This window comes from Enterococcus devriesei (assembly GCF_001885905.1).
GTDB lineage: Bacteria > Bacillota > Bacilli > Lactobacillales > Enterococcaceae > Enterococcus_A > Enterococcus_A devriesei.
This window is the reverse complement of sequence record NZ_JXKM01000007.1, coordinates 57672-115342: the sequence shown is the minus strand read 5'-3', so window position 1 is coordinate 115342 and position 57671 is coordinate 57672. Positions and strand designations below refer to the sequence as shown.

56 protein-coding genes and 1 riboswitch are annotated in these 57671 nt (G+C 42.8%); of the genes, 16 read left to right on the top strand and 40 right to left on the bottom strand.

The genetic code is table 11. The annotated features are described in order from the left end of the window. Window positions 1–11 precede the first annotated feature (11 nt). Together RV00_RS11000 and RV00_RS10995 are read right to left on the bottom strand one after the other, a co-directional pair. The gene (locus tag RV00_RS11000) at window positions 12–1349 is read right to left on the bottom strand and encodes a PTS sugar transporter subunit IIC (protein WP_071862660.1); all 1338 of its coding nucleotides are present in this window, start codon (window positions 1347–1349) and stop codon (window positions 12–14) included. 13 nt (window positions 1350–1362) lie between these two features. After that, window positions 1363–2748 carry a glycoside hydrolase family 1 protein gene (locus tag RV00_RS10995; protein WP_071862659.1) on the bottom strand — a complete coding sequence of 462 codons (1386 nt, stop codon included), beginning with the start codon at window positions 2746–2748 and terminating at the stop codon, window positions 1363–1365. 136 nt (window positions 2749–2884) lie between these two features. Here RV00_RS10995 and RV00_RS10990 point away from each other — a divergent pair, with 136 nt between their 5' ends. The 6 genes from RV00_RS10990 to RV00_RS10965 all read left to right on the top strand — a co-directional run bounded on the left by RV00_RS10990 (window position 2885) and on the right by RV00_RS10965 (window position 8330). After that, window positions 2885–3637, top strand: a complete 753-nt coding sequence (locus tag RV00_RS10990; protein WP_071862658.1) for a MurR/RpiR family transcriptional regulator — start codon at window positions 2885–2887, stop codon at window positions 3635–3637. Between the two features lie 65 nt (window positions 3638–3702). Further along, complete coding sequence (locus RV00_RS10985; RefSeq protein WP_249024097.1) at window positions 3703–4359, top strand: YoaK family protein; 657 nt, start codon at window positions 3703–3705, stop codon at window positions 4357–4359. A 188-nt stretch (window positions 4360–4547) separates the two neighbouring features. Beyond that, window positions 4548–5117 (top strand): glycerol-3-phosphate responsive antiterminator, encoded by a 570-nt coding sequence (locus RV00_RS10980; RefSeq protein ID WP_071862657.1) that lies wholly within the window; start codon window positions 4548–4550, stop codon window positions 5115–5117. A 154-nt stretch (window positions 5118–5271) separates the two neighbouring features. Beyond that, window positions 5272–6720, top strand: a complete 1449-nt coding sequence (locus RV00_RS10975; RefSeq protein WP_071862656.1) for an NAD(P)/FAD-dependent oxidoreductase — start codon at window positions 5272–5274, stop codon at window positions 6718–6720. Window position 6721: 1 nt separating this feature from the next. Beyond that, window positions 6722–7978, top strand: coding sequence for an NAD(P)/FAD-dependent oxidoreductase (locus RV00_RS10970; RefSeq protein WP_071862655.1), 1257 nt, complete (start codon window positions 6722–6724; stop codon window positions 7976–7978). 1 nt (window position 7979) lies between these two features. Then, entirely contained in the window at window positions 7980–8330 is a 351-nt protein-coding gene (locus tag RV00_RS10965; RefSeq protein WP_071862654.1) for a DUF1667 domain-containing protein, read from the top strand. 285 nt (window positions 8331–8615) lie between these two features. On the opposite strand, the gene RV00_RS10960 is transcribed toward RV00_RS10965, so the two are convergent. From RV00_RS10960 to RV00_RS10945, 5 genes are all read right to left on the bottom strand, one after another. Then, window positions 8616–9377, bottom strand: a complete 762-nt coding sequence (locus tag RV00_RS10960) for a YibE/F family protein (protein ID WP_071862653.1) — start codon at window positions 9375–9377, stop codon at window positions 8616–8618. Then, a complete protein-coding gene (locus tag RV00_RS10955; protein ID WP_071862652.1) occupies window positions 9374–10411 on the bottom strand; it encodes a YibE/F family protein in 1038 nt (345 codons plus the stop codon). Before RV00_RS10955 ends, RV00_RS10960 begins: the two co-directional genes overlap by 4 nt. Before the next feature lie 173 nt (window positions 10412–10584). Continuing rightward, window positions 10585–10701 (bottom strand): putative metal homeostasis protein, encoded by a 117-nt coding sequence (locus RV00_RS16270; protein ID WP_137614031.1) that lies wholly within the window; start codon window positions 10699–10701, stop codon window positions 10585–10587. A 17-nt stretch (window positions 10702–10718) separates the two neighbouring features. Further along, the gene (locus RV00_RS10950; RefSeq protein ID WP_071862651.1) at window positions 10719–12239 is read right to left on the bottom strand and encodes a zinc ABC transporter substrate-binding protein AdcA; all 1521 of its coding nucleotides are present in this window, start codon (window positions 12237–12239) and stop codon (window positions 10719–10721) included. Window positions 12240–12618: 379 nt separating this feature from the next. After that, complete coding sequence (locus RV00_RS10945) at window positions 12619–13398, bottom strand: SDR family NAD(P)-dependent oxidoreductase (protein WP_071862650.1); 780 nt, start codon at window positions 13396–13398, stop codon at window positions 12619–12621. 103 nt (window positions 13399–13501) lie between these two features. On the opposite strand from RV00_RS10945, the gene RV00_RS10940 reads away from it, so the two are divergent. Then, a complete protein-coding gene (locus RV00_RS10940) occupies window positions 13502–14041 on the top strand; it encodes a TetR/AcrR family transcriptional regulator (protein WP_071862649.1) in 540 nt (179 codons plus the stop codon). A gap of 48 nt (window positions 14042–14089) precedes the next feature. Here RV00_RS10940 and RV00_RS10935 read toward each other — a convergent pair whose 3' ends face one another. The 5 genes from RV00_RS10935 to RV00_RS10915 all read right to left on the bottom strand — a co-directional run bounded on the left by RV00_RS10935 (window position 14090) and on the right by RV00_RS10915 (window position 18240). Next, window positions 14090–14677: a DUF6198 family protein gene (locus tag RV00_RS10935; RefSeq protein WP_249024096.1), complete on the bottom strand. Its 588-nt coding sequence runs from the start codon at window positions 14675–14677 to the stop codon at window positions 14090–14092. A gap of 5 nt (window positions 14678–14682) precedes the next feature. Beyond that, entirely contained in the window at window positions 14683–16113 is a 1431-nt protein-coding gene (locus tag RV00_RS10930; RefSeq protein WP_071862647.1) for a glycoside hydrolase family 1 protein, read from the bottom strand. 156 nt (window positions 16114–16269) lie between these two features. Continuing rightward, window positions 16270–16611, bottom strand: a complete 342-nt coding sequence (locus RV00_RS10925; RefSeq protein ID WP_084133294.1) for a PTS sugar transporter subunit IIA — start codon at window positions 16609–16611, stop codon at window positions 16270–16272. A 17-nt stretch (window positions 16612–16628) separates the two neighbouring features. Then, window positions 16629–17897, bottom strand: coding sequence for a PTS sugar transporter subunit IIC (locus RV00_RS10920; RefSeq protein WP_071862646.1), 1269 nt, complete (start codon window positions 17895–17897; stop codon window positions 16629–16631). A gap of 28 nt (window positions 17898–17925) precedes the next feature. Then, window positions 17926–18240, bottom strand: a complete 315-nt coding sequence (locus RV00_RS10915) for a PTS sugar transporter subunit IIB (RefSeq protein WP_071862645.1) — start codon at window positions 18238–18240, stop codon at window positions 17926–17928. A gap of 180 nt (window positions 18241–18420) precedes the next feature. Between RV00_RS10915 and RV00_RS10910 the strand changes: the two genes are divergently transcribed. After that, window positions 18421–20340, top strand: coding sequence for a BglG family transcription antiterminator (locus RV00_RS10910; protein ID WP_071862644.1), 1920 nt, complete (start codon window positions 18421–18423; stop codon window positions 20338–20340). A 234-nt stretch (window positions 20341–20574) separates the two neighbouring features. Here the strand turns inward: RV00_RS10910 and RV00_RS10905 are convergent, their stop codons facing one another. The 12 genes from RV00_RS10905 to RV00_RS10850 all read right to left on the bottom strand — a co-directional run bounded on the left by RV00_RS10905 (window position 20575) and on the right by RV00_RS10850 (window position 34226). Continuing rightward, entirely contained in the window at window positions 20575–21864 is a 1290-nt protein-coding gene (locus RV00_RS10905; protein ID WP_071862643.1) for an L-lactate MFS transporter, read from the bottom strand. A gap of 300 nt (window positions 21865–22164) precedes the next feature. Then, window positions 22165–22695: a helix-turn-helix domain-containing protein gene (locus RV00_RS10900; RefSeq protein WP_071862642.1), complete on the bottom strand. Its 531-nt coding sequence runs from the start codon at window positions 22693–22695 to the stop codon at window positions 22165–22167. 164 nt (window positions 22696–22859) lie between these two features. Continuing rightward, a complete protein-coding gene (locus tag RV00_RS10895) occupies window positions 22860–23180 on the bottom strand; it encodes a DsrE/DsrF/TusD sulfur relay family protein (protein WP_071862641.1) in 321 nt (106 codons plus the stop codon). A 243-nt stretch (window positions 23181–23423) separates the two neighbouring features. Beyond that, a complete protein-coding gene (locus tag RV00_RS10890; RefSeq protein ID WP_071862640.1) occupies window positions 23424–24506 on the bottom strand; it encodes a coiled-coil domain-containing protein in 1083 nt (360 codons plus the stop codon). Between the two features lie 18 nt (window positions 24507–24524). Continuing rightward, window positions 24525–25202: a hypothetical protein gene (locus RV00_RS10885; RefSeq protein ID WP_249024095.1), complete on the bottom strand. Its 678-nt coding sequence runs from the start codon at window positions 25200–25202 to the stop codon at window positions 24525–24527. Between the two features lie 84 nt (window positions 25203–25286). Then, window positions 25287–25856, bottom strand: a complete 570-nt coding sequence (lepB, locus tag RV00_RS10880; RefSeq protein WP_071862638.1) for a signal peptidase I — start codon at window positions 25854–25856, stop codon at window positions 25287–25289. A gap of 16 nt (window positions 25857–25872) precedes the next feature. After that, entirely contained in the window at window positions 25873–28140 is a 2268-nt protein-coding gene (locus RV00_RS10875) for a glucosaminidase domain-containing protein (RefSeq protein ID WP_071862637.1), read from the bottom strand. Window positions 28141–28898: 758 nt separating this feature from the next. Then, entirely contained in the window at window positions 28899–29720 is an 822-nt protein-coding gene (gene phnX, locus RV00_RS10870; RefSeq protein WP_071862636.1) for a phosphonoacetaldehyde hydrolase, read from the bottom strand. Then, complete coding sequence (phnW, locus tag RV00_RS10865; protein ID WP_071862635.1) at window positions 29710–30804, bottom strand: 2-aminoethylphosphonate--pyruvate transaminase; 1095 nt, start codon at window positions 30802–30804, stop codon at window positions 29710–29712. The genes phnX and phnW overlap by 11 nt, the downstream gene beginning before the upstream one ends. A gap of 14 nt (window positions 30805–30818) precedes the next feature. Beyond that, window positions 30819–31790 (bottom strand): extracellular solute-binding protein, encoded by a 972-nt coding sequence (locus RV00_RS10860; protein ID WP_071862634.1) that lies wholly within the window; start codon window positions 31788–31790, stop codon window positions 30819–30821. 19 nt (window positions 31791–31809) lie between these two features. Further along, the gene (locus RV00_RS10855) at window positions 31810–33465 is read right to left on the bottom strand and encodes an ABC transporter permease subunit (protein ID WP_071862633.1); all 1656 of its coding nucleotides are present in this window, start codon (window positions 33463–33465) and stop codon (window positions 31810–31812) included. Then, a complete protein-coding gene (locus RV00_RS10850) occupies window positions 33462–34226 on the bottom strand; it encodes an ABC transporter ATP-binding protein (RefSeq protein WP_071862632.1) in 765 nt (254 codons plus the stop codon). Before RV00_RS10850 ends, RV00_RS10855 begins: the two co-directional genes overlap by 4 nt. Before the next feature lie 293 nt (window positions 34227–34519). Between RV00_RS10850 and RV00_RS10845 the strand changes: the two genes are divergently transcribed. Genes RV00_RS10845 through RV00_RS10835 form a run of 3 tightly spaced genes read left to right on the top strand, consistent with a single transcriptional unit; the run spans window position 34520 to window position 38413 of the window. Beyond that, entirely contained in the window at window positions 34520–34957 is a 438-nt protein-coding gene (locus RV00_RS10845; RefSeq protein ID WP_071862631.1) for a MarR family winged helix-turn-helix transcriptional regulator, read from the top strand. Then, window positions 34954–36675, top strand: a complete 1722-nt coding sequence (locus tag RV00_RS10840; protein WP_071862630.1) for an ABC transporter ATP-binding protein — start codon at window positions 34954–34956, stop codon at window positions 36673–36675. Before RV00_RS10845 ends, RV00_RS10840 begins: the two co-directional genes overlap by 4 nt. Beyond that, window positions 36665–38413, top strand: coding sequence for an ABC transporter ATP-binding protein (locus RV00_RS10835; protein ID WP_071862629.1), 1749 nt, complete (start codon window positions 36665–36667; stop codon window positions 38411–38413). Before RV00_RS10840 ends, RV00_RS10835 begins: the two co-directional genes overlap by 11 nt. Before the next feature lie 123 nt (window positions 38414–38536). Here RV00_RS10835 and RV00_RS10830 read toward each other — a convergent pair whose 3' ends face one another. From RV00_RS10830 to RV00_RS10820, 3 genes are all read right to left on the bottom strand, one after another. After that, window positions 38537–39847 (bottom strand): TPM domain-containing protein, encoded by a 1311-nt coding sequence (locus tag RV00_RS10830; protein WP_071862628.1) that lies wholly within the window; start codon window positions 39845–39847, stop codon window positions 38537–38539. Window positions 39848–39862: 15 nt separating this feature from the next. Beyond that, window positions 39863–40432: a LemA family protein gene (locus tag RV00_RS10825; protein WP_071862627.1), complete on the bottom strand. Its 570-nt coding sequence runs from the start codon at window positions 40430–40432 to the stop codon at window positions 39863–39865. 205 nt (window positions 40433–40637) lie between these two features. Then, window positions 40638–41465 (bottom strand): LysR family transcriptional regulator, encoded by an 828-nt coding sequence (locus RV00_RS10820; RefSeq protein WP_071862626.1) that lies wholly within the window; start codon window positions 41463–41465, stop codon window positions 40638–40640. An 88-nt stretch (window positions 41466–41553) separates the two neighbouring features. Between RV00_RS10820 and RV00_RS10815 the strand changes: the two genes are divergently transcribed. After that, window positions 41554–42561 (top strand): YeiH family protein, encoded by a 1008-nt coding sequence (locus RV00_RS10815; protein WP_071862625.1) that lies wholly within the window; start codon window positions 41554–41556, stop codon window positions 42559–42561. A gap of 45 nt (window positions 42562–42606) precedes the next feature. Here the strand turns inward: RV00_RS10815 and RV00_RS10810 are convergent, their stop codons facing one another. Continuing rightward, window positions 42607–43029 carry a RidA family protein gene (locus RV00_RS10810; RefSeq protein WP_071862624.1) on the bottom strand — a complete coding sequence of 141 codons (423 nt, stop codon included), beginning with the start codon at window positions 43027–43029 and terminating at the stop codon, window positions 42607–42609. Between the two features lie 387 nt (window positions 43030–43416). On the opposite strand from RV00_RS10810, the gene RV00_RS10805 reads away from it, so the two are divergent. Next, complete coding sequence (locus RV00_RS10805; RefSeq protein ID WP_071862623.1) at window positions 43417–44208, top strand: TraX family protein; 792 nt, start codon at window positions 43417–43419, stop codon at window positions 44206–44208. Between the two features lie 285 nt (window positions 44209–44493). Next, on the top strand, window positions 44494–45864 hold the full coding sequence (locus RV00_RS10800) for an MFS transporter (protein WP_071862622.1): 1371 nt from the start codon (window positions 44494–44496) through the stop codon (window positions 45862–45864). Between the two features lie 15 nt (window positions 45865–45879). On the opposite strand, the gene RV00_RS10795 is transcribed toward RV00_RS10800, so the two are convergent. Next, window positions 45880–47088 (bottom strand): MFS transporter, encoded by a 1209-nt coding sequence (locus RV00_RS10795; RefSeq protein WP_071862621.1) that lies wholly within the window; start codon window positions 47086–47088, stop codon window positions 45880–45882. A 145-nt stretch (window positions 47089–47233) separates the two neighbouring features. Between RV00_RS10795 and RV00_RS10790 the strand changes: the two genes are divergently transcribed. After that, the gene (locus RV00_RS10790; protein WP_084133293.1) at window positions 47234–47590 is read left to right on the top strand and encodes a winged helix-turn-helix transcriptional regulator; all 357 of its coding nucleotides are present in this window, start codon (window positions 47234–47236) and stop codon (window positions 47588–47590) included. A gap of 259 nt (window positions 47591–47849) precedes the next feature. Here RV00_RS10790 and thiD read toward each other — a convergent pair whose 3' ends face one another. Genes thiD through thiW form a run of 4 tightly spaced genes read right to left on the bottom strand, consistent with a single transcriptional unit; the run spans window position 47850 to window position 50621 of the window. Next, complete coding sequence (gene thiD, locus RV00_RS10785; protein ID WP_071862620.1) at window positions 47850–48668, bottom strand: bifunctional hydroxymethylpyrimidine kinase/phosphomethylpyrimidine kinase; 819 nt, start codon at window positions 48666–48668, stop codon at window positions 47850–47852. Further along, window positions 48665–49294, bottom strand: a complete 630-nt coding sequence (gene thiE / locus RV00_RS10780) for a thiamine phosphate synthase (RefSeq protein ID WP_071862619.1) — start codon at window positions 49292–49294, stop codon at window positions 48665–48667. Before thiE ends, thiD begins: the two co-directional genes overlap by 4 nt. Next, window positions 49285–50103: a hydroxyethylthiazole kinase gene (thiM, locus tag RV00_RS10775; protein ID WP_071862618.1), complete on the bottom strand. Its 819-nt coding sequence runs from the start codon at window positions 50101–50103 to the stop codon at window positions 49285–49287. Before thiM ends, thiE begins: the two co-directional genes overlap by 10 nt. Further along, window positions 50100–50621: an energy coupling factor transporter S component ThiW gene (gene thiW / locus RV00_RS10770; protein ID WP_071862617.1), complete on the bottom strand. Its 522-nt coding sequence runs from the start codon at window positions 50619–50621 to the stop codon at window positions 50100–50102. The genes thiM and thiW overlap by 4 nt, the downstream gene beginning before the upstream one ends. 116 nt (window positions 50622–50737) lie before the next feature. Then, window positions 50738–50827, bottom strand: a riboswitch (TPP riboswitch). A 75-nt stretch (window positions 50828–50902) separates the two neighbouring features. Between thiW and gloA2 the strand changes: the two genes are divergently transcribed. Continuing rightward, window positions 50903–51292, top strand: coding sequence for an SMU1112c/YaeR family gloxylase I-like metalloprotein (gene gloA2 / locus RV00_RS10765; RefSeq protein WP_071862616.1), 390 nt, complete (start codon window positions 50903–50905; stop codon window positions 51290–51292). A 31-nt stretch (window positions 51293–51323) separates the two neighbouring features. Here gloA2 and RV00_RS10760 read toward each other — a convergent pair whose 3' ends face one another. The 7 genes from RV00_RS10760 to RV00_RS10730 all read right to left on the bottom strand — a co-directional run bounded on the left by RV00_RS10760 (window position 51324) and on the right by RV00_RS10730 (window position 57228). Then, window positions 51324–51617, bottom strand: a complete 294-nt coding sequence (locus RV00_RS10760) for a nucleotide pyrophosphohydrolase (protein ID WP_071862615.1) — start codon at window positions 51615–51617, stop codon at window positions 51324–51326. 19 nt (window positions 51618–51636) lie between these two features. Beyond that, window positions 51637–53160: an AcpB/EbpR/MafR family transcriptional regulator gene (locus RV00_RS10755; protein WP_071862709.1), complete on the bottom strand. Its 1524-nt coding sequence runs from the start codon at window positions 53158–53160 to the stop codon at window positions 51637–51639. Between the two features lie 547 nt (window positions 53161–53707). Then, window positions 53708–54094, bottom strand: a complete 387-nt coding sequence (locus RV00_RS10750) for an ASCH domain-containing protein (RefSeq protein WP_071862614.1) — start codon at window positions 54092–54094, stop codon at window positions 53708–53710. A 120-nt stretch (window positions 54095–54214) separates the two neighbouring features. Continuing rightward, entirely contained in the window at window positions 54215–54718 is a 504-nt protein-coding gene (locus tag RV00_RS10745) for a macro domain-containing protein (RefSeq protein ID WP_071862613.1), read from the bottom strand. Between the two features lie 101 nt (window positions 54719–54819). Continuing rightward, on the bottom strand, window positions 54820–55200 hold the full coding sequence (locus tag RV00_RS10740; protein ID WP_071862612.1) for an MmcQ/YjbR family DNA-binding protein: 381 nt from the start codon (window positions 55198–55200) through the stop codon (window positions 54820–54822). A gap of 141 nt (window positions 55201–55341) precedes the next feature. After that, window positions 55342–56109, bottom strand: a complete 768-nt coding sequence (locus RV00_RS10735) for an SDR family NAD(P)-dependent oxidoreductase (protein ID WP_071862611.1) — start codon at window positions 56107–56109, stop codon at window positions 55342–55344. Between the two features lie 165 nt (window positions 56110–56274). Further along, window positions 56275–57228, bottom strand: coding sequence for a tRNA dihydrouridine synthase (locus RV00_RS10730; RefSeq protein WP_071862610.1), 954 nt, complete (start codon window positions 57226–57228; stop codon window positions 56275–56277). Between the last annotated feature and the right edge of the window lie 443 nt (window positions 57229–57671).

The following is a 57671-nucleotide window of genomic DNA, read 5'->3' as shown; positions in this document are numbered from 1 at the left end:
TTATTTTTAAATTAGGCCGCAATATTCGCCTTTGCTTCTGCTTCGACTTCTTTTTTATCGGCTACTCTGAAGAATGGATACCATAAGAAGAAGTTTCCAACCATAACGGCGATCGCAATCACTAAGAATTTCCAGCCGCCTAAGAAGAAGGCATTAATCGGTGTCGGTAATGTCCACGGCATTTGAATCGCCGCATTATACGTACCGACTTTCAAGACGATCGCGACAAGCCAAGCGATCCCACCTTGAACAATCGGTCCAAAGATCATTGGTAAGAAAAACATCGGATTCAACATGATCGGCATCCCGAAGATGATTGGTTCATTGATATTGAATAAGGTCGGTGCCGCTGCAAGTTTAAACAGCTCTTTGTAGCGAGCCGATTTTGCTCGAATCATCGATAAGATCAATCCATACGTTCCCCCTTGTCCGCCAAAAGCGTTGGAAGTAAAGATATAGATGATCGCCATCATCAAGTAAGGGACTTTCCCGGTACTGATGTAGGCATTTGTATTCGCCGTAAAATTCGCCATAAGCATTGGCGTCACGATACCGTAAACGACACTTGGGTGGATTCCAAAGAACCAAAACAGATTCGCCAACGTATAAATGATAATGATGCTGATTGGTGAAGAAGTCAATGCTTCTAATGGCGCTTGCAAGATACCGTAAATTAAATTAAAGACATTACCAAAAGCAGTATAAGACAAGCCTACGCGAATAATAAAGAAGACTGAGAAAATCAAACCTGCTATAAAGGTTGGATTCAACGATTCACTGACACTTGGTGGAACGGTACTAGGCAATTTGACCACCAAATTTTTCTTTTTGAAAAACAAGAACATCACACCGGTCAAGAAGCCGACGATAATCGCCACGATCAGCCCCGGTCCACCGGTTTGCGCTGTTTGGAAGGCCTCCACGGATTGAATCCCAGTGACTGTTGCTTTCGCCGGGAATTTAGCGACCGCGCTTTGCAATGTTGGGACTGTCATGATTTGTGGTGCCAATAATAAAAATGAAGCCATTGAAAGCAATCCTGCCGTCAACCCGTTCTCGCCGCTCTTACGAACATAAACATAGGCGAAGTTAAAGGCCACATACAATGCTAAGGCATTAAACGTCGCTCCCACAACGGCGGTAAAATGCACGTCCATTCCGATACTTTTCAGCCAATTGATCCACGCTGGAATCGGAAAATTTCCGATCAGCATCAAGAAGGCCGCACCTAACGTGATTGGCGTCGTCCGCATAAATGCTTCAGATAATGCTGAGAAAAATTTACTTTGTCCCATCTTGTTGGCTACAGGTCCTAATAATTTATCTAAAAATATTTCAAGCCCCTTCATGTTCCTCTTCCTTTCATTTTAAACCCTTTATTTTTTCAGCTTGCGAACCATTTTGCTGAATTATTTTTTTATACCAATAAAAGCTGTCCTTTTTGATTCGTTTCAGATCCTTCAAGTCAAAATCACTGCGATTCACATAAACGAAGCCATACCGTTTTCGGAAGCCTTCGTGGGTACTGATCAAATCGATCGCACTCCAAGGGCAGTAGCCAAACACATCGGCCCCCTCTTCAATCGCTTCTTCCATTTGTTGGACGTGTTTTGCTAAATAATCAATGCGATACGTGTCGTGGACTTGTCCATCCTCCACTATATCACGACCGCCTAAGCCATTTTCGGTTACGATCAACGGCAAATGATAGCGGCTGTATAATTCATGGATCGTCGTTTTAAATCCGATCGGATCAATTTCCCAACCAAATTCCGTTTCTTCCAAATAAGGATTAGATTGACTTTCAAAAAAGTTTGGCAATGAAAATCCGGCTTGCTGATCCCCATCAGTCCCTTGCGCCTCATGAAAAGCACTAACTGTATTGGTACTATAATAATTAAAGGCGATAAAATCGCAACGCCCCGCTTGTAAGATTTCCGCATCGTCAGGAGCAAATTCCGGCATCGCATCGATCTTTTTCAAAATATTGACTGCCTGATGATTATAACGGCCATAGACTGGAACATCCAAAAACAGCCAGTTACGTAGCGCGTTAAAGTTTTGCGCCGCCAATACATCTTCCGGTTTTGCTGACGCCGGATTAATATAGGCGATATTCGGTGCCGGCCCAATCTGGCCTTGATAATTATTGTCGTGGAAGAGCTTCATGACCTTGGCTTGAGCCACCAACATATGATGATTCTCTTGGAAATTTTGCCGATTGGTCTTCTTGCCGGCTAAAACAGCCGAACTAGCTAACACCATCATGTTCTGCTCATTGATCGTTAACCAATACTTGATCCGACCATTGAAATGTTCAAATAATACGTGACAATAGTCTGCGAAGGCATCGATGGTTTGACGATTATTCCAACCGCCTTGCTCCTCTAAAGCCGCTGGCAAATCAAAATGATAAACGGTGACGATTGGTTCGATCCCCGCTGCGATCAACTCATCAATCAGTTGGTCGTAAAAGGCTAAGCCCGCTTGATTAACCTCCCCGAAACCTTTTGGAACGATACGTGTCCAAGCAATCGACAGACGGTAAGCCTTTAATCCCAACTCTTTAAATAAGGCGATATCTTCTTTAAAGCGATGATAGTGATCTGATGATACTTTAAAATCAGAAGTATTTTCTGGTAATTTTTTTATATCTTGGACAGATAGGCCTTTGCCGTCCTCATTCCATCCACCTTCTACTTGATACGCGCTAGTAGCCGCACCCCATAAAAAATCATTCTTTTTCATGTCTGTTCTCCTCCTCGCAATAAAATTATCATGCTATAATCTAAAAAGATACCAATCCAAGAGATTGTGTAACCGGATTCATCAAGTTGGTTTTTGTTCCACACTTGAAACACTACGTTCCATTAGGAGGAAAATTATGAGTCTGTTAACGAGTATCAATTCTGATGATTTATCACAAACAGAACTGGCTGTTTACAATTTTATTATGACTAATTTAGAAAAGATCCCTTATATGCGTGTTCGAGAAGTCGCGCAAGCCTCCCATACTTCATCAGCCTCAGTCATGCGTTTCATTCACAAGATCGGCTTCGACAGCTTCCCGGCTTTTCGTACCGAGATCAAGCGCCGCTACAATCAGGCCAACACTAAAAAAATAGACGGTGATTTTTTCGGGAACGTACTGCAGTTATTGCAACGAGATCAATTTTCAGCCGATATGGAAAAAAATATGCCCACATTAGCTAGTAAGATTGTAGAAAGCGAAAATGTCGTTTTTATTGGGATTGGACTTTCAGGTATTTTGGCCGAATATGCCGCTCGCCGCATCATGACCTTAGGCGTCAATTGCTTTGCGGTCACTGATCCTTATTATCCATTGGCCAATCGGCTCAGAAATACCAGCGACAATTTGATTATCGCTATCTCAAATTCTGGCAACTCTTCTGATATCGTAGAACTTTTAACCTACTTTCAAGCTTTTCCAGATCATTACCTCGTTTCCATTACGGGCAATCCTAAAAGCCCATTGGCCCATATGAGTCGCATGGTTTTTGTCCATAACTATGAAGAACATCGCAAGCTAGGCTACTTCGATACTAGCTCGCAGCTTCCCACCATGCTGATCATCGAGCGCTTGATTGCTGAACTGGAGATCACGATTGATCTGTAATAAAAGACGTTTTCTTTGGGATTTTATTTGTTTTGGCGTACACTTTTTTTGAAACGAGGTGCACGATGATGGAAGAAAAAATCCATGAACGTTTAGAATTTGGAATGGTTTTAGCAGCAACCGCTGGCGGATTAGACGCCTATACGTATCTCGTGCATGGCGAAGTCTTCGCGGGACTGCAAACAGGGAATTTTATTTTATTGGGAGTCAATCTAGGACAAGGCCAATGGAGTGCTTTGAGCCATTATTTGATTCCGATTTTTGCGTTTGCCTTTGGTGCTTTATTGGCCCGTTTTCTACAAACGAAAATAAGCAAGAACCAGCAACTTTGGTTTTTGAGTTTTGAGTTTCTATTGCTGCTATTTGTTGGCTTCTTTTCACCGACTATGCCAAATTTATTGGCTAATGCTCTGCTTTCCATTGCGGCAGCGACTCAATTGCAAGAATTTCAAAAATTAAAAGGCCGCCCCTTTACTTCCTTGATGATGACCGGCAATCTAAAAAATTTAGCTACGAATTTTTTTGAAGGCTATCTGAACCATCAATCAGAAAAGCGTGAAGCCTTTAAAGACACTTTGATCATTCTTGGCAGTTTTTTGAGTGGCGCATTGTTAAATGGCTTTTTAGCAACTTATTTTCACGAACGGACGATTTTCTTCAGTCTGATTTTTATCGCGGTCGCACTCTTTTTATTAGTGAAGGATCGGCGGGCGTTGCGCTAACCATTAAATAAAACAGTCAGGAAGGTTCCTCTCCTGACTGTTTTATTTAGCTACAAATTTGTGTATACGTCCTTTTAAAATACCAAAATAATCATTATTCTCTTTTTATAAGCGTTCCTAGAGATTCTTCCGTGGTAAAATAATAAGATAGAATGACAGACTTAATGATAAAACCAAGGAGTTTAGCGATGAATACTCATGACTTATATCAAAAATTAGAGGTTGCACCAGTGATCGCCGCGATTAAGAGCGAAGAAGAATTGACAGCAGCCTTACTGACCGAAGTGGAAGTTATTTTTGTCCTACAGTCCCACTTGATGCAGCTGGCGGAGCTCTCAGAAAAAATCAAGCAAAGCGGCAAAATCGCGATTCTTCACGCCGATCTCGTGAAAGGCTTATCGTCTGATGAAATGGCGATTGATTATATTAAGCAAAAGACTGCTTTTGACGGCATTATCTCAACAAAATCCGCCATCGTGCGTTATGCGAAACGCCATCAGCTATTAGCGATCCAGCGTTTCTTTTTACTGGACTCCTCTGCCTTGACCAATGTGGAGCGCCAGCTGTTACAAACAGAAGCGGATCTGGTGGAAGTTTTACCCAATGTTTCGCCTAAAATCATCAAAGGTTTAGTGAAGCAGTCCCGCAAGCCATTGATCGTTGGCGGCCTGATCCATGATAAAGAAGATGTCTTAGGCGCGCTAGGAGCGGGCAGTTTAGCAGTTTCCACTACGGATAGCCAAGTCTGGTCGATTTAAAGATTGTTGTAAAGGATTAATGGTGTTATAATACAGGTAATTAAATACGTGCTAGAGATTAAAAAAGAGTATAGCAACAAACGTCAACAAACATTGGCGTCTGTTTCTTATACTCTTTTTTTGTGTGACTAGAGTTAGACTAGGAGGAATAACGATGTACGATATCACTATCATTGGCTGCGGGATCGTCGGTGCGGCGACCGCTTATGAATTAAGCAAGTATCAACTAAATACATTGGTTTTAGAGGCGGAAAATGATGTCAGCTTAGGGCAAACAAAGGCCAACAGCGCCATTATCCACGCTGGCTTTGATCCAGAGCCCGGCTCATTGATGGCAAAGCTGAATGTTGAAGGCGTCGAACGCACAAAGGAGTTGTGTCGAAAGCTTTCCGTCCATTATGATCCTGTTGGTTCCTTGGTCGTTGCTTTTTCTGAAGAGGAATTGCTGTTGCTTAAAGACCTTTATCAACGAGGAATTGAAAATGGCGTCCCAGACATGGAACTACTAGATCAAAAGGAACTGTTAGAAAAAGAACCGAATCTTTCAGAACACGCCTTAGGGGCACTTTACGCACCCTCTGCAGGGATTGTCAATCCGTGGGAACTTTGTTTGGCATTAACTGAAACCGCCATCAAGAATGGTGTGCAGCTAACATTAAATAATCGCGTGACCGCTATCGAAAAAATCCCGGAAGGTTATCAAATCACGACCAATCAATCGGTCTATCAAACCAAAGCGATTTTCAATGCCGCTGGCGTCCATTCAGATGATATCCACAACCTGATCGCTGAACCTAATTTTGAGATTACTCCAAAGCGGGGAGAATATTATTTATTGGATCGCTCAGAAGGCACAGTCGTACATCACGTCATCTTTCAATGCCCTTCCAGCATCGGTAAAGGGGTGTTGATCAGTCCAACGGTCCACGGAAATTTGATTGTCGGCCCGAATTCTGAAGCCGTATTAAAAACTGACCTAGACAGCGGCAACGATACCGGCAATACCGCAGACGGCTTAAAACAAGTCGGTGAGCTGGCAAGGAAATCCGTGCCAGAACTGAATCTCCGCCAGTCGATCCGGAATTTTTCCGGCGTACGGGCCAACAGTACAATTGACGATTTTGTCATTCAAGAAGCAGCACCAGGCTTTATCGATTTAGCCGGGATCAAATCACCAGGCTTAAGCTCTGCCCCCGCGATCGCGGTCTACGGAATCGAGTTATTGGAACAATCCTTACAGCAAAAATTTTCATTAAAGGATGATTTCATTGATACTCGTGAACGAATCGTTTTCCGTGAATTAGACATCGACGGAAAGAATCAATTAATCAAACAAGACCCGGCCTATGGTCATGTGATCTGCCGCTGTGAGACCATTACTGAAGGCGAGATTCGAGACGCCGCTCATTCTCCTATCAAGCCCACTTCATTAGACGGCATCAAGCGGCGCTGCCACGCAGGCATGGGGCGTTGCCAAGGCGGCTTCTGCGGACCGCGTGTTTTGGAGATTTTGGCCGATGAGCTAGACCTGTCGCCGTTAGAAATTTTACAGGATCGAGCGGACAGCAGGATTTTAGTCGAAGCTACGAAGGGAGGGTTTTAAAATGCATGAATTGATTGTCATCGGTGGTGGGCCCGCTGGTTTAGCCGCGGCTTTAGCAGCCTATAAGCAAGGTGTGAAAGACATTTTGATCATTGAACGGGATCATCAATTAGGCGGTATTTTAAATCAGTGTATCCACAACGGCTTTGGCCTGACCTATTTTAAAACCGAATTGACTGGACCGGAATACGCTCAGCGTTTCATCGATATGCTGGAAGATACGTCGATCCAAGTTTGCATTGATACGATGGTACTGGAAGTCACGGAAGACAAAAATGTCCACATCGTCAATCAGGAGCAAGGTTATCAAATCTTGCAAAGTAAAGCCATCGTTTTGGCGATGGGCTGTCGCGAACGGACGCGTGGTGCCATCGGCATTCCCGGCAGTCGTCCGGCCGGGGTTTATACCGCCGGCACTGCCCAACGCTATGTCAATATGGAAGGCTACATGGTCGGAAAAAAAGTGATCATTTTAGGCTCTGGCGATATTGGATTAATCATGGCTCGCCGCATGACCTTAGAAGGCGCAGAAGTTTTAGCGTGTGTGGAAGTGATGCCTTATTCCGGCGGCTTGACTCGAAATATCGTGCAATGCTTGGAAGATTACGATATCCCGTTACTGCTCTCTCATACTATTACCGATGTTCGGGGAAAAAGCCGGGTTGAAGCAGTCGTTGTCTCTGAAGTAGATGAAACCCGACAACCGATTCCGGGAACCGAGCAAACCTTTGAATGCGACACGATTTTGTTATCAGTGGGACTGATCCCTGAAAATGAATTGAGTCGCGGTGCAGGTGTTCCGTTGGATAATCGGACTCATGGCGCGGTCGTATATGAAAATATGGAGACGCAAGTACCGGGGATTTTTGCTTGCGGCAATGTGGTTCACGTCCATGATCTCGTCGATTTTGTGACAGCGGAAAGCGAACGGGCCGGAACCGCCGCAGCTCAGTACATTCTCCAACCTAAAAAAGAAGACGACAATAGCTTGATCGTTAAAAACGGCGAACATGTTTCTTATGTTGTGCCACAAAAAATTCGGGAAGAAAATGTCGACCGCAAAGTCGAAATGTTTTTCAGAGTCAACCAAGTGTTTGACGACTGTCAGATCACCATCAGTTCCCACGGTGAAATCTTAGCGCAAAAGAAAAAAAGCTACCTTGTTCCAGGCGAACTAGAAAAAATCAATGTCTCCAAAAAAGTGATTGATAAGATCAACAACAATGAAATTGAAATCTCTGTTCAGGAGGTTAACTAACATGAAAAAATTTATTTGCATTATGTGCCCCAAAGGCTGTCACCTAAGCGTCGACGAAGAAAATGAGTACCAAGTCAGTGGCAACAGCTGCAATAAAGGCGTGAAATACGGCAAAGCCGAAGCGACGAATCCAATCCGGGTCGTGACTTCCACGGTCGTCGTCAACACAGGAGTAAAATCGGCCCGCTGTTCGGTCAAAACCGCGGACGGCATTCCGAAAGGTTCGGTCAAAGACGCCATGAAGGTGATTAACCGCGTTCGTTTACAAGCCCCGGTCTCGATCGGCGATGTCGTAGTAGAAAATCTGTTGGATACCGGAGTCGATCTAGTCGCTACTAGTAATCTGGCATAAGAAAGGCTTTCGCGAACTCGCTCAGCTTTTGAGCAATAAGACCAAACTATTGATAAATGACTGAGAAACACAAAGTTTTAACTTTGATGTTGAACAGTTCCTACTTGGTGCTTCTCAAATTTCGAAATCGTTTTGCTTATTGCCGATAAAGCTAGTTCGTGAAGCCGGACATGAATATGCCTGCTGTAAAGCGATTTATTCATTTGAAAATTTTATACTTTCTTCATAGTTAACAAAAACTCGCTTAGACGTCTTTTCTTGCTACGTCTAAGCGAGTTTTTTCGATTATTTTAGAAAATAGCGGTTAAAAAAGAAATAACTGGCAGCAAGCGCCGTTAGCGGTAAAATGATCACCGCGGCACTGCTTGTCAAAATACTGATCAGTAATTCCCCCACGAAGGCTTTGGAGTTGATCACTTCCAAAAAAGAATAATTTAAATCCTGAATCCAAATGATCAGTGCCAGACTTGACCCCATAAAAGCAAAAAGCAAGGTATTGATTGTCGAACTCAAGATTGCTTGCACTACCTTCATACTAGAACGCCACAATTCCTTAAAGGTTAGATCCGCCGTCTGGGAAAAAATTTCATACGTCGAGCTGCTGACCGCCATGCTACTATCGATCACCGCTCCAGAAAAACTCATTAAAATGATCGAACGATTTAACGCTGAAAAAGGCACATCGACCGACAAATCCATCATTTGCAATTCGTCCAATTCTTCAAGGGCGAAGCCATGAACCTGCAATACCTGAATAAAAGGCTGGGAGACCAGCGTAAAAACAAGCAAGAAAAATAGTACACAGAGAAAAGCGGCTTTGGTTTTTTGATTGACGTCATTGATGTAGAACAAGGTCACCAGCGTCACTCCAAGAAAAATCAAAAAAGTTACTGGATACACCGGAACATTTCGACTCAACAGAAACAACAGCAAAAGGAACAAGCAGAAATTCGCGAAGGTGCCAGTGATCATATAGATCGAGCTTCTTTTAAAAATGAGTACCACTAAGCCCACTAACAGTAACGTAAGAACGATCAGCACATTCATTTAGTCGGCCTCCTCTCCTGAATCCCTTCAGCCACACCAAAGGCCGCTAATGCCAGCGGTACTGATAAAACGATCGCAAAGCCGCCACACAATGTGCGCAAAATTTCTAGCGATAAGTGCATTCCCATGACATCCGCAAAATTCCAGCCATTGGCAATATAAAAAACAAACGCCGGAATCGCTCCACTGAGATACGCGAACATCAAGACATTGATCATGGATGAGGCTGTATCCTGAGCAATCTGCTGACCTGAATGCAGCAGCTGTTTCAAAGGCAGTTGGGGATTTTTTTCTCTGATCTCGTCTAGGCTGGAAATAATCGTCACCACGTTATCCATGCTGGCGCCGATCGCACCAATCAATAAGCCCCCTAAGAAAACCGAACGATACGGCCGCGTGATAAACTGCAGCTCTTCATAGCGCAAGCCATCGTCCTTCAACCAATGCATCGCCAGTAAACAAATAAAAAAAGCGAGAAAAACACTCAGCAAAGTGCCTAAAAGTTTCCGTACATCTAAATTTCTAAAGCCATAGGATGTCCCCATCGCTACAATAACCGCCACCACCGTATAGACGCTCATTAATCCTAGCAGCGACCATTGACTCGCCTGATGCAGCCACAAAAAACCCACCAATAAAAAACTATTCAACGCTAAGCCAAGCAAAGCGGAAATCCCGCCCTTGCCGCTGATCAACAGCACCAACCAAACGAATAAAGCCAGCAACATAAATACATAGCCATCACGTTTTAACGAAAGCACTTGCCACTGGCTGCCAAGCTTTCGAATAATCAGTTGCTCGCCTGGGCGATACAAAGGATGCACGCCTTCATTTTCATGATAGTCCGTCTCTAGTGTCGCCTGTCCGCTACGATTCAGCAGCGTTCCAGAAAGGGTTTGTTTATTTCCCTCATGAGTCACCTGTTCCACTTTTATGACTGCTTCCGGATAAAACAGACTACTCTTAGCCTGAATCACTAAGCCAAGCAGAATGATTCCAGCAAATACCATCACATATACCAGCTTTTTCTTCATGGCAGACCTCCTTAAATATAGCTACTTTCTTCATTCTAGCATTTGTGAATAAGCAGAAGCGAATGGATAAAGCTGATTGGTCCAATTTTAGTTAATTCTTTGAATACGCAGCTTCCTTCCGAAGTAAGCCACAAAAAGGAGCCGCACTTTGACCTTGCGCAGCTCCGGGATTTTTATTTCTTTAGTTGTCCACGTTTCACGGCCTTGATGATTTTTAAGGCACGTTTACGGGTTTTGATATTGGGACTTTTTAAACGGCGATAGGCACTCGCCAGATCCGTTTTTTCCAAGTCGCTCACCTCCTTGTTTAATGGGCCAGCATTTCCTGCGCGATCGTCTGACCACTCATAGACTGCGGATAATAGGTCGGCCAGTTGTCTAATTCTTCATATAGAGCAGCCTGGCTCTCACCTCCAACATAAATATGGAAGTGTGATGATTTACCTGGCGCAATCCCATGATCACTGAACTGAACATATTTATACTTACCCGCAGCGGGATCTTTCGTCTCAAAAGTGAAGCGCACCCCACGGTTGCCTTTAGCATAGTTTAAAATTTTATAACCGATCGCTTCATATTTATATTTATGATGCTGACCAGCCACTATAAAATCAATCTGATCGTCTTTGATCGTGATTTGATCAACGTCCGTTTGATAGCCTGTTTCGTAATATTCTTTGTATTCTGCCGCAGTCTTGTCGTTAGTCAATTTAGCTTTATAATCGAATACTTGATCCAAGTCACCTTTTTCCAAAAGCGGATAGACCGATTGCCACTTCCCATTAAAATCTGACAACGGACGGGCCTTCACTTGTGAATCCTTGAAATAGCCGTGATAGATCGTTTCTTCCGGTTTTGCTGCATGCTCCGGTTGAATCGCTTTTCCGGCGACACTAGTGGTTTTCTCCAAAGCCGCCAGATTTTGCTCCATGATCGACAAATAATTTTCTCCGGCAGCTAGCTGCTTTTTAGTCAGACTTTCTAACGGATTTAGGACGGCAAGTTTTACCTTTGTCTCGTCCGCCAACGTTTGAGCCACTTTGCCTTGATTGTTGTTCTCTGAATAAATATAGCGGATTTGATTTTCTTCCACATAGTGTTTTAATTCCGCGATTCGTGAAGGATCCGGCTCTTGATCCGGATTGATCCCAGAGATCCCGACTTGATTCAAGCCATAATCCAGCGCCAAATAACTAAAGGCGGTATGCTGGGTAACAAAATTCTTTTGCTTCGCCGCTTGCAAAGTCGTTGTATAGTTTTTATCCAAGGCCTCAAGCTTTGCTAAATATTTTTTTGCATTGGCTTCAAAGACGGCCTTTTTTTCTGGATAAAGGGCACTCAATTGTTCTTTGATCGATGTCACTTCTTTGATTGCTCGATACGGCGAGACCCAAGTATGGGGGTCCAACTCATGGTGATGCCCCTCTTCATGACTGTGATCGTGCTCTTCTTCACCGCCTGGCAATAGCAGCATTCCTTTTGTGCCTTCAACAATATTTGGTGAGCCTTTTTCCCACGATTTGATCGCTTTAGGTACCCACATCTCCATATTTTCATTATGATAAACAAATGCATCAGCATCCGTGATCTTCGCCAAATCTCTAGCGGAAGGCTCGTAATCATGAGGCTCCGTTCCAGCTGGCATCAATAAGGAGACCTCCGCCTCATCACCCACGATATTTTTGGTAAAATCATACACCGGATAAAAGGTCGCAACGATTTGCAACTTATCATTTTTGCTTTTGGTCGCCGCTTGATTGTTCTCTTTGCATTCCACCAGACCGATCAACGCACATATACTAATAAAAATTAACCCTATCTTTTTCATTCCAAACCTCTTTCTTAAAGCTATTTTTACCGCTGCCTTTCATCCATCAAATTTATTTCACAATTAAAAATTACAACGAATCGTTAGACGACCATAAAATGAGCGCTCAACGATCCTACACATATGAAATATCCCAAATCAAAAGAGGGATACAAGCTCAATTTGCCGTTCCTGTTTGTGATATATAAATCGTAACACTTACGATTCAACAACGATACTTTATCATTCTCGAAAAAAGGTGTCAAGATAAAATAACATGAAATTTCATTCATGTGAATGCTGCTTCATTTTTAGCATTGGTCATCCTGCTTCTAACATCGATCTTAACGCTAAAAAAGCCCTCAAGATTTTCTGATCTCAAGAGCTTCACAACATCAATTTATTTTTTTCCGAATTCGGTCATCATTGAACCTTTCATCGCCCGCAGGCGTAATCCCATTGGGGCGAATCGACCAATGATATTCAATAATTTACTAGGTCCGGGATTAATAATTGGTTTATCTTTTTCGATTCCTTTGACCACCGCTGCAACAAAATCCGTTAGTTTCATATTCACCGGATTCTTTTCGCCATTTTCATGCATCGTTGGATTCAAATTGGTCTCCGAGACTAAGGGTGGTGCAACTTGGATAATATGCAACTTTTCATGTCCAAAATAATTGGCTTGGCCGCGAATCGCTTCGGTCAATGCGCCAACTCCAGCTTTACTAGCGGAATAAATCGGATGGGCCGTACTCGCCACATAAGCCAATCCTGAAGTAATATTCACCAATGTCGCTTCGGGCTGCTGCGCCAACAATGGCAGAAAAACTTTATCGATATTGATCGTTCCAATCAAATTGGTTTCGATTTCTTTCGACAAAGGAGCAGTTGCGTCAAAAAAATTTACGTTTTGCATGATCCCAGCCGAATTAATCACCATATTTAGTGTCGGATGTTGGTTTAGGATCGTCTCTTTTAAATGCTCAACACTAGCTAAGTCGCTAACATCGACTGGATAGCCGATCATCCCGGGATTTTCAGCCGTTACTTGCTCAATCACCGCCGGGCGGCGAGAAGTAACGATCACGGTATTATGCTTTAACAGGGCTTGGGCTAAGCCTAGACCCAGTCCTGAGGTTCCTCCGGTAATAAGCACGGTATTATTTTCTAATTTCATTTGAATTCCTCATTTACATTTTTTTGATTTTGTAACTTACGAAGTCACTATAAAACGATAAGTTACATTTGTCAATTAATGTAACTTCTGCTAAAATCAATTCATGGCTAATCTATCAAAAGAATTAATCTTACAAACTGCGTTCGACTTAGTTGAACAAAAACAAAACATTAAAATATCGTTGAAGGATGTCGGTGGCGCATTAGGCGTCAGCCATGCCGCTCTCTATAAATATTTTCCCAATAAAAAGACCCTCTGGACTGAATTAGCGATGGAATGGCTGGACCAGCAGCTGATTGCGATTTTCCCCTTTGATACTTCTCCCTATGAGGACGTTTCAACCATTGCTCACGACTGGCTGTGGGCGTTAGCAGATGGAAAACGTCAAGCGAAACAGCAGAATCCTGAGATGTTTTCGGTCTATACGACCTATATCGAACAAGACCCGGCTGCCTATCAACGGCACGCCCGCGACCTGGGTGAAAGCTTTATGACCGCCACTGGTAAGGACGAAGAATTTACGATTGGGATTCTATTATCCTTTATGTATTTTTCAGCGCCCGCCTATGCGATCCGCTGGGATGAACATTTTCAGCAGCAGTTTGAACTCGTTTGGGCCTTGATGAAAAAAAATTTTGAGTAACACAAAAAGCGATTAAAATCTTTTCGATTTTAATCGCTTTTTCTCATCCTAACAATGGCTGCATCTTTTCCCACAATACTGACTCGTGGCTTTCAACAGCGGACCGATCAACAACACACCAACGATCGGACCAATCATAAATTTTCCCCCTAGAATCATCCCAGTCAGAAAACAAATACAATCGAGACTCATGCGGACTTTGGCTAAATCTTGGGATAACCGTTTGCTTAATGCAAAGCTCAAAGCGATATAGCTTTCTTTGCCGGCATTCGTCGCTGCCGCGATCCCTGAGCCGATTCCAATAAAAGAAATTCCTACTATGACGATCAGCAGTTTCAAAAAGGTCGGTCCTTCAAGTGCGACATGTTTGATAATCAGATCGGTCAAAAGACTAGTGGCTAAAGGATTTAACAGGGTTGCTAAGCCCAGCTCTTTTTTATCAATCAATGCCACGATCACAAGACATGTACCGGTAACAACGAGGGAGGCTTGACCGACTGTCAGCGGTAAATGCTGTGTCAGTCCTTCCCATAAAACACCTAGCGCATCGGCGCCTAAGCCGGTGACGACGCAAAGTCCAACGCCGACACCTACTAAAGCCGAACCTAAAACAGAAATCAGATTTTTTAAGATCATCTTCATCAATCCAATTTGGTGCCGTTTGAAGCGATCACGTCTTTATACCAATAAAAAGAATCTTTGCGGATTCGTTTACACTCCTTCACGTCATCATCGGTACGATCGATATAGACTAGGCCATAGCGTTTTTTGTAGCCGTTACTCGTGGACAATAAATCAATCGCTGACCAAGGCATATAGCCGACAACTTCAACCCCTAGATCCATCGCTCGTTTCGTTGCTTGGATATGTTCACGAAGATAGTCGATCCGATAATCATCATGGACTTTGCCGTCTGGTGTCAGCTCATCATAGGCGCCTAAACCATTTTCAGTAATCATAAATGGCACGCGGTAGCGCGTATACAGATCACGATAAACATATTCCAAGCCGATCGGATCAATCGCCCAATCCCAATCCGTTGTTCTAAGCTCTGGATTTGCACACATTTGATAAAAACTGGGATGAGTCTCAAAGCCAGACATATCGCCTTTCTTCCCTGAGATATTGTAGCCGGACCAGCGCCGTTCCTCGCCTTCTGGGCAAGCGTGGGCACATTGGCTGTCGTAATAATTGATTGCAAAGAAGTCAGACAAATTTTCCGCGAAAAATTCTTCGTCCCCAGCTTCCATTTTCGGGGCTAAGCCGGCTTTTTGTAAATACGTTAAGGCTGCAACATTGTAGTAGCCGCGGAAGTAAACATCTAGGTAATAGGCATTCCGCAGATCATTGGCATTTAAGGCCGCTAGCTGGTCTTCTGGCTTACAAGTGCGGGCATAAACAGGCGCGTAGCCTAAAGCTGGACCCGCTAATGCGCCAGCTTCATGAGCAAGTTTTACCGCAACGGCTTGCGCTAGATTCATATGGTGATTGATTTGATAACGCAATTGATTGTCGTCTTGATATTCCGGTAGTACATAACACTTTTGTGTCCAATACTGCACGATGATGCTTTGTTCATTGATCGTGATCCAGTATTTGATATCGTCTTTAAATTCATTGATGACATATTTTGCAAAGACTTCAAAATCCTTGACTACTTCTCGTGATAGCCAGCCGCCATATTTTTCGACTAACGGCCATGGCAAATCATAGTGATACAACGTCGGGATCGGTTCGATGTCGTTGGCTTTCAATTCGTTGATCAAATCACGGTAAAATTGAATTCCCGCTTCGTTGACCACATCGTCGCCATTGGGGAAGATCCGTGACCACGCAATTGAAAAACGATAACTCGTAAAACCCATTTCTTTGAATAAAGCAATGTCTTCTTTGTATTTATGGTAATGATCGCTGGCAACACTGGCGTCGGCAAAGCCGAATTTTTCGTGTCGTTCAGAATTGATGATGTCTTGTTGGGATAGACCTTTCCCATCCTCTTGTGCTGCGCCTTCGACTTGATACGCGCTCGTTGCTGCTCCCCACAGGAAGTCTTTTGGAAATGCATTGTTCATATCTCTCGCTCCTCGTTTATCATTTCGTTCAATGAGTCTTGCCGTTCCACTGGACAGATCCTAGGATGTGGAACCGGCGTCCTCATCTTTTATTTAAAACTGAAGGATGAGTCAATAACGGACTGCTTCAGGTTTTACTAATTTTATGCTAGGTACTTATTTACTTAATGCTAGTTCAAATAGATCCACCAAATCTCGCGTCATATTGACTTCACTAGTAATGGTCATCAAATGATCTTGCGCATGGGTAAAGAGCAAACAGGGCTGATAACTTTTTCCTGCCGCTTCATTTTGGATCACTTCGGTTTGCGAACGGTGGGCTAAAACGATATTGTATTTAGCTTCTTTTAATGCTGCCCGCGCCGATTCAAAATCCTTTAGCTTTGCAAATTGGATTGCCTCTTGAGCTTTCGTCCGACCATTGCCTGCATGCAGGATGATCTGCATCGATACTGGGATCAATTCATTTTCTTCTAGCACTTCTGTTTCTTCCATCATTTTTTACACCTCGTTTTTTAGATTGCTTCGACTGGAGCGGCGAATTCTTCACCGTTTTTTTCTTCTTTGACTTCTTCCGCTAAGACTTCTTTCTCATAAACTTTGAAGAATGGGTACCAAGTAACTAGATACAGCGCAAATAATAAGGCATACCACAGTACCGCACGGAAATCCTGTAAGATCATGACACTGGAGATCGGTGCTGGGATCTGAGCTACTTGCATCAAATCTTGCGGAATATTCAACAGGCCGCCTCGCATCGCGAACCAAACGACACAACTTCCGGTAATGGAATTGATCCACATCGGCATCATCAAGATGGGATTCATTACGACTGGTGCGCTGAAGACGATCGGCTCATTAATATTGAAGATTGAAGGACCGATACAGATTCGACCTAAGGTTTTTAATTTTTTCGCTTTCGAGAAGCACATCAATAAATTCAGCGTCAGTGTCGCTCCCGTACCACCCATCATGATCAAACCTAAGCTGTAGACTGTTTCATTCGTCACGATGTTCATCCCTGTATCGCCGCCCTTAAGAGCTAAGGCATTCGCCGCGATTCCGGCGATAAAAATCGGGTTCTGAATCGCAGACCACAGCCAAGTAGAGATACCCATTGAATAGAAGAAAGCTGGAATCAAAACCAGTAAAATCAGACCTGGTAAGGATTGACCAAAGTTTTGAATCGGTTCAAACAAATTGATGATCACTTCGAAGACATCAATCTTGAGACTGAAGATCAAGGTGGACCATAATGCTAAACTCAAGAAAATTGGGATGATATTATTGATCCACTCAATCACAAAATCCGGTAATTCGGAATTTTGCAACAGGTGCAGTTTGCTGAAATTATGGAAGATCACACTGACGATCGCCCCAACGATAACCCCAATCAAAATCCCAGTCGGCCCGACCCGACCCATATCGAAGACGCCTTCTTCTGCGCCAACTGGATGTAAGGTCATCATTAAGACACAGACCGAAACAATTCCAGCAGTGATGCTGTAATTTTGATGTTTGAATTTTTCCATGTATTGGTTCGCGACCATGAAGGCGGCGATCAACCCGATCATGCCAAAGGAATAATTTGAAATATTGCCTAAATCCGGTAATTGTGGAATGTATGAACGGAACACGTTATAAAAGAAGACGATCGAACCGGTCATAATGAATGGAATCAACTTCTGCATGGCACTGGATAGTCCAGCAACGGAAGGCATTTGCGTCAATTTCTTTGCTTTAGGCGCAAAGGAGTTTGCCAACCAATCCATAAATTTTTTCATCTTGCTCTTCCTCCTTGTTCAATATGTTTTATTTTTCTAATTTACTAATAGCAAAGTCCAACAATCCTTCGCCATCTAACATGCCGTAAATATCTTGCGGGATCACATCTACTACCACGTTGTGCGGCGCTGCTTGCTCCGCCATCTCTTCTTTGAATGACGCGTAATGCGGACCTAAAAGCAAGATGTCGATGGAATCTAAATACGAAGCCACTTCACTTTCACTACGGGCATCAATCGAGCCAGAGATTTTTCTTTTTTTTGCGGCCTTTCGAGTTTTTTGGGCTAAAAATCCACTAGACATCCCGGCACCACAACATAATAAAATATTGACTGTTTCCATTATTAATTCCTCCTAAATATGTTTTTTGCGTCTGTGCTGATCTCTTTTACACTCTTATTATTGCGAATTTTCCATTTTCCTCTCAACTAGACTGTTGCACGCAGGTGGTGCAAATACCTATTTTTTTAAGAACGCTTTCACGTTATAATAAAGAAAAACAGATTTGAAGAGGTGAGGCTATTGAAAGAGAAACAAAAAGATCTGCTAAATCTATTGCTGCAGCAAGATGCTCCCCTCTCTTCAAGCAGACTGTCGGAAAAAATGAATGTTTCGGTCCGGACAGTAAAAAACTATATTTATGAACTGAACAGATTAGGGGCAGCACCAGTGATCGCCTCTTCCAAGAGCGGCTATCAAGTCATCCGTGATGAGGCCGAGAAATTATTGCAGGAACCAAAAGACCCTTCCGTCTTGCCGCAAACCTTTAAGGAACGTTCCTTCTATATTATTAAAAAAATCCTGATGGAAAATCAGCACCTCAATATTTTCGATCTGTCGGAGGAATTGTTTGTCAGCTTTTCTACCTTGAAAGCCGATCTATCTCGCATGAATAAGGCGTACGAAAAATACCATGTAAAATTTGTTCTGAAGCAAGATGAAATCCAAATATCAGGGGAGGAGAAAGAAAAGCGGCGGCTGATCTCGTATATTATCTTTGAAGAGGTACCCAATAAATTTATCGACAAACAAATTTTAGAAGCGACCTTTGAGAAGGCGGATATCGAGAAGCTTTCAGAAATCATTCATACGATTTTGCATGAATCCAACTACCATTTGAATGATTTTTCCTTTGTGAATTTGATGCTCCATTTGCTGATTCTGTTGGAATCGGTCCGCAATGATAAATCCTTAGCTAGCCGCAATTGGTTCAGCTCGTGGCTAAGAGAAGACAAAGCTAAATTAGTCACGGAAATGATTCGCCAAATTGAAATCGCCTTTGATTTAACCTTAAACAGTTTGGAAAAGGAAGAAATCCATATGATCTTCCAAGCCAACGCCAATTATATTCCCTCTAATAATTTGAAAGAGTTGGAGCAGATCGTCGGCAGCGAGATTTCTCATGCGGTAGACGCTATCTTGGAAGACGCACGGCAAACCTTTGGTATCAACCTCATGAGTGAAAGCTTCATTGTTCCCTTTTCGTTACATATCAGCGGCCTATTTTCCCGCGCGAAACAAAAGACTTCCTTGAAAAATCCGATGTTAAGCTCGCTAAAAAAAGAATTTCCGATGGTTTATGACATCGCGGTCTATCTTTCTTTACGTTTAAGCGCGCTGTTTGATATTTCCATCAGTGAAGATGAGACAGCCTACATCGCGTTGCATATCGGCTCAGAATTGGAAGGACAAAAAAGAAACCTATCAAAAATCACCACCGTTCTGCTGTGTCCAAAGTACATGAACCTCGATGAGCGCCTGTATGAGCAATTGACTCAACATTTTGGCAACGATTTGAATATCCAGACGGTCATTTCAAAGTTTTCGGAAGCCGCAGACTTGGATTTTGAGCTATTGATTACAACACTGCCGATTCCCACAACGAATGATTTCTTAACGATCGAGGTCTCACCAATTTTTACGGAAGAACAGCGAGTGCTGCTGATTACCGAGTTAGGAGACATTCGCTTGGATCGGAAAAAGAGCATTCTACGGAAAAATTTTGACGATTATTTCGATCAGCGCTTTTTCACTAGTCAGTTGAAAGCCGACCAAGCCGAAGCCGTCATCAACGATATGTGCCAAGTTTTAGAAAAGGAAAGGATCGTACCAGAGACCTTTGCTCAACATGTTTTAGAACGGGAGCGAGCGTCTTCTACCGCCTTTGAAGCCGTTGCGATCCCCCATTCGGTCTATATGGATGCTCATCAGACTGTTATCAGTGTGGCGATCTCAGAAAGAGGCATCTTGTGGGGTGATAAAAAAGTCCATGTCGTTTTGCTAGCCGCCATTAATGATATTGATCGCCGGCTCTTTACAGATATCTATGAGGCTCTGATCTCTCTATTCGATTCAGCCTCCAGCTATCAAGAAATCAAAGGGATCAAAAATTTTGAAGCCTTCCGTTCCTTTATTTATAAAAAAAGCAGACGCGGATATTAAAATAAAGGAGGTGTGACAAAAGTCTTGTCACACCTCCTTTATCCGAATAAACGGCTTTTCAGGCGTATCTTCTTCGGAAATAAGCCGCATAATCCTCAAAATATGAGAAGCTACTTCCGGATTATCCAACTTATTGCTGCGAGACACAGCGATTGCTTCAGCAGAACTGATGTGGAACAGTCCCTACTTGGCGCTTGAAGCTGAACACGTCTGTCACAGCCTCTTTTCAATTTATTATACTCGTTTCGGATTATCACGATCAGGGCTCATCGGCGGCTGATTGTTTTGATTTGTTTTACTCAAAGTCTTGATTGCCCCTCGGATCACTAGTGATGCTATCAAACCAATCAAAGCCAGTACCGCAAAAATCCGCAGCACTCCAGTATAAGAATGGAACAGCTCCGTGACTTTGCCTAAGAAAATTGGTCCAAACATTCCTGCTGCAGCCCAAGCAGTTAAAATATAGCCGTGGATTGCCCCAACCTCTCTCGAGCCGAAGACATCGCCAATATAAGCTGGGACAATGGAAAAGCCTGCCCCATAGCAGGTCATCAATAAACAAATCAACGCGGCAAACACTAACGGCGTCTTTATCAACGATAGGCTCAAAAGCACCACGATATCAATGACGAATAAGATCGTAAACACATTTTTTCGACCGATTCTGTCAGAGATCAAAGCCCAAATTAATCGCCCACAGCCGTTAAAGACACCCATCACACCCACCATCGTAGCTGCAACATTAGCAGACATCCCGGTGATTTCTTGGGCCATCGGTGAGGCTTCAGACACCAGCGAGATTCCACACGTAATATTCAGAAAGAGCATAAACCATAATAGCCAAAAAGATTTAGTTTTAATTGCTTGATTCGCGGTCAATTGCACTCCGCGAAAGGGTATTTTTGATTCTATTTTTGAATCTGGAACTTCAAAACCTTTTGGCGTCCAGCCAACTGGTGGTTTTTCCAAATAGCGGGAAGCCGAAAACATTACGATAAAGTAGGCTACCCCTAAAATATAAAAAGTTTTCGAAACGCCCACATGAACCATCAACTGCTGCGCGATCGGTCCGGTAATCATAGAGGCAAAACCAAAACCCATAATAGCTAGCCCCGCCGCCAACCCTTTCCGATCAGGAAACCAACGAATCATCGTGGATACGGGTGTGACATAGCCCGCACCCAATCCGATCCCACCGATAATCCCATAGGTCAGGTACAACAGCGGCAACGAGTGGCTCGTCACTGCGAAGCCCGTTGAGATGATTCCGAAACCAAATAAGATTGACGCAACTGTCCCAGTTTTTCTCGGACCAAATTTTTCGACAAATTTCCCCATGAAGGCCGCGGATGTTCCTAAACAAAAAATTGCTAAACTAAACGCAAAAGAGACCGCTGATTTGTCCCAACCAGTCAACTCTTGAATCGGCTCCTTAAATACGCTCCAAGCATAAGCCGAACCAATCGATAGATGGATTGCCACTCCTGATAAGGCGATCAGCCACCTATTTTTTTCTCCTCGCATCCTCTTTCCTCCTAATTTTCATTCAATTATTCAAAACCGTTAAAAAAGTAAAAATGCTTTATTTATATTCATAAAAAGGTTTTTGCGACCCAGCAAAAACGAGTATACGCTACCATTTATTTAAATTCAAACATAATTTAAACGATAATCGAATAAAAACTTTAGGATAAATAAAGAATTTAGTTTTAATTTTCTCTTTACAAAAATCAGAGACACGTGAAACAAAAAACGTTTCACGTGTCTCTCTTTCTTAAAAAGAATTCGTAATTATTACTTCCTTCACCGGAGCACCGATGGATTTTAAAAATGGACCACTTGAAGCGCAGATAGAATACAGAGCAAGACACTAAAGAGATTCACAAACAACGAAGCGAACAAGAAAATACTGACACTCGTGCCAATCACACGATTCATTTGACTGCGTAAATTTCCAAAATGGATCACAAAGGACCAAATCGTTACGATCGTCAACATCAATTGATACGGTAAAATATCTACCACCGAGCCACCCTTAAATAAAGCAATCATTAAAATCAGCGAACAGATCAACATTGTCCCTGCAATGATCGTTGGAACCGACCCAACCTGAATCGACCGCAGCAACTTCGCTTCCTGCTTCATCTTAGCCATATACTTCTCATCGCCCTTCATTAAGTAATCTAGAGAGACTTCAAAATAATCACTGATAGCAACCAGTGTAGGAACATCAGGATAATTTTTTTCATTCTCCCAATTTGAAACCGTTTGGCGTGTCACGTGGAAAATCTCAGCGACCTCTTGCTGAGTCAGATTTCTGATTTTTCGCTGTTCCTTCAAAATATCCGCGATCATGAGCCTTCCCTCCTCTTTCCTTAATGATAGAATCCTTCTCTTAATTATAATAGAAAGCGACCGTTGCTTAACACTTTTTCACGCAAGCCGTGTTTGACATAGTGCTATTTCTGCAAAAAAACTTCAAGTCGCCGATTTGTCAGCACTTGAAGCTCTTGATTCTATTAAAATGTCACCGTCTGATCGGCCCACTCTACCATTTCCACACAGTCGAACATCGTTGAAATTGGACAAGCCGTTTGTTCTTCTAGCTGTCGCGATTTTAAACAAGTACCACAGGCCAACAATTCACCGCCAGCTTCTGTCAACTTTTTCAGCTGTGAAGGCACATCATATTGTTCGTCCTCGATACTTTCCACTTCTACCGCTTCACCCATCAGGAAAAATTTCACTTGATGCTCCTTCTTCAGCGCAGCGACGCCAAAACGAAACGCATTCCATGCTTTTTCATGTTCCTTTGTCTCTAAAATAATCGCTAACTTCATTTTCATTTCCTCCTTTATTCCGCAACTTCCTCAGTACTTAAAAGTATAGCGTCTTCAAAAATGGGTTACAATCTTTTTCACGGAAAATAACTCTAATGCTGCCTTTCATAAGAAAGACTTTCGTGAAGCTGGAGATGAATATGCCTGCTGTAAAGCGCTTTGTTCCTATGAAAATTTATACTTTCTTCATGGACAAAAAGAAGTGACGGCAAAATACCGTCACCTCTTTAAGAAAATTTGTCTTTAGTTTTCAGAATCGTCGGATTCGTTTTTTGCTGCTTCTTCTTGTATTTTTCCTTGCGCAAGGATCTCTACTCGAGTTTGCATTTCTTCATACAGGGCCATGACAGAATGGCGCGATTCACTGACTTCTTCCGAGATTTCTTTGGCTTGCTCGTTGATCAGCGCTAATTCTTTTTTCGCCTCTTCAATGATCCGATGAGCGTCCATTTTTGATTTTTCTACCATCCGATTCGCTTGCTTCCGAGCGGAAATCAAGACTTCGCCGATTTCCAGTTGAGTAGCGACCGCTTCTTGTTTCAGCTCCGCATTCTCCGCTTCAAGATAAGCTAATTGTTCCTTCAGCTCAGAAACTTCTTCTAATTGATCCTCATTGGCTTGACCACCTTGTCCTTCTAGAATCTGTTCAATCGTTTGATCCTTCTCTAGGATCACTTGGTCCAAATGGGAATATTGTTCTTCCTTTTCATTGATTTCAGCTAATAAGTCTTCGATTTGTTCCTCCAATTGATTAACCTTCTCCAATCGTTGGACCTCTTCATCTTTTTGCTGAGATACTAAAGCTTTATGTTCTTCGTGAATTCCTTCCAACTCCTGTTCTACGGTGGCTAAATGTTCGACAGAGGCTTTTAATTGTTTATTTTCGTCTAAGGTCTCATCCAACTGCTGTCTCAATTCTTCTAGTTCCTGCGAATTTTTTAAGCGTTGGATCTCTTGGCGTGCCCGTTGGATCTCCGCTTCCAAATCTTGGATTTGACGCCGGTTTTGAGCTTTTTCTTCACCCATTCGTAAAACTGATTGACGATAATTTTCATTTTCTTTAGTTAATTGCTGGTTTTGAACAGTCATATCCTTTTTGTACTTCTGCAAGACCTGTTCCTTTTCGAAAATCAAACGTTTCAATTCTTTGATTTCTTCAACCTGCTTGTCTGGCGAGTCACTGATCGTATTGTCTGCGACCATCTTTAATGTCGGTGCCGCTTTTGCAAATTCTTCTTTTTCCACTTTCTCCTCTGGAACGGAATTGATCTCATCAATAATATTTTTATTAAAAAACCACCCGTTCTTTTTTTGTTGTGCTACCATTCTTATCCCTTCTTTCCTTTAATCTTCTTCTTGAATAATTGAAAATTGAGATTCTCCATTCTCACGAGAGAAAGTACAACTATAATCCTGTTTTTGCTTGTCCCCATCGCGAACATTTAGCTGGAAGGTAATCTGTGTCAGATTAGATACCCCCTCCGCCTCCTTGGCAAAAGCTTTCACATTTTCTATGATCTGCTTACGATTATCTTCGCTGGTTAAATCACCAGCTAGGGCGATATTCAACGTTTGCGTCGGGATATCTAAGACAATCAAGGTCGTCGGTAATCCAAAATATGGACTGAGCTTACTCGATAGATCGCTTTCCAGTGCATATTGCTTCTCACGGCTCTCATCGGTAAACAATTCATCCCATGAATAATCCTGCAACCCAACTCCAGCTTCCGGATAGGCTTTGACTGGAATCTTATTGATGAGCTTTTTCTGTTCCTTCTTCATTAGATTGATATCGTCTTTTAAAATATTGTTTTGTTCATTCACGATATACAGCTGATCTTGGACTTTAAAATTACTGTAAGTATTCAGCAGCAATCCAACCGCGAGGAAGAAGATGATGAACAACATCGCGGAAACGTGTTTTGTTTGTTCAATCTGCCGGACATATTCCAATTTCTGCTGAAAAGAAGGATCAGCGTTTTTTGGCGGCTTGACTACCTGTAAGCGAATGTTGATGATCATTCGGTAAAACCACACAAGGAGGACTAAAATAATCAGTCCTATGCAAATCCAATTAATGATTATCATATTCTTCTCCTTCTTTCCTTATTTTTCCGACTTCGCTAGGCGAACGACCGGAAGACGAAATTGAACCGTTCCTTCGATTGCCTTTTGTTGGACAAAGCCAAATGTTCGACTATCTTTTGAGACTTCAACATGATCGCCAATCACAAAGTAGACGTCTTCAGGAATTTTATTCAACGTTTGAAATTCTTCTGCAACAGTCGGTGATAATTGAAAGCTACTGGTAGTTTCAAAGTCACCCTGTTCGCCGATATTTAGAACCATTCGTCCATTCCGGACAAACATGCTGTCTCCAGGTAAGCCAATCACACGTTTGACAAACATCCCCTCCTCCTTGGCGACTGAAAAAGCGACAATATCATAGCGTTGGACCGGTGTCCTTTTTTTTACGATGACCATGTCTTTTTCGGTCAAAGTCGGCACCATCGATGTTCCTGAAATCGTATGAATGTTGAGATTTTTTTTTAATTGCCAATTAATGACAAATAGTATCGATACAGATAGCGCCACTAAGATCAGAACCGTCAAAATTAAGGTTTTCTTATCTTCCCGCGGATCTGTATGTCCTTGACTTGGACGAATATTTGCCATTAGTGCTGGCACCCCTTTATTTTGCTTTGATGTAGGTAACAAGATCGGATTTTGCTAGATTAGCATCGATCACCCGATACGAAATAACTGTACCTCCGTAGACATTTCCTTCTGAGATCAAGATTCCTTCTGGTTTGACCACTTCAACAAAGGCCACGTGGCCATAACGCGCATCAGAGCCTGCGACACCCGGTTTGAAGGAGATCAGCCAGCCGGCCTTTGGTTCGCGGCTCACTTCATAGCCTAAAGCTTTGCCCTTCGTTCCCCATTCTCCGCCATTGCCCATGAAATCATCAACGCTCTTGCCTAACTGCTTCACGCGGTTAAAGGCATACCACGTGCATTGCCCGACAGGATAAGAGCCTGAGGTGTTGTAATTAACGCCGTTGTAATCTGGATAACGCATCAATGAGCGATACGCTTCTGGAATTTCCTCTTTGCCCTTGATGAAGACACCAGCTGTTTGATCGACCTTTACACGATCATACTGCGTCAAGTTGTAAACCGCGATGATCGAATTCAGCTTACGACCATAGGAAATATCGGTCGCGTATGTTCCGGTCAAGGCATTGGTCGTCCGTAAATAATTCTTCGCTGTAGAACGCCATGTTTTTTGATAATAACCGGCATTGCCACTGATCCCGCCACGCAATAGTTGAACATAATCCCCTAATGAAGCGGCGTAGTTGGGATATCTACGAAAGGCTGCATTGATTGAATACAAAGCCCCATTGCCGCGATCTTCTTGAGTTGTCATTGAAACTGCTTGGCCTTGATACGTGCCCTTCACGCCAAACAAATTATGATTTGGCGGTAACGAAAGACTGCTAGTTCCTGAACCACTTTCTAACAATGCTTGCGCAATCATCACCGAAGCGAATACATCATATTCTTGACCCAGCTGACGAGCGTCCTCAGCGATCTTAGCAATGAAATTCTTTGCGCCTTCGTTTTCAGTGAAATTAATTGAAGCCGGATACTCTGCTAACACTTCATTTCCATATTCGGTCAAAGTAACTGTCGGTAACGGCTGTACTAAAATATCTTCATCTAGATCCATCGGTTGCAGAATAACTTGACGTTGCTTCGTCTTTCCAGCTGAATCACCTGCTGCTTCCTTATCGTCGGAGGTCTTCGCCACTTCTGTATCTTTTTCTGCTTGCTCGACTTCGACATCACCTACTGTTAAGTAGTAATCCTCACCGATATAGATCCCGACTAATTCATTTTTTTCCTTTTTCTTTTGATACAACAAACTTCCAATGCTGATCTCTTCCTTCAATTTTTCTGGCCTACCAGAAAGTTCAATCCCAAAGAGATTATGATAAAGCTCGGTGGCTAATTGCTCCGGGCTAAAGTTATCCGCTTGTTCGGTTCCTAATTTTTTTATGCCGTCATAAACCAAGGCCGCATGGGCTTTGTCCTTGAAGCTAGATAGCAACGGCAATTCAAAACCTTTCAAATCTGACTGTGCAACTTCCGAAGTTTTCAATTCACTTGGCAGGTCCAATGTGCTTGATTGCGAAAAGGCCTCTGGCGCGGCTGTCGTAAAAGCAGAACTCGCTTGGGCGCTGACTGAATTCGTCTTAGGCGGTGTTTCTTGCGGTGCGGCTGGTACTGTCGACTGCTTCGGCTCATCATAGCTAGAAGAAGGGGCCGTACTGCTTGGCTGTGTCCAACTAGAACTGCTATCGCTTGGCAGCGTGCCACCAGAAGTTGATCCTGCACTTGAAGAGGTGCCAGTATCAGAAGTTGGATTCGTCGAGCTTTGATCGGTAGAACTTTGACTAGTCGAGCTATCGCTGGTCGAGCCTTGACTGGTGGAGCTGTCACTGGTTGAACCACCACTGTTGGAGCTATCGTCAGATGAACTAGTGGTCGCCGTTGAGTCTCCTGTACTATTTTCGGTCGGCACCGTTGTTTCTGCAGGAGCTCCTGTTTCCGGTGTCGTTGGCACTTCAACGGGTACCTCCGGCGTGGAGTCTTCAACAGGAACCTCAGCTGGTATTCCAGCGGCCGGTACTTCAACCGGCGTCTCTGCTACGGGAACCTCTGGCGCTGCCGGTGTCACTGGTGCGACAGGCGTTTCCGGTACAGGCGCTGCTGGCGGTACCTCACTCACTGGCGGAGCAGGTTCTTCGACGACTGTCGAACTCTCAGGAGCCGTTGTTTCAATCACCGGCTCTTGCGGCAAGTCATCCGCTTTCAAAGCTCCACTTCGTAAGCTTGCCACTCCCCAGCAAAACATAATCAACCCACAAATCCCCATAACGATCTTTTTCATAAATATTTCCCCTTCTTTCTCTTTTTAAATCAAGTAAACTAATTTTTACTTTAGGAGCAACCAATGATTGTCGTTGTAAAAAAAATCAAGGATGCTGTCAGTAATCCGCATCCTTGATTCATTCTTCAATAATGATGCATTCACATCTAAAAAAACAACGAATGCCAATCATCACCACGCCGCTCACAGACAAGATTTAAATAAGTAGCTTAAGTCACACTATTTTACTGATTCACGGCATTCCCCCAGAACAGCTTTGATTGAACCCCCATTCAATCACTCCTCTGCTAAAAATAGTAAAATTACAATGACCGGATCTTTTATGTATTTAGCTTGCTTGTTTTCTATGAACTTCATTTGCTATAGTTTTCGCCAACGAATACATTCATTTCCTTTCAACATAAAATATTGCCTTCATTTAATGCTAGACATAAAATTACTAATAAAAAACTTTTCGAAGCGCCCTAGCATTGGTTACAACATTATTCTACCCGCATTTATAAGGAAAGTCTCAGCCATTTTTTCAATATAAAATTTAATTTTTGAATAAAAATGAGTAATATCAACCGTTGTATCCGCCATCATATTTGATGCTACTCAAATTTCCGGAAAAAATAAAATCAATTGAATATTTCAAAACCGCTGAATTCTTTTTTTTGTTTTTCTATTTTGTTTTTGATTAAAGTCGAGTGATTTCATTTATTTCGAAACAAAAAAAGTTGAGGACAAAGTCTCTCACTTTGTCCTCAACACTTCTGTTAGCTGATTGCGAATTTATTTTTTTGTTTGATCAATTGCGGGATCGCGGTGTGCTCTTGCAATAATTCTGCCAACTCTAATAAATTTTTCACACACAGATCAGCGCCCTGCTGATAAAATTTATCCGCGGTTTGCTGATTCAAGTGATCCATTTCGTCTTTTGATAATTGTTTGTATTCATCAAAAGAGAGGCCCATCACCGAACTGCCTTCCGTCACGGCGATGCTTAAAACTCCAGCATTTTTTCCTTCTTGGATATCTGAGAAGGTATCGCCGACTTTGATCACTTCCCGCACTGAGCGATTTTGAAAATGACGCATATTCTGATAGATCATGTAAGGATAGGGTCGTCCTAGTGATCCAACCTCGTCTGGTGTGACTAAATAATCAGGATGATACCCTTCGATTTTGGCAGTCTCCGCTACGACTGCCATCATTTCTTGCGTGTAACCAGTGGTTGTTCCAATATTGAAACCCAGTTGCTTAATCTTTCTGATCGCCTGTTTTGTTTCAGGTTTCAAATGGCTGTGCTCTGCTAGATCTGCAAAGAGGTATTTTTCAAAATCTTGATAAATCGACAGAGCCGTTGCTTCATTGCTGGCTTCACCAAATTGCTCCAGCCATTGTTGCTTCACTGTCTCTAATGCTAAAAGCTGCTTGATATGATCCAGCTTCAACATTCCCATTGGTTTACGAATCTCTTCATAAGAAAGATTAATCCCTTTGTTCTCAAAAGCCCCTTTAAATGCCTGGACTGGCGCCATACAACCAAAATCAACCGTCGTACCGGCCCAATCTAAAATAATTGTTTTAACTGACATAAGCTACCTCCGAATAGTGTTCAATTACTTCAACTAAGCGATCGATATCCTCTGGATAAATCTCGCCAATGTTGCCAATACGAAAACATTCTTGCGAACTAATCTTACCTGGATAGATTACAAAGCCATGCTCTTTCAAAAACGCATAGAAATGGTCAAACTTAAAGTTTCCCCGTTTTGGATAATAAAACGAAGTAATGAAGGGTCCTTGATGCTCTTTGATAAAGGGACGATAGCCGATCTCGGACATTTTTTGCCGCAGCAGTCGATTGTTCGTCAAGTAGCGGACATACCGCTGATGGATGCCGCCTTCTTCTTCCAATTCAATCAACGCTTGATAAAAGGCTAGCACCGTGTGAGTTGGCGAAGTGAAACGCCATTTTCCATCCTTTTCCATGACTTTGTATTGATCATACAGATCCAAAGACAACGTCCGAGCAAAGGTTTGCCGCTGTTCCAATTCTTTTCGCTTAGCAATCACAAAAGAAAAGCCCGGTACGCCTTGAATACATTTATTCGAACTGGAGATCAGAAAATCAATTTCCAATCCTGAAACATCGATGGGGATGCCACCAAGGCTGGACATCGCATCAACGATAAAAAGTAACTGTTGCTCCTTGGCTAATTGAGCGATCTCCGTCAAGTCATTCAAAATGCCTGACGTCGTCTCGCTATGAACCATCGCTAGCACTGTGATCGTCGGATTGGCTTCGATGAGCTTTGCGATGTCCGCCGCTAAGGGAATCGCGTTTTCTGCCACTTCGTAAACAGTATAGTTCAGCTGGTAGCGTTCGCTCATGGCGACGATTCGTTGGCCGTACGCCCCATTGGCACAAATCAACAAATGATCCGTCGGCTTAATCATTGAGCTAAGCACCGCTTCCACACCAAAGGACCCGCTGCCTTGCATCAAAACCGTCGTGTATTCCTGCTCTGAAACGCCGGCTAAAACCAACAGCTTCTGACGAATCTCTTGTGTAATCGTTTTGTATTCTTGATCCCATGTACAATGATCCGTCAGCATCGCTTGCTTGACAGTAGCCGTAGTCGTCAAGGGACCAGGCGTCAATAATTTGTATTCCATGTTGTGCTCCTCACTTAATCCACTAGTTTTTGATGTTGCTCTAATAATTCCGCCGTCAATTCTTCAGGGAAGACTTTTTGATCTTTGGCCAGGTAGCGGCTGTCAACTTTTTCCCCTTCGTATAAAGCACTGGGATAAATTTCTAATAAATCCTTCCGACCTTTTTCCAAAATCAAGTCCAGCATTTTTTCCGCTTCAGGGTTCGTGCTTTTACCTTTGTCAATTACCGCTAACGACTCGGTCAATGTATAGGTTCCTTCTGAAGGCTCCACGAAATCGATCGGCAAACCATCCGTCTTGTCTTTGACCGCTTGGTGACGTAGACCGAAGCCCAGCGCGACTTCTCCTAAACGAACCTTTTTAATGGGACCTGAGCCTGAGCTTTCCAAATGATCACCAGTATTTTTATAAATAGCTTTTAAAATCGTCTGCGCTTCATCCTTGCCGTAAGTATCCACTAAGGCTTGGAATAACAGCCACGCCGTTGATGATTGCTTGATGTCAGAGATCGATAGAACATCTTTATATTGCGGGTCCGCTAAATCTTTTAAACTTTTTGGGATCGGTAAATTCAATTCCTTCATTTTATCAGTGTTGTAAAAGATCGTACCTTCTTGCACGGTGAAGGGTGCGGCGTAGTCTGGAATTTTCGCTAAAGGTTTGACCGGCAGCTTTTCTTCCTTGAACATTTTTTCCTTTTGCTGCGCACTATTCAAATAGAAGGTACTCATCGTCACTAGATCCGCTTCGATATTTTTGCCTTCTGCCAACAGCTTTCCGCCTAGCTCTGAAGTCCCAAAAGATTGCAGGACGTACTTACCTTTATAGCCGTTATCATCTAAGACTTTTTTCATTACCGCTACCGGCTCCTCATCCGCATTCGTATAGATCGTTACCTTGTCATTCGCGGCGTTGCTTTTGCTGCAAGCTCCTAATAACAACAAGGTAAAGACACAGCCTAGTAAGACGACTAATTTGTTTTTCATTCATCATTCTCCTTTTCTTTTATACGCGTTTTTTCTCAATCGAATGTTTTTTTCCTAGATCCGTTAAAAAATTGGGAAGCGTCGTTCGCTTCGCTAATTGCGTCAGTCCTTGCACGCTTAAATTAATGACTAGTAAAAACAGTGACAGCATGAAGATATCGTTAAACCGACCAAAATGCTGAAGCTCCTTCAGCTTGGCGGTAATAACCATCGTGTTGGCGCTAGTCAAGAAAATCACCGCGCTGATAGTGACCATTGAATTGAAGAAATAGTAAGAAAAAATATCAATGATCGTGATTTTAGAATTCGGGATCAAGATTCGCCAAACCGTTTTGATCCAGCTGTCTCCCATTAATTTCGCGATGTTCTCCCAATTCAAATTCATTTTTTGCAAGGCTTCCTTCGCCATTTGATACGGCGTAGAAAAATAATGAATGACCGTAACGATGACTAAGATCAGCAACGTATTATGTAGCTGGGTGCCGCTAAAAAGTAATAAGAAGGCGACCCCTAAAACCATGCCTGGAATCGAGTTGGTGATCGTCGCGATGCTGTCGATCACTTGATTGACCTTATACAATTTTCGCTCCCGTGAAGTCAGGATCGCCGCGAAATACGCGATCACCGTTCCAACCAACGCGGTTAATAACGCCATCATCAAGGAATTTCTCAAAGTAGAAACAAGACTGTCATCTTGAATAAAGCGAGCGAAATTAGTAAAGGTCGGCTGCAACTCATAAGGCCAATTCGTGACCATTGGAATAATCAGCAAGACCGCAAACACGCCTAAGATAAATAATGAGACGCTTAAAAACAGCAATCGGAAAAGCCAATCTCTGACTGGATTTTTTTTCATCACGATCGGTCGTGGTTTTTCGTATCGTACGACCTTCTTTTGCAAATGATTCAAAATCAAAATACTTACGATCGATGGCAAAAGCATCGTCAACGCTACGAGTGAACCAAATTGAAAATTCGGGATCGTTCCCATAAAGCCTTCATACAATAAAGTCGTGATAAAAGGTGTCTGTCCACCTACCGCGCTAGGAATCCCAAAATCCGTGAAGGACATGAAAAACCCTTGTAAAAAGGCCACCGCCAAAACCCGTGCCAAAGGAGTCAAAATCGTCTTCACTAAAGACCGATGCCACGCATCCCCCATCAAACGAGAAACGATGAACAGCTGCGTATCTAAATATTTCATGGAATTATTAATCAAAATAAAGATTGGTGGCAAAGTATAAATGATAAAACCTAATAAAATGCCGATGGATCCATAGATGTGGAACAACTCCTGTTTAAAAATTTTGCTCCACAGTCCTTGACTTCCAAAGGCATAAATAAGAACAAAGCCATAAGTAATCGTCGGCAGCAGCATCGGAAAATGTAAGATGCTCTCATTCAACTTTAAAAATTTGCGATTGATCTGCGTAAAATTATTGCCGTAAGCCAAGAGAAATCCTAGTAAAGTCGAACAGCTGGTCGCGACCAAAGAATAGCTCAAGCTATTACTAAAGGAGGTTCGCCACTTAGGACTAAAAATGTCAATACTTTTCCCGCCGACCTCAGGAAAAGCAGTCAAAACGATCTGCACTAAGGGCCACGCTAGAAATAAAATGAAAAAACCTAAGACCAACCAGCTGCTGAAACGTTTCAAGGAAATAACCCTACTCATGTAGCCACCAGCTTCATGGACGCTTGAAAAATCTGTTGGATGTTCCGTTGCTTGATTGCTAATTGATTAACGATGAATTCTTCCACAAAGTGACAAGACGATTCACTCATGATCTCGATTGGCGAGCTGCACTGGGCGATCTTTCCTTCATCTAGTACGACGATCTTATCGGACATCGTCAACGCTTCTTCCGGATCATGGGTGACGATGATGATAGTTAAATGCAGCTTACGAGCGATTTCTTGAATTTTTTCCTTGATCGATTCCTTGATCACCCCATCCAACGCGCTCAAGGGTTCATCTAACAATAGCAGCTGCGGCTTCATCACTAATGTTCGGCCTAACGCCACCCGCTGTTTTTGACCACCTGACAGTTGATGGATTGGCTTGTCTAAATGTTTTTCTAAGTTCAGCAGTTGGATCAATTCCGCTACCTCGTCACTAGAAGAACGCTCCTTTTCATTTTTCAAGCCATAGATCAGATTTTGATACGCGGTTAAATTAGGAAACAGCGCGTAATCTTGAAAAACGATATTGAAAGGCCGTTTCTCCATTAACGTATGAGTGATTTCTTTATCATTAAAATAAATTTTCCCCGCTGTCGGTTCTTCTAATCCTAAAATCAAATTCAACAAGGTCGTTTTGCCCGAACCGGATTGCCCTAAAATAGAAACGATCTCGCCGGCCGCGATCTCTAAGTTGATATCTTCCAGCACCGTCGTTTCTTGGAATTGCTTGTGGATTTTTTCGAGTTTCAGCACAGTTGTTCTCTCCTTTTCATCTTGAAGGGGCCGTTCTTCCCAAGAGTCATTCTTCATTTTTTGATTGTTTTTTGCGTCTTCCTAACTAGTAAAGTAACGCTAAGTGATTGCCCACCTCTGTAAAAAAGTATAGCGGCGCATTGTTAAGGCTTGATCAACTTCATGCAAAGATAAAATAAAGATTGTTATGATTGTGTAAAGATTTCCGGAAATAATCTGAACTATAATCGTTGCACCCGCAACGGTTTTCTTTTATACTTATTCTGGTTTAAAGGAAGGATGAGAGGAAGAAAATGGATTCTTTTATGCAAATGGTCAATCGCCTCGCGCGACTTTCAGCCTTGTATCGTGAAAAGGAATTTAAAAAATTAGGCTTGGGTGAAATGCATCACGCCTATATTTTAACGATTTGCCGTCAACCAGGGATTTCCCAAGAAGAGCTGGCTTGTCGCATCTTTGTAAATAAAAGCAACGTCACTCGCCAATTGGCCCAGCTAGAACAAAAGGGCTTTATCACTCGCAAAAGTGATCCGACAGACGCCCGACGCTTACAAATTTTTCCCACTGAAAAAGCACAGGAAATCAAAGAGGAGATTCGCCGCATCTTAGCCGACTGGAATCAGACGCTATTGGCAGAAGTCCCCGCCAAACGACAGGCTGAACTTTTGGCAGACTTAGATAAGATCATGACAACTGCGGAAGCACGCATTTGTAGTAAGGAGCAAAAATGAAATTAATTTTAAACTATTTGCGACCCTATCGTTCACAAGTGACGATTGGCGTGATTATTAAATTTTTAGGAACAATGATGGAACTGGTCCTCCCGTGGACGCTGGCCTATATTTTGGACCACGTGATCCCACAAAAAGATCCCCATAAAATCCTTTTGTGGGGTGGTGTCATGCTATTGGCCTCCGCCTTTGCTTTATGGGCGAATATCATTGCCAACCGCATGGTCTCAAAAACGGCGAAGAACACGACCAAGCATATTCGCGATGACCTATTCAAAAAAATTAGTTATTTAGATACGACTCAGATTGAAGAAGTCAGCGTCTCCTCATTAGTCTCACGAGTCACGACCGATTCTTATAATATTCATTTAACATTAGGAGTCATGCTGCGGATGGGCATTCGCGCACCGATCCTGTTGATCGGCGGAATTTTGATTACTACCACCTTAGATCCGGTGTTGACACTGGTCTTAGTCGCGGTGATGCCGATCATCTTCGTGGTGGTCACACACATTTCTAAAAAAGGCGTACCGCTGTTTAGCAAATTACAAACAAAGGTCGATCAACTCGTGCTGACGGTGCGGGAAAATGTGACTGGTTCCCGCGTCATCAAAGCGTTGTCGAAAGAAGCGTATGAACGGAATCGTTTTGAACAAGTCAATCAATCATTAGTAAATGCGGAGACGAAAGCCAATGTGACGTTGGCTGCTTCGCCGGCATTGTTGGATTTATTTTTAAATCTAGGCTTGACCCTCGTGATCGTAGTCAGTGCCTACCGCGTCAATGCAGGACTGACACAACCCGGAGTGATCGTCGCTTTCTTAACGTATTTCACGATTATTTTGAATGCGATGCTGTCGATCACACGAATTTTTGTTTTGTATTCCCGAGGACTGGCTTCCGCCAAACGAATCAACGATGTCTTGCGGAAAAAACCAACCTTGGTTCCCGGTACTTTAGAACAACGCAAGGAAAGCACGACAAAATTACGTTTCGATCACGTGACCTTCGCCTATCCCGACGCCGCGACTGCGATCGAAGATATTTCCTTCAATTTAGCAGCCGGCGAAACATTAGGAATCATGGGGGCTACCGGCAGCGGGAAAACCACCATCGCCAGTTTGATCTTACGCTTGTATGACCGGTCCTCTGGACAAATTCTTTTGGACGGCCAAGACATCAAGCATTATTCCTTAGACGCGCTGCATCAAAAAATCGGTGCTGTCTTACAAAAAGATGTCTTGTTCGCCGATACGATCCGCGAAAATATTTTATTCGGTCGAGCTTTTTCAGAAGAACAAGTCCAGCAAGCAATAGACGATGCGCAGGCCCGAGAATTTATTGATAAATTAGCGGAGGGCTTGGATTACCACTTAGAAGCCAAAGGACAAAATCTCAGTGGCGGTCAGAAACAACGAGTGCTCTTAGCTCGTGCGTTGATTGGTCAGCCGGATCTCTTGATCTTAGATGATTCCTCTAGCGCGTTGGACTATCATACTGATGCGAATTTAAGAAAAGCCCTGCGGACTCATTTTGCAGCGACTACCAAAATTTTGATTGCTCAACGGATCAGCTCGATCCAACATGCAGACAAGATCCTCCTTTTAGAAAAAGGAAAAATGATCGGCTACGGCAGTCATGAGGAGCTATTGGCTGACAATTCAACTTATCAAACGATCTACCACGGTCAGATTGGAGGGGCGAGCATTGGAGAATAATTCACGTAAAGGTACACTGCTGCGATTATGGGGCTACTTGTATCAATTCAAATGGCTTTTATTTTTAGCGGTGCTGTTAACCATCGCTAGTAATTTATTTGCTTTAGTCGGGCCTTTGCTTTCCGGCTACGCCATCGATGCGATCCAGATTGGCCAAGGTAAGGTCGCCTTTCAAAAAGTCTTCTTTTACTGTGCTTGGATGGTAGGCTTTTACTTAGCCTCAGCGATTTTAAGCTACGGTATCAGTCGCTTAATGATTTATTTGAGTCAAAAAATTGCCTTTCGATTACGGAAAGATTTATTTGATAAAATCGTTTCCCTGCCAGTAGGCTATTTTGATCAGCATCAAACAGGTGATATCGTCAGCCGCATGAGCTATGATATCGACACGATCAATACCTCGCTAGCCAACGACTCCGTCCAAGTGTTAAGCAGCTTGGTCACCATCATTGGTTCTTTTGTGATGATGATGGTGATTTCGCCGATAATGGTAACGATCTTCTTAGTCACCGTGCCAGCATCGATTTTACTAACACGCTTTTTGACCAGTAAATTCCAGCCGCTGTTCCGCAAACGTTCCGCTAAGCTAGGGGAATTAAACGGTCTGACCGAAGAACTTTTATCCGGCGAACAAACAACGAAAGTCTATCATCAAGAAGAAACCATGATCAAGCGCTTCGCCGCTAAAAATGACGAAGCCATGACCGCCTATTACAATGCCGAATATTACGGCAGCATGACTGGACCTTCCGTCAACTTTATTAACAATGTCTCCTTGTCATTGATTAGTATCTTAGGTGCGTTTTTATTCCTATTTGGTCATCTCACATTAGGGAAACTTTCATCCTTTGTGCTGTATTCACGAAAATTCTCTGGTCCAATCAACGAGCTGGCAAATATTTTCAGCGACCTGCAATCCTCGATCGCTGCTGCTGAACGTATTTTTAAACTGTTAGATGAAGAACCTGAAGTCCAAGATGTGCCTGAGGCTTACGTCTTCGACCATGTGAAGGGCGCTGTTCGCTTCGATCATGTCTCCTTCAGCTACCAGCAAGCACAACCGGTAATCAACGATCTGTCCTTTGACATCGCCCCCGGCAGCATGGTCGCCATCGTTGGCCCCACCGGTGCCGGCAAGACGACGATCGTCAATCTATTAATGCGTTTTTACGATCCAAATAGTGGTGCGATTTATTTAGATGGACAAAACATCAAAGAAGCAACCCGCGAAAGTCTGCGGAAACAATACGCGATGGTCTTGCAAGATACATGGCTCTTTACCGGGACGATTTTTGAGAATCTGACCTATGGCAATGAAGCCGCCACGATGGAAGACGTCGTTGCCGCTACAAAGGCCGCTCACATCCATGATTTTATTACCCAGCTGCCTAAAGGCTATGACACGCTCATGACCGAAGACGGCTTGGCGATCTCTCAAGGTCAAAAACAATTACTGACAATCGCTCGGGCGATGCTGCTGAATGCCGAGCTGTTGATTTTAGATGAGGCGACTTCCAACGTCGATACCCAAACCGAGCTGTTGATCCAAGCAGCAATGGGCCGTTTGATGGTGGATAAGACGTCCTTCATCATCGCCCACCGACTCTCAACGATTCGTGAAGCTGACTTGATCCTAGTCGTCAATAACGGTAACATCGTCGAGCAAGGGACTCATGAAGAACTCTTAGCGAAAAAAGGCAACTACTATCAGCTCCATCAAGCACAATTTGAACATTAAAAAAACGCCAGTCCATTTGTGGATTGGCGTTTTTTGATAGATCCGACAGCAATCGAAATAATGGAGACAGATGTAAGTAAAAAGACGTTCACCAACTTTTGGTAAACGTCTTTCTATTTTTTATTACCAGCCACCAGATGCTCCGCCACCGCCGGAAGACCCACCACCGAAGGAACCCCACGAGGAGCCGCCGCCAGAGCTGTTGTTATTATCCGACCAATTACTGGAATTATAATTTGATGCTAAGTACGCCGTCGTCAACACATCCCCGTTGCCTGAATAAAGGGTATCACCAATCAAGATCCGACCGAACAATTTCTTTTCCGCCGCTGGATCACGCAACAGCTGTCCTTGAATGATTGCTCGCTTAATCCCTCTGACAGATAAGCCGATCACTAAGCCACTTAAGAAAATCGGATACAGCGGCGATTGCTGCGTTGCCCGATTCAAAGCTTTATCACCAACAATCGTGGTCGTTGCTTGCTGGTAACGCTTATAGGTTTCTTTTAAAAAGACTCGTGCTCGCAAAAGATTTATCAGACTGATCAGACTGACTAACCACAAAAGACTTAATACGACTAGGCCAGTCCAGTGGAAAAACATCAATTGTGTTCGTTGATCCTTTACTTGAGCGATTTGCGAATCTACTAGTGCCGTCTTGGTATTCATGGTGGCGAAGACTTCATCAATCACTTGATTGACGCCTTGGTCGTAATCTTCATCCTTAAAAGCATCCACGACATCGTCGTTATTAATAATGTCATCTGCCTTACCGTCGGGAATCAGACCTTCCAACCCGTACCCCACTTCTAATCGAAATTCCTGCTCGTCTAAAGCAATCAGGTACAAGACGCCGTTGTTTTCCTGTTTATCGCCGATACCCAATTGATTAAAGACTGTATTGGCGTAAGACTCGATGTCTTCCCCGCGAGGCAACTCAGGTACGGTGACAACGGCTAATTGCGCGCCGTTGGTACTGGCCGCCAGCTGTTTGTTTAATTGATAAATTTTTTGTTTCAGTTTATCACTCAGCATCCGCGCGTTGTCAGAAACAAAAACATTATTCCTATTGATCGTCAAATGACTATCTGTCCCTTTGATCGCGACTTGATAATTATTGGCCTGCCTTGGATATTCCTTTAAATTAGACAAATTGTCATTCATAGTCGTTTTGAAGGATTGTGTAACTGTCACTTGTTTACCAGCTAGAATAGCTGCTCGTTCCTGATCCAACGTTGTTAGCTGCTGATCGTAGCCAGCTTTTTTATCGCCATAACCACCGCCAGTAACTAACCTTAAGAATGAAAATCCGCTCACCAGCAGCACAATCACTAACACTAATGAAAAAATACCGCTGCGCCTACGCAATTTGCGGTAATTCCCAACAACCGTTTGATGAAGCTGTTCCCTTGAAGCATACGGATCCTTTTTCATTTTTTTCACCCATCCTTATTCAAAACTAACGTCAGGCACCTCTTTGGCTTTTTCATCCGCTTTAAAATTCGCTTTCTTATCAAAGCCTAAGACTTTCGCCGCCATATTTTTCGGGAAGCGGACTAAGCTTTGATTGTAATCGTTGACTTCTTCGATATAATTCTTTCGTTCAACGGAAATACGATTTTCTGTTCCTTCTAGTTGTACCATCAATGTTTTAACATTTTCATTTGAAGCTAGTGTCGGATAATCTTCTTGGATTACATTCACCATTGTTCCTAAACTCTGTTCGATCTGATTATTCGCCGCGTTTTTTTCCGCAGGCGATTTCGCGCTGTTGTAAGCTTTTCGTGCGTCTGTAATTTCTTTGACGATCTTCTCTTCATGATTCATACTGCCTTGCACACTGTTCACTAAGTTCGGAATCAAATCTGCCCGTCGCTGCATCACATTTTCAACTTGCGACCATTTGGCATCGACGTTGTTTTCCGCCGAAGCCAATGAATTATAGGTGGTGATCAAGTAAGCACCGATCGCTAAAAGAATCACACCAATCCCAACAATGAGCCCTGAATTTCTTTTCATTTTCCTCAATCCTCTTTTCTTTTTTCTTTGTGATTGAGCTAATTATAGCACTCGCCCCGTGGTGCGCCTCAGCCTTTCGACCGATTTTTCAGTTAGGTGGTTGACAAAGAAAAAAACGCGTTTTTCCTTCATATAAGTAGAAAAAGGCGAGGATAATTTTTTATCCTCGCTTCCTTCTTCTTAAATAAATTATCTCTCACAGCACTTACTGTTTACACCACTGCTCAATAAATTCGGTGCATTTTTCAATCTCTTCAGAGTCTTGAGCTTTCCGCCGAATCAAATAAAAAATTCGTTTAAAGCTATCATCTAGCATTTGGTAAGAAATTCCTCCAGCCGCTCGTTCAGAAATCACCGAGCAACCAAAGCCACGTTTTAATAAGCCTACAATGATCTCATTATTTTGAATCTCGATGATGGGGTCTTTGATGTCTCCCTCATCTAAAAAACGTTTTGTGTAATAATGGACGCCGGAAGTATTTTCTCGAATGAGCCAAGGGCCGGTCTTAGGATCGCCAGCCAAAACTAATTGGTCCTCCATTAAAGAAACGCGTTTGATATTCGCTGAGGATAATGGTTTTTCAATAAATCCAAGATCGACCGTATGATGCTCTACCGCTTGCAGTACTTCTAGCGAATTCATCATTTGAACGCTGAAACGAATATGGGGAAAGTTTTGATACAAATCGATCAGCAAATTGGGCAAAATATAATTGGCGAAGGTGTGTGAAGCGCCGATTACACACCGGATGGTTTGCTGTTGATTGATTTGAACTGCTTGATACAGATTCTCCCAGTCATCGATCAAATCCACCACCCGCTCATATAAAATTTCCGCCTGTTGAGTTACCAAGACTTCTTTACGACCGCTACGGATGAACAACTGCGTATTCAATTCATTTTCTAGCTGTTTGATCTGTGAAGAAACTGTCGGCTGGGAAATAAATAAAATTTCCGAAGCCTTGGAAAAGTTTTTGGTTTCATAAACCACTTTGAAGGTTTCTAGCCATTTAAATATCGTAATCACTTCCATTAACTTTTTCTATCTAAGGTATTATATCAATAAATTATAATAATCAAAGTTGTTGGTTATAATAAATTCCATAGAAAGGAACCTGCATATGTCTAACACTATTTTAATGTCATTTAAAAAAATCATTCCTGGCTTAAGTTTGTCGGTTGCTGTCGCGATCTGCGGCAAGCTCTTGGCGCTGCTACTGCCAAAGCTTGGTGCAGCGACACTGGCGATCTTGCTGGGGATTCTCTTAGGAAACACTTTTTTTAAACAAGCAAGTCTCGCGGATGGGACAAAATTTTCCGAGAGTCGATTGCTGGAATACTCCGTCGTCTTACTAGGCCTCACAGTGACCTTCCAAACGATTGGTCAAATGGGGGTCAAAGGGCTGATTTTTATCATGCTTCTCATGACGATCGTCATCGTCGGTGCTTATCTGCTAGGCCGCAAGCTCGGCTTTAATGAAAAAATGGCTTTGATGATGGCCGGCGGAAACGCAGTCTGCGGCTCTTCTGCCATTGGAGCGATTGCACCAGCGATTGAAGCGGATGATAATCAAAAAGGACAGATCATCACGTTGGTGAATCTGCTGGGAACTGTTATGATGCTGACGCTGCCCTTTTTAGGAATTCATTTATTCGGCGGTGCGTTGTTCGCTAAAAGTGCCTTATTAGGAGGCACGTTGCAATCCGTCGGACAAGTTGTCGCCGGCGCTAGCTTGGTCAATGCCGAGACGGTCAAATTTTCGATGCTGTTTAAGATCACGCGAATCATTTTTCTCGTCGTTGTAGTATTCGTCTTTGAGCAAAAGGTGCGCCGCGATCAATTAGTCACTACCAAAAATGCCAAGAAAAAATTTCCGATTCCTTGGTATGTCTTAGGTTTTCTATTAGCCTGCGTAGTGAATAGCTTCCTGCCTTTACCTGCCTTCTTTAATCAAGGAGCGCATTTTATCAGCTCATGGTTTGAAACGATCGCCTTAGCTGCCATTGGCCTGCGTTTAGATTTCCGAAAATTTTTGAAAGAAGGCCCACGCTTTTTGATTTATGGTTTATCTGTCGGTTCGCTGCAAACCATCGCCGCAGTCGCGTTGATTTTTCTTTTACACATTTAAAAAGGACGTGTGCCAACCAACTGGTGGGTATACGTCCTTCTTTTTTTATTTTACCACCGCGACAATTTCAACTTCCACCAATGCATCCTTAGGCAAGCGGGCCACCTCTACACAAGAACGACTAGGCTTTTCATTAATAAAAAAACTTTCATAGACTTGATTAAACTCGACAAATTCACCGATATCATTCAAAAAACAAGTCGTTTTGATAACTTGATCATAATCTAGATCGACTGCCCGCAAAATGCCACCCACATTTTGCAGCACCTGTTTTGTTTGCTCTTGGATCGTTTCCCCGACTAATTCTCCAGTGACTGGGTCCAAGGCAATCTGGCCTGAGGCATATAAGAAACCATTGACGACTTTTCCTTGCACATAGGGACCAATTGCCTGCGGCGCCTCATTTGTTTCGACGGTGTAAACAGGTGCTACCTCTTGAAAATCCAGTTTCGTTACATTGTTTTCCATTTTTCCCACTCCTTTTTTTGAAATCAAAAAAGCACCCCACCTTTATCAGTGAGATGCTGGAGAATCCCACTTAACAAATGTCAAACAGGACTTCAAACCGTTTTTTTCAAAACAAGTCTCAAGTCCTAAGCCTAATAATAATCATTTGCCAAGCAGTCGTCGCGTTCATAGAAATTCTCCTTCTTAAAATTAAATTTAAATGGCAATCAAATTAATTTATGATTGTAATCATAACGGAGGTTGCTGTGTTTGTCAATAAGTTTAAAGAATTTTCTGACATTTAATCATTGTCTTTCTCTCATTTTTGTAAGCTGATTGTTCGTTAGATACATGGTGAGCCTCAAATTTTTTCGGTATCTTTGAACTAGAGAGAAAGGAGTTTTTTTAATGAATCAAGGATTAACTGGTTTCCAGTTAAAAGTAGTTGGGGTCATAACGATGGTGATCGATCATCTAGCAGAATTTTTCCTATTTCTAGGAGTTCCGATGTGGTTTCACTGGATCGGACGAATCGCAGCACCGATTTTCCTTTTTGAAAGTTCCGAGGGCTTTATTCATACAAGCAATCGAAAAAAATATATGTTCCGTTTGTTGGTGGGCTATTGGATCATGGGAATCATTGGCCAAATTATCAACCGCTACCTAATGACTGGTGATGCTATTATTATGAATAATATTTTTGGAACGCTTTTTTTAGGAACTGTTTATATGCAAGCGTGCGAATACTTCAAACAACGCAAAACTTTTTTCAAAGGGTTGATTTGGTTCCTTGTCCCAACATTGCTAAGTATCTTAGCAATGACCTTATTATCTAGCAGCTTATTCGAGTCAGAGATTGGACCGGTTTTCTTCCAAATCTTTACTTTGCTGGTGCCAACTTTATTACTGACTGAGGGTGGAATTTTATTTGTTTTACTAGCCGTCTTGTTCTATCTATTCCACGGCAAGAAATTGTTACAAGTAGCTGCATTAGTAGTAGTCGCAGCAATCATGCTCGTTTTTGGCGGTGGCATACAACATGCCTTCACTTTGAATTTCCAATGGATGATGCTTTTTTCAGCCATTCCTATCATCCTTTACAACGGAGAAAAGGGTCGCAGCATGCGGAATTTCTTCTACATTTTTTATCCCGCACATATCGCGTTATTCGCCGTCATCAGCTTTTTGATCCAGCGCTAAGCTTGACCTTCAAACAAAAAAGCCGTACAATGCTGATTGTGAATAAATCGTACAGATAACACGCTCCGCGTGTCGAGAGAGAGGCGGTTTCTATTAATTTAGAAACCACCTCTCTCTTTTTGCCAGTTCCACTTCTTGCTTTAGCAAGTTTAGTGGAATCGTATGCGTGCTGAAGATCATTCATTTTTCGCTTTTTAGAAAAATGAGTCCGCCACTTTGAAGTAGCTGCGAGTTCCGCTTCGCTTTTTTATACGATTATTCAAGTAAAGTCTGTGAGGTTATAAAATGAAAGAAAAGAAAATCCATTTGTTGTATGCTGTCTTAGCCACTGGGATCATGTCCTTCGCTGGTGTCCTGATCGAAACCGCCATGAACGTTACCTTTCCAACATTGATCACACAATTTGGGATCTCCACTGGAATGGTGCAGTGGGTCACGACGATTTACCTCTTAGTAATCTCTATCATGGTACCTTTTTCAAATTACTTGTTGAAAAGTTATTCGATTCGAAAATTATTTTTAGTCGCTAATCTCTTTTTTATTGCCGGTTTGGTGACGGATTTATGGTCGCCTTCCTTTAGTATCTTGTTAGCCGGACGCCTGTTACAAGGTGTCAGCACCGGAATCGCGCTACCGTTGATGTTCCATATTATTTTGAACTTTACACCGATGCATAAACGGGGAACGATGATGGGGGTTGGAACCTTGACGACCTCCATTGCGCCAGCAATCGGCCCAACTTACGGCGGAATCATGACCGCTAGTATGTCTTGGCATTCGATCTTTTTATTTTTACTCCCCGTCTTGGCTCTGTCGTTAATTATCGGCTTATATGCGATCCCTGAAATGCCGGTCAAAAAATCCGGCGGACTGGATATCGTCAGTCTGTTAGGCGTGGCCCTTCTATTTAGTGGACTATTAATGTTCTTAAACCAACTAGGCAGCTGGCTGAGTCTCGTATCATTAGCAGTTGGAATCTTAGGTCTCGTGATTTTTTATCGGCAAGCGACTCGCGGAAAAAATCCATTGGTCCGCATTACTGTTCTGAAAAACAACGTCTTCGTTTTGTTTTTATGCGGTTTTCTCGTGTGTCAGTTTTTACTTTTAGGAATTTCCTTCGTTCTACCAAACTTCATCCAGATCGTTCTAGGCAAAGACGCTTTTGTTGCTGGTTTAGTTATGATGCCGGGTGCTGCTGTCGGTGCCATCCTAGCACCGATCTCTGGCCGCATCCTAGATACCTTCGGCTCAAAAAAACCAATCCTATTGGGCCTAAGCATAGCGACGATCGGCTGGATCGCTTTGACCGTATTATTACGAGCACCAATTTTATTAGGGTTCGTAGCAGGCCATGTCTTTTATATGATCGGAATCGGCTTTGCTTACAGCAACCTGATGACGACCGGCATGAATCTATTGCCAGAAGCTGATTACGGCGACGGCAATACTCTTTTTAATACGTTACAACAGTTCTCTGGTGCAGTTGCCACCGCGATCGTCGCGACTATCATTAATCTAGCACAGCAATCTCAGTCGAATTTTATTGCCGCCACTGTTACCGGCTCGCAACTCTCGCTGCTCTTTCTACTCGCACTGCTAGTGATCGTTTTGATTGCTTGTTGGATTCATTTCCGCAAAGAACCAACCATCGCTTGATGGCTGGTTCTTTTTTTATTCTTCACATTCGCTCATGGAATCAATTGATTCAACTGATTCACTTTTTCTCATTTGCACGATCAAAAGAATTGCTAATAAAACGATCATTGCACCAAAAATCGGTGTGTAGGCAAGTCCTATTTTACCTGTGACTTGAGCGCCAATCGTTGAACCTAAAGTAATTCCGATATTAAAAGCTGCGATGTTCAAGGCTGAGGCCAAAGTAATATCTTGTGGGACATATTTTTCGGCTAGCTCTACAACATACAGCTGCAAGCCAGGGACATTCATGAATGCAAATAGACCTAACAACAGCGCAGCCGACAATCCTAAAATAGTGTTTCCAAGCAAAACGGTCACAAATAAAAAGACGAGCGCAACTAACAATAAACCAAACATCTTCATCAATGAAGCCAACGGTTGAGCATTGGCAAAGTGTCCACCAATTGTATTTCCAATCGCCACCATGATGCCGTAAACGATCAAAATAATGACCACCGCACTAGCAGAAAAACCAAATCCTGCTAAAATTGGCGATAAATAAGTATACGCTGCAAAAGTCCCACCATAACCAAATGCCGTGATTAAAAAGGACATGACCAATGGTTTGTTCATAAAGATTCTTACAAAGCCCTTTAAGTCAACTTTTCCTGGTATTGGCAAATTACGAGGAACTAAAAAGCTGCTGGCGATCAATCCAATTAAACCAACGACTGCGATAAAAATGAAGGACATTTTCCAAGTCGTTTGTTGACCGATAAAAGTTCCTAGCGGTACTCCGGTCACTGTTGCAACTGTCAAACCAGTAAACATAATGGCAATCGCACTTGCTCGCCGTGAGGGTTCCACGACATCCGCCGCGATCACTGTAGAGACCGACATAAAGATGCCATGAGCGAGCGCCGCTAAAATCCGACCAACTAATAAAATCAGAAAAGTCGGCGCAAAGGCCGCTAACAGATTCCCACTGATAAACAGTAGCATAATACCTAGCATCAAGTTGCGTCGATTCCATTTTCCTGTTAAGACAGTCAAAAGCGGCGCACCGATCGTAACGCCTAACGCATAGAGTGAGACCGTCAGGCCCGCTTGAGCCAACGTGACGTGAAAACTTTTGACCAGCAGTGGCAGCAGGCCGACACTGATAAATTCAGTCGATCCAATCGCAAAGGCATTGATCGCTAAAGCAAATAACGTTAAATTAGGTGATAGTTTCTTTTCCATTTTCTTCCTCCAAAGCAAGTATTTGTAAGCTACGAGAAGATACTATATACTGTGGAAGATCTTTTGGTAAGTACCCACTTTTTTGTACCATAGATACCTTTTAGTAACTTTTGGATCAGATCAAGCTTTAAAGGAGCAAAAAAATTTGGAAAATCGCGCTTATATGATCGGTGTCGAAGCCACGATGGCTGTCATCGGCGGAAAATGGAAACCGATCATTCTATGTAATCTTCGGCATGGACCGATGCGCCCTGGTGATTTGAAACGAGGAATCTCCGGCATCAGTCAAAAAATGCTAACTTCTCAGCTGCGAGAATTAGAAGCGGACAACATCATCGACCGCAAAGTTTATCAACAAGTCCCGCCGAAGGTCGAATATTCTTTAAGTGAATACGGCCGCAGTTTATCTGACATTTTGGACAACCTGTGTAGCTGGGGCGAACAGCACGTCGCTCATCTACAAGAACAAGGTCACCCAGTTTGCTTAGAGAAAGCAAACTAAAAAGAGGTTGGGACAGAAGTGTTCAGCTTCAAGAAATAAGAAGGAATTTCCGAAAATTGCTCCTCAAATTTTTGTGAAATTTCGGCTTATTTCCGAAGAAGCTACTTCTGTCACACCGTTTATACGGAAATAGGAGCTGAGACAAATTAATGTCCCAGCTCCTTCTTTTATCTGCCGCGGAAAGAAAGGATAAATTTTTTACATGAATAAATCGCTTTACAACAAGTATATCCATGTTCAACTTCACAAACTAGCTTTTTCACGTGATAGAAACATCGTCTGCTACTTCAGCCCAATGATTCGTCGGTCCATGTCCATGCCCCACATAAATCGGCTGGCTGATCGCCGCTTGAATAAATTGCTTGCCAATAATGATCGCTTTCTTCAAGTCCGTCCCTTTTGCCAACTCAGCCGCGATACAAGCAGAAAAAGTATCGCCGGTACCATGAGTATTTGCCGTTTCAACACGAGGTGTGCTCATCCAGAAGGCCTCACCATCGGCTAGTAACACGAAATCGGCCGCGTTGCTATTGTGACTATGACCGCCTTTGACGATCACATTTTTCGTCCCTAAGGCTTGCAGTTTTTTAGCTGCCGTGATCATTTCTTGATCCGTTACGATCCGTTCACCAATGATCACCTCTGCTTCTGGCAAATTAGGTGTCACGACGGTAGCTAATGGCAATAATTTTTGATTGATCGTCTGGACCGCCTCGGTTTGTAATAGATGGTGTCCGCCTTTTGCCACCATTACTGGATCAACGATCAGTGGGCCAAAATCGACCTGCTTTAATTTTTTCACGACCGTTTCGACCCGTTCCACGTCGGCCAACATCCCCGTCTTTGCCGCTCCAATCGTAAAATCCGCCGCTAGCGAATCAAATTGCTCTTCGATGAAGGCGCTAGGAATAGCCAAGCTGTCCTGCACACCGTAAGTGTTTTGCGCCGTCAAAGCTACGATGATACTCATGCCAAACGCCTTTCGCGCTTGAAAGGTTTTTAAATCGGCTTGAATGCCCGCTCCGCCGCCTGAATCTGAGCCGGCGATAGTGACGACTTGTGGTGTTGAATTAATCATGCTTGGACCTCCAGTACATCAATCATTTTTTGTTTCAGTGAACGAACCTTCGCTGCGACATTTTCCGCTAACATGATCTCACTGACAATTGAAACACCTGCAATGCCTGTTCCCTTAAATTGAAGGAGTTTATCTTCCTTGATCCCGCCAATCGCCACGCTAGGGATTGCGACAGCTTGATTGATTGCTTGCAATGTTTCTAGCGAAGTCAAGCTCGTCTCTTTTGTCGTCGTGGGAAAAATCGCGCCGATTCCTAAATAGTCGGCCCCTGCCTGCTGTGCTTCCAAGCCGCGGGCGACCGTCTTAGCGGACACCCCTAATAGTTTCTCTGAACCGATCAAAGACCGAACCACGTTCACCGGCATTTCGTCATCGCCAATGTGGACACCGGCTGCATCCACTGCCAAACAAATATCCACCCGATCATTGATGATCAATGGAACTTGATAACAATCCGTCACTGCCTTGACTTTTCGCGCCAATTCATAAAAAGCGCCGCTTAATAATTCTTTTTCTCGCAATTGCACCAAGGTTACGCCGTTTTGACAAGCTTCCTCGATGATACTTAAAAATTTCTTGTCGTTAAACTGATAGTGGTCCGTCACTAAATACAACGTTAAATCCATGAGCGTTGCCATCCTTTCACACCTTTTGTCCACTCTGTTTCCATCAACAAAGTCAATTGATTCAATGTCTCTTGCCGAAAATTTGCTAAGCCTCGCTGATTTTTAGCCGCTTCACCGCAACAGTTGAAATAACTGACGGCACTCACTACCGCTGCTGCTCCAACCACTCCACTGCCTAGCAAGGCCGCGATCAATGCGCCCACCACATCACCGGTGCCAGTAAAACGATCCAACTCCGGTACGCCATTTTGCAAACGCCAGCTATTCTTTTGATCCACCACCAGGTCTTGACTGCCCGTGGCTAAGAAAATCGTTCGTGGATAGTCCACCGTCAATTTTTGTAAAGCAAGCGTTAATTCCTCCAGCGCCGCTTCACTTTGATCCAACGGACTACCGTCCACCCCACGAGCCTGACTCGGTAACCCGCAAAAATTCCGCAGCTCAGAAATATTTCCCTTTACCACAGTGGGCTCCGCCGCTACCAGCAAACGGCCAACTTGATTCCGGACCGCACTGACACCATAGCCGACTAAATCCACGACGGTTGGCTTTTTCAGCTCTTTAGCCAATTCAGCAGCCGCCACTAAACTTTTTTCCCGTGTTTTTGACAAATGACCAATATTCAACAGCAAGCTGTCGGTCTGCTGAAACAGCTCCGCAAACTCCCGCTCGTCTGAAGCCATGATGGGTTTAGCCCCCACGTACAGCAAAGCATTGGCCACTGTTTCGCAAGTCACCTCATTCGTAATACAATGAACCAAGGGCGCATTTGCCAAAGGCATGCTCGCACTTATCTCAACCGTTTTCATTCAAACCTTCTCCCTTCAAAAAACAATCGCTGCCAGCGCTTGAATATTTTTGTTTCTTTCAGCTTCACCAAAACAACAAAGGCGATAGCGGAACCAATCAAGGTCGCGCCGATAAAACGCGGCGTATAAATCAGCCAATATAATTCCTGCTGACTGCCAGTAAACCAAACCATCACCGGATAAGACAGCAATGAGCCTAAGATTCCCGTCCCAAAAATTTCACCTACCATCGACCAGACGAGCTTTCTGCCAAACTTGTAGAACAGCCCTGCAAAAAAAGCCCCGAAGACTGCCCCCGTTAAAGCTAACGGTGGAATCCCCAACATCGTCATACGAATCAACGCACAAACCAAAGCCATCATGGTACCGTAAAAAGGACCCAGCAATACTCCGGCAATAATATTCATGACGCTCGACATCGGCGCCATCCCTTCAATCCTCATTAACGGAGACAACACTACGTCTAAAGCAATCATCAACGCCAACAAGGTCAACTTATGGATACGATCTTTTTCCATGCAAACAGCCCCTTTTCCTCAAGAGATATTTGGGGCTGGTCGTTCCACTCTTGCTGCTAGAAAGTCATTGTAAAAATAGAAAAACCCAACCACAAAAAAAACTGGTCGGGTACAATTCATCACTAGCTACATTTCCCTTCGACAGTCTTAACTGCATCAGGTTCAGTGGGTATAATCTCAGCTAAATAGCACCCCAAATGTTTCTCTTCAATTTGTTTGAAGTATAACATACTTTTTTTATTCCAACTAGCTTATACTTAGGAAAAAGGAGGGCAACTTTTATGCCAAAACCAAATTTTTCCGCCATTCATCATGTGGCGATCATTGTTTCTGATTATCAGAAGGCTCGTAACTTTTATGTCGATATCTTAGGTCTGCCCATCATTCGTGAAAATTATCGTCCAGAACGAGAGGATTATAAATTGGATTTGCAGCTAAATGATGCTGAATTAGAAATTTTTGCTGCAAATAACCCGCCTCAACGTCCCAGTTTTCCTGAAGCGGCCGGTTTGCGTCATCTCGCTTTTAAAACAGAAGACATCGAAGCGACAGTCGCCTACTTAAAGGAACAAGGGGTGGACTGCGAACCTTTACGCAAAGATGCCTTTACTGGTGACCGGATGACGTTCTTTTTCGATCCCGATGGTTTGCCGTTAGAACTACACGAATAAAAAAGCGGCAGAATTTGCTCTGCCGCTTTTTCTATGCTTCATCAACAGGATACTTGATGGCATTTTTCTTTAATTTTTCACTGATGATCTCATCGATATCGAAGTCCAAATTATCTGCCATCATATACGAATAGATCAAAACATCCGCTAGCTCTTCCTTCAAGCGTTCGGTTTGCGTTCGTGCTTCTTCCGAGTCCTTCCATTGAAAAAGCTCTAAAAGCTCCGCCGCTTCTAGTGTAATCGACAGCGCCAGATCCTTTTCATTATGAAAGGGACGCCAGTTTCGTTCGTCACGAAATTGATTGATTTTTTCCATACTGTTCATAGTCAACCTTCTTTCGCTCCTATTCTACCACAGAAACAAGACTGCGCTTTTCCGCCAGCTCACTAACCATCTCTTGAATCCAGCGAGTACTTTGAACCGTCAAAAAAGGATCGATCACTACTACCGGGTAATCCTTTGGCAGACCTTCAGCAGAGCCCGTGGTAATCAGACAATCGTATTTTTTTAATTCCTCTTGCAGCTGTAAAGAGCCGCCGACTAACTTTTCAAAATGATGAATGGAAAAATTCCCGTACACCGAAACTTGAATTTGTCTTGTCAGAAAGGTTTCCTCAGTCGGAGTTAAATCTGATAATAATAAAACTTTTAGCAAATGATCCTGACTGGCTAACCAATCTAAGCTCTTGACCTCTGTCGTAACTAATAAATAAATATAGTTCCGGATATAATCCTCATCTTGGAACATCTGATACTTATCTACGAAACGCTCGACTAAATCTCTGATTTTTTCTACTCCGCGACGATATACGCGGGAAACTTCCTTTAGAAAAGAGGTTCGATTGCGCCAAAGCAGTCCGATATATTTACCTTCAGGATTGCAGAAATAAAAATCATTGCACAGCACCGTCGTCAAATCAATTCGCGCTTGCTTGGTTAAACGATGACCCAGCATTTGATTGAATTCCTCGACTAGCTCATAATGCTCCATAAATAATTTTTGATACTTCGGATTATCCGTCATGGCGATCTCCCGATGAGGAATACTGAAAACAATCGAGTCAGAATACGTTAGCCACAGCGTATCTCGCAGCATCATCGGGGTTAACTCTAGATTCACACCATCGCGAACGGCTTGCTTTAGTCTTTTATAAGAGACGCCTAAAGGCATGATCAGCCCTTCCGTCCGCAGCTCGTCTTCAGGATAATCGTGCCCGCTCTTTATCCGCCAAAAGCTGATGTACATATTATAGATGACACGTTTTTTGAAAATATATTTTTCGTGGATCTGATTCGCCTCCACAAAATCTTGGACATATTGTTCAATGATGTAATAGTGCTTCGTTGGTAATTTCGGCAAGGTACTTTCAAAAGCGCTTTGACGCTCGCTATAAAAACGATAATAAAAATTACGAATCTCAGCTTCATTCCCTTCGATTCGTAATGGCCGATAGCATAATTCCATCCCAGCCTGCGTCAAGACCTTCTCGATCTTTTTCAAATAGCGCTGCGTATTAGAAGAACTAAGATACAGCTTCTTTGCTAAGGCGGTGATGTTCTCACACTCTTCATATAACAATTCTTCGATGATCTGAAATTCCGGACAAGTATTTAAGATATTTGCGTATAAATTACCCAAGCTAACCGTCTTATCCACGATCAAACGGTAGAGTCCTTTCGTTTTAATGATTTGAAAATTCGGATTTTCTCCATTAATTAGTTCAATATCATTTAATAAAATTGGTAATGAACAATTCAGTTCACTTAACAATTGATCACTCGACCAACCATCTCTTCGATAATACAGCTGCTCCAACAACGCTAATCGACGCTTATTACTTGTTCCTAAAATTGTACGAAAGTCCACGATCATTCTCCCCTTTTAAAGAACGCCCCTGCCAAACCTCATCTCTCTCCAAACAACTCATCTCAGAAAATAAAGTACCCGCCTTTTTACAAGATAGATTTAGCCCGAAAAATACCTCTACGGAAAAAGAAAAGAACTTACAACCCGTATCACTTTCTCATTTTGCTTTCATCGCCTTATTCAAAAAAAGACTTGAATACTTGGAATCTTCTTTGTTGTTAACAAATAATAATATATTAAAGTGATATTGACAATTTTAGCCCAAAATAATTCAAAATGTATAAATTAGGAAAATCCATTTTTTAAAAATTAGGAAAAAAATTGAAAAAAAGCAATTTTATTTCGTAAAAAAGACCACGAATCAGCTACTTTAAGCCCTTAGCTTCAGCTTTCTAAATGAACTTTTAAAAAAATTTAATTTTTTTGTTTATTCTACTTCACATAAACTCACTAGAATTGATCCAGCTAGTTCTTTTTCCTCCCATTAATACTAGACAACTCATTTATCACTCTGATAATTTTTATAAAAAATCGCTTACAAAATCAATTAACTAATCAATGGGAGATAATACTTTTGCCAAAATTCTTCGGTGACGACCTTCTCCCCGTCTTCAACTAAAAATTCACCCTTCATCGGTTCCACGATGCGTTCATCCGGAACGTGGTAAAGACGACGCTGACCTTTGATGGAAAAAGGATGGATGCAGCGTACATTTTTAAAGATCCAAGCGTAAGAGCCTTCCCCTAACTGCTCCACATCAACCAAGTCCACAATACAAACCGCATGCCCCGAAATGCAGCCGGGGGTTTTGATTGCCGTTGAGCAAATTAGTAATGGCCCACGATAATGCGTAGTCCATGAACGATATTCCTTTGTTTTCTTTCCCGCAAGAATTTCCATAACTGGCTCGGGATGAATAGAGATAGCTTTCAAGAAACTTGCCTCCCTTTGCTTATTTATTATTATTTTATCACTTATTTCTCTCGATGATAATATATATATCGCTTACATTTGTGAAAAAACTAAATAATAATATTGATTTATCTTAATTTACTAACTTGATGCCGCGATAATTTTTTCAAATAGCGGTGGCCAAGTCGATTCGAAAACGATAATTTTAGTTTCAATATTTTGATTTTCTGGGCGATTGGCCACACGATACAAGATCTCTGCCGCTTCCTTTTTGGGATAATTGTAGATTCCTGTACTTAATACTGGCAAAGCTAGCGTTTGAACAGCCTGTTGATGCGCCAAATGAAAAATTGCTTCATAGGCAGACTGCAACTGCTCCGCTTCATGCTGCTTCCCGTCACGATAACGGGGACCAACTGCGTGGATAACATAATCAGCCGCCAAATCAAAAGCAGGTGTAATGACCGCAGTACCAGTCGGTGTCCCACCAATCGCCGCCATCGCTTTTTTTAGCGCCGGACCGGCCACTCGATTAAGCGCCCCATCGACACCACCGCCTGGGATCAAGGCTGTATTAGCCGCGTTTACGATCGCATCCACCGAAAAGGGCAAGCGAGAGATATTTCCTAAGATGACTTCAATCATAGTAAAACTCCTTTCAATTGCTTTTTATCTAGTCTATCAAGATTTTTTTTAATCCTATTATATAAAAAACCGCAGCCAATTACTTGGGTGCGGGGCAGCCGTTACATTAGCTCAGCTTGTTGTTTCTTTGTTAATTTTTGATAGACTAGCCGGTAAGAAATTTCAATCAATTGTTCGATTGCTTGATCGTTTAATTCCTCGCTGACTAGCTTAATCGAATTCCAGTGATTCTTATTCGTATAATAGCCTGGAATCACAATTCCCTGATACATTTCTCGTAGTTCTTCGTTTTTTGCCGGCAGATTTTTCAAGGTGATGATTGTTTCTTCATTTGCTTGATCGCTCATCATCCCAAACATTTTTCCTTGCAGATCAAAATAAAAGACTTGCCAATCCTGCCGAAAATAAACCTTCGCGCCTTTCAATGTCTGACCAAACGTTTTAAAGCGCTCCATCCTTTGCTGGATCATTCTATTTTCCATCGCGTATTCCTTTCTCTGTTTCATCCTTTATCGTATCATTTTTTTATTGAGGTTGAGTTATAAAAATCACAGCCCAGCAGATACCAAACATTTTCTGGTACCTTTCTAGGCTGTGATTTCTTTGATTGCAACACGTATCCCTTAGACGATCGACATGCCGCCGTCGATTACAATAAACTGTCCATTCGTATAACTTGACGCGTCACTTGAAAAATAAAGGATCGTTCCATTCAACTCACCGCGTTTTCCTGGACGACTCATCGGATTCAAACCTTGGTATAGATTTAAAAAGTCTTCCGACTTGAAGAGAGTATCTTCGGTCATCTCAGATTCGAATAACCCTGGCCCAATCGCATTCGTAGTGATGTTGTATTTTCCGTAGCTGGCCGCCATACCTTTTGTTAGCCCTAGCACGGCTGCTTTACTAGCATTGTAAGAATGACGAATAAACACATCTTCTTTATCCGCCATCACCGCGTTGATCGATGCCACATTGACGATTCGGCCATAGTGATTGTCCATCATATGCTTCACTACATATTTACTAACAAGGAAAATCCCTTTGACATTCACATCCATCGACTTATCAAAATCTTCTACCGTCAAAGAATCGACCCCGCCTCTGACAGCAATCCCCGCGTTGTTCAACAAGATATCCAAGTGGCCAAAATGATCATAAGCTTGTTGGATGCCGGCTTTTACATTTTCCTCATCGGTGACATCCATTTTAATCGCCAACACATCGCGACCGATCTTTTTGATCTCCGCCGCGACTTCTTCCAACCGTTCCAACCTTCTCGCCAATAAAACCACATCTGCCCCAGCTTCCGCATACGCGATAGCCGCATCTCGCCCTAAACCACTGCTGGCTCCTGTAACAACCGCAACTTTTCCTGTTAGTTCAAACATTTATCCGATTCCTCCTTTTTTGTTAGCGTATTCATTTGCTTGTGTTAACCGTACCGAAAAGCAGTTGGCCCTGTCAATAGTTTTTAAGAAAAAGAGCGTGAGATCGCTAATCACGATCAAAAAAGTTCTTTTTCTCAAAGTGAGAAAAAGAACTTTTAACCAAGCTTATTGAAAGCAATCTAAGATCGTTCGCACTTCCGCGGTTGATTTCGTATCCATCAGGCTGACACGCAAATCATTCGCACCAGGGAAGCCTTTCACGTAAATCTTAAAGAAGCGATGCAAGCCGACGATTGAACGAGGAACTTGTTCAGCGAATTGGTCTTGCAAATCCAGTTGTAACCGTAACAAATCCATCATTTCTTTTGGTGTATGTTCCTTCGCTTCTTTTTCAAAAGCATAAGGATTCTTGAAAATACCACGACCGATCATGATACCATCCACACCATATTTTTCCACCAATTCTAATCCCATCTGACGGTCCAAAATATCACCGTTGATGGTGATCAAGGTTTGCGGCGCGATTTCATCTCGCAATTTGACGATTTCAGGAATCAAATCCCAATGAGCATCGACTTTGCTCATTTCTTTTCTCGTCCGCATATGGACCGACAGATTCGCGATATCTTGTTTTAGCAAATGACTGATCCATGCTTCAAGCTCGTCTTTTTCCGTAAAGCCGATACGGGTCTTGACGCTAACCGGCAATCCACCTGCCTTCGCCGCTTCGATCAACTCCGCTGCTACCTCTGGCCGTAAGATCAGACCGCTTCCTTTGCCTCGCTCGGCGACATTGGGGACCGGACAGCCCATATTTAGATCGATTCCTTTAAAGCCCATCTCAGCTAACGCAATGCTCATCTCCCGGAAAAATTCCGGCTTATCTCCCCAAATATGCGCCACCATCGGTTGCTCATCTTCCGTAAACATCAAGCGACCACGTACGCTTTCAATACCATCAGGGTGACAAAAACTATCTGAATTCGTAAATTCTGTAAAAAAGACGTCCGGTGCTCCGGCTGCTTTGACTACATGCCGAAAAACGACATCCGTCACATCCTCCATCGGTGCCAAAATAAAAAAGGGCTTTGGCAATTCTGCCCAAAAATTGGTTTTCATGCTATGTACTTCCTCCTATCGCGCACAGACGCGATTTTCAAAACAGGATCATTATACTAAGGATCGGCTGAAGAATCAAAGAGGGTGTTTGACTGCTTGCTTTCAGATTGAAAAAGATGCGATTCAGTTAGTAAATTAGGCATTCAATTAGTTCCTACATCTTACTAAACGGCCCAAAAAATCGTAGCTTCCTCATCAAACAGAAGAAATTTTTGTGCGCATACGATTGGACTAGACTGGTTGTATCATTAATTGGTCGTAAACCTTTATCTTATTCCTAATCCTTTTATACTGCGAAAAAACGACTCGTAGCTATCTCATTTAAAAGAAGAATTTTTTCCAAGACCGAAAAATTTCTCTATTTTCNGCTTTCAGATTGAAAAAGATGCGATTCAGTTAGTAAATTAGGCATTCAATTAGTTCCTACATCTTACTAAACGGCC

What these genes read in the sequence shown, in the direction of transcription:
- RV00_RS10980 (WP_071862657.1), top strand. Translation starts at nt 4,548, where the DNA reads ATGAATACTCATGACTTATATCAAAAATTAGAGGTTGCACCAGTGATC.
- RV00_RS10975 (WP_071862656.1), top strand. Translation starts at nt 5,272, where the DNA reads ATGTACGATATCACTATCATTGGCTGCGGGATCGTCGGTGCGGCGACC.
- RV00_RS10955 (WP_071862652.1), bottom strand. Translation starts at nt 10,411, where the DNA reads ATGAAGAAAAAGCTGGTATATGTGATGGTATTTGCTGGAATCATTCTG.
- thiW (WP_071862617.1), bottom strand. Translation starts at nt 50,621, where the DNA reads ATGGAAAAAGATCGTATCCATAAGTTGACCTTGTTGGCGTTGATGATT.
- RV00_RS10985 (WP_249024097.1), top strand. Translation starts at nt 3,703, where the DNA reads ATGATGGAAGAAAAAATCCATGAACGTTTAGAATTTGGAATGGTTTTA.
- phnX (WP_071862636.1), bottom strand. Translation starts at nt 29,720, where the DNA reads ATGTCAGTTAAAACAATTATTTTAGATTGGGCCGGTACGACGGTTGAT.
- lepB (WP_071862638.1), bottom strand. Translation starts at nt 25,856, where the DNA reads ATGGCAAATATTCGTCCAAGTCAAGGACATACAGATCCGCGGGAAGAT.
- RV00_RS10920 (WP_071862646.1), bottom strand. Translation starts at nt 17,897, where the DNA reads ATGAAAAAATTTATGGATTGGTTGGCAAACTCCTTTGCGCCTAAAGCA.
- RV00_RS10990 (WP_071862658.1), top strand. Translation starts at nt 2,885, where the DNA reads ATGAGTCTGTTAACGAGTATCAATTCTGATGATTTATCACAAACAGAA.
- thiM (WP_071862618.1), bottom strand. Translation starts at nt 50,103, where the DNA reads ATGAAAACGGTTGAGATAAGTGCGAGCATGCCTTTGGCAAATGCGCCC.
- RV00_RS10805 (WP_071862623.1), top strand. Translation starts at nt 43,417, where the DNA reads ATGAATCAAGGATTAACTGGTTTCCAGTTAAAAGTAGTTGGGGTCATA.
- RV00_RS10815 (WP_071862625.1), top strand. Translation starts at nt 41,554, where the DNA reads ATGTCTAACACTATTTTAATGTCATTTAAAAAAATCATTCCTGGCTTA.
- RV00_RS10855 (WP_071862633.1), bottom strand. Translation starts at nt 33,465, where the DNA reads ATGAGTAGGGTTATTTCCTTGAAACGTTTCAGCAGCTGGTTGGTCTTA.
- RV00_RS10795 (WP_071862621.1), bottom strand. Translation starts at nt 47,088, where the DNA reads ATGGAAAAGAAACTATCACCTAATTTAACGTTATTTGCTTTAGCGATC.
- RV00_RS10900 (WP_071862642.1), bottom strand. Translation starts at nt 22,695, where the DNA reads ATGATCGCGGATATTTTGAAGGAACAGCGAAAAATCAGAAATCTGACT.
- RV00_RS10875 (WP_071862637.1), bottom strand. Translation starts at nt 28,140, where the DNA reads ATGAAAAAGATCGTTATGGGGATTTGTGGGTTGATTATGTTTTGCTGG.
- thiE (WP_071862619.1), bottom strand. Translation starts at nt 49,294, where the DNA reads ATGGATTTAACGTTGTATTTAGTGACGGACCACTATCAGTTTAACGAC.
- RV00_RS10925 (WP_084133294.1), bottom strand. Translation starts at nt 16,611, where the DNA reads ATGATGGAAGAAACAGAAGTGCTAGAAGAAAATGAATTGATCCCAGTA.
- RV00_RS10950 (WP_071862651.1), bottom strand. Translation starts at nt 12,239, where the DNA reads ATGAAAAAGATAGGGTTAATTTTTATTAGTATATGTGCGTTGATCGGT.
- RV00_RS10995 (WP_071862659.1), bottom strand. Translation starts at nt 2,748, where the DNA reads ATGAAAAAGAATGATTTTTTATGGGGTGCGGCTACTAGCGCGTATCAA.
- RV00_RS10760 (WP_071862615.1), bottom strand. Translation starts at nt 51,617, where the DNA reads ATGAACAGTATGGAAAAAATCAATCAATTTCGTGACGAACGAAACTGG.
- RV00_RS10965 (WP_071862654.1), top strand. Translation starts at nt 7,980, where the DNA reads ATGAAAAAATTTATTTGCATTATGTGCCCCAAAGGCTGTCACCTAAGC.
- RV00_RS10940 (WP_071862649.1), top strand. Translation starts at nt 13,502, where the DNA reads ATGGCTAATCTATCAAAAGAATTAATCTTACAAACTGCGTTCGACTTA.
- RV00_RS10960 (WP_071862653.1), bottom strand. Translation starts at nt 9,377, where the DNA reads ATGAATGTGCTGATCGTTCTTACGTTACTGTTAGTGGGCTTAGTGGTA.
- RV00_RS10905 (WP_071862643.1), bottom strand. Translation starts at nt 21,864, where the DNA reads ATGCGAGGAGAAAAAAATAGGTGGCTGATCGCCTTATCAGGAGTGGCA.
- RV00_RS10810 (WP_071862624.1), bottom strand. Translation starts at nt 43,029, where the DNA reads ATGGAAAACAATGTAACGAAACTGGATTTTCAAGAGGTAGCACCTGTT.
- RV00_RS10915 (WP_071862645.1), bottom strand. Translation starts at nt 18,240, where the DNA reads ATGGAAACAGTCAATATTTTATTATGTTGTGGTGCCGGGATGTCTAGT.
- RV00_RS10930 (WP_071862647.1), bottom strand. Translation starts at nt 16,113, where the DNA reads ATGAACAATGCATTTCCAAAAGACTTCCTGTGGGGAGCAGCAACGAGC.
- gloA2 (WP_071862616.1), top strand. Translation starts at nt 50,903, where the DNA reads ATGCCAAAACCAAATTTTTCCGCCATTCATCATGTGGCGATCATTGTT.
- RV00_RS10825 (WP_071862627.1), bottom strand. Translation starts at nt 40,432, where the DNA reads ATGAAAAGAAATTCAGGGCTCATTGTTGGGATTGGTGTGATTCTTTTA.
- RV00_RS10890 (WP_071862640.1), bottom strand. Translation starts at nt 24,506, where the DNA reads ATGGTAGCACAACAAAAAAAGAACGGGTGGTTTTTTAATAAAAATATT.
- RV00_RS10820 (WP_071862626.1), bottom strand. Translation starts at nt 41,465, where the DNA reads ATGGAAGTGATTACGATATTTAAATGGCTAGAAACCTTCAAAGTGGTT.
- RV00_RS10830 (WP_071862628.1), bottom strand. Translation starts at nt 39,847, where the DNA reads ATGAAAAAGGATCCGTATGCTTCAAGGGAACAGCTTCATCAAACGGTT.
- RV00_RS10860 (WP_071862634.1), bottom strand. Translation starts at nt 31,790, where the DNA reads ATGAAAAACAAATTAGTCGTCTTACTAGGCTGTGTCTTTACCTTGTTG.
- RV00_RS10970 (WP_071862655.1), top strand. Translation starts at nt 6,722, where the DNA reads ATGCATGAATTGATTGTCATCGGTGGTGGGCCCGCTGGTTTAGCCGCG.
- phnW (WP_071862635.1), bottom strand. Translation starts at nt 30,804, where the DNA reads ATGGAATACAAATTATTGACGCCTGGTCCCTTGACGACTACGGCTACT.
- RV00_RS10745 (WP_071862613.1), bottom strand. Translation starts at nt 54,718, where the DNA reads ATGATTGAAGTCATCTTAGGAAATATCTCTCGCTTGCCCTTTTCGGTG.
- RV00_RS10840 (WP_071862630.1), top strand. Translation starts at nt 34,954, where the DNA reads ATGAAATTAATTTTAAACTATTTGCGACCCTATCGTTCACAAGTGACG.
- RV00_RS10945 (WP_071862650.1), bottom strand. Translation starts at nt 13,398, where the DNA reads ATGAAATTAGAAAATAATACCGTGCTTATTACCGGAGGAACCTCAGGA.
- RV00_RS11000 (WP_071862660.1), bottom strand. Translation starts at nt 1,349, where the DNA reads ATGAAGGGGCTTGAAATATTTTTAGATAAATTATTAGGACCTGTAGCC.
- RV00_RS10885 (WP_249024095.1), bottom strand. Translation starts at nt 25,202, where the DNA reads ATGATCATCAACATTCGCTTACAGGTAGTCAAGCCGCCAAAAAACGCT.
- thiD (WP_071862620.1), bottom strand. Translation starts at nt 48,668, where the DNA reads ATGATTAATTCAACACCACAAGTCGTCACTATCGCCGGCTCAGATTCA.
- RV00_RS10740 (WP_071862612.1), bottom strand. Translation starts at nt 55,200, where the DNA reads ATGGAAAATAGAATGATCCAGCAAAGGATGGAGCGCTTTAAAACGTTT.
- RV00_RS10800 (WP_071862622.1), top strand. Translation starts at nt 44,494, where the DNA reads ATGAAAGAAAAGAAAATCCATTTGTTGTATGCTGTCTTAGCCACTGGG.
- RV00_RS10730 (WP_071862610.1), bottom strand. Translation starts at nt 57,228, where the DNA reads ATGAAAACCAATTTTTGGGCAGAATTGCCAAAGCCCTTTTTTATTTTG.
- RV00_RS10735 (WP_071862611.1), bottom strand. Translation starts at nt 56,109, where the DNA reads ATGTTTGAACTAACAGGAAAAGTTGCGGTTGTTACAGGAGCCAGCAGT.
- RV00_RS10935 (WP_249024096.1), bottom strand. Translation starts at nt 14,677, where the DNA reads ATGATCTTAAAAAATCTGATTTCTGTTTTAGGTTCGGCTTTAGTAGGT.
- RV00_RS10895 (WP_071862641.1), bottom strand. Translation starts at nt 23,180, where the DNA reads ATGAAGTTAGCGATTATTTTAGAGACAAAGGAACATGAAAAAGCATGG.
- RV00_RS10845 (WP_071862631.1), top strand. Translation starts at nt 34,520, where the DNA reads ATGGATTCTTTTATGCAAATGGTCAATCGCCTCGCGCGACTTTCAGCC.